Source organism: uncultured Oribacterium sp. (assembly GCF_902481605.1).
GTDB classification, from domain to species: domain Bacteria; phylum Bacillota; class Clostridia; order Lachnospirales; family Lachnospiraceae; genus Oribacterium; species Oribacterium sinus.
The window spans coordinates 1-55,989 of sequence record NZ_CABSXI010000001.1 but is presented as its reverse complement, the minus strand read 5'-3'; the positions used below and the strand labels follow the sequence as shown (position 1 = coordinate 55,989).

General features: G+C 40.5%; 60 protein-coding genes (1 of these 60 only partly in view). 12 read left to right on the top strand and 48 right to left on the bottom strand.

From position 1 onward, the window contains the following. From RDQ32_RS00300 to RDQ32_RS00205, 20 genes are all read right to left on the bottom strand, one after another. A protein-coding gene (locus tag RDQ32_RS00300) for a sugar ABC transporter permease (protein ID WP_308578612.1) crosses the window boundary here: on the bottom strand, positions 1-881 show its 5' portion. It extends 31 nt beyond the left edge of the window; only the first 881 of its 912 coding nucleotides appear in the window; its start codon is at positions 879-881; the stop codon falls past the left edge of the window. 31 nt (positions 882-912) lie between these two features. Continuing rightward, a complete protein-coding gene (locus RDQ32_RS00295; RefSeq protein ID WP_308578610.1) occupies positions 913-2,286 on the bottom strand; it encodes an extracellular solute-binding protein in 1,374 nt (457 codons plus the stop codon). A gap of 74 nt (positions 2,287-2,360) precedes the next feature. Next, positions 2,361-3,281 carry an ABC transporter permease gene (locus RDQ32_RS00290; RefSeq protein WP_308578608.1) on the bottom strand — a complete coding sequence of 307 codons (921 nt, stop codon included), beginning with the start codon at positions 3,279-3,281 and terminating at the stop codon, positions 2,361-2,363. A gap of 1 nt (position 3,282) precedes the next feature. After that, the gene (locus RDQ32_RS00285) at positions 3,283-4,353 is read right to left on the bottom strand and encodes an ABC transporter permease (RefSeq protein ID WP_007157136.1); all 1,071 of its coding nucleotides are present in this window, start codon (positions 4,351-4,353) and stop codon (positions 3,283-3,285) included. After that, complete coding sequence (locus tag RDQ32_RS00280) at positions 4,354-5,883, bottom strand: ABC transporter ATP-binding protein (protein ID WP_308578605.1); 1,530 nt, start codon at positions 5,881-5,883, stop codon at positions 4,354-4,356. It lies immediately after the preceding gene. 66 nt (positions 5,884-5,949) lie between these two features. Next, positions 5,950-6,996, bottom strand: coding sequence for a BMP family protein (locus RDQ32_RS00275; protein WP_308578602.1), 1,047 nt, complete (start codon positions 6,994-6,996; stop codon positions 5,950-5,952). 166 nt (positions 6,997-7,162) lie between these two features. Beyond that, positions 7,163-7,912, bottom strand: coding sequence for a response regulator (locus tag RDQ32_RS00270; RefSeq protein ID WP_308578600.1), 750 nt, complete (start codon positions 7,910-7,912; stop codon positions 7,163-7,165). Then, positions 7,890-9,581 carry a histidine kinase gene (locus RDQ32_RS00265; RefSeq protein WP_308578597.1) on the bottom strand — a complete coding sequence of 564 codons (1,692 nt, stop codon included), beginning with the start codon at positions 9,579-9,581 and terminating at the stop codon, positions 7,890-7,892. The genes RDQ32_RS00270 and RDQ32_RS00265 overlap by 23 nt, the downstream gene beginning before the upstream one ends. Before the next feature lie 3 nt (positions 9,582-9,584). Then, on the bottom strand, positions 9,585-10,553 hold the full coding sequence (locus RDQ32_RS00260) for a BMP family protein (protein WP_308578735.1): 969 nt from the start codon (positions 10,551-10,553) through the stop codon (positions 9,585-9,587). A gap of 95 nt (positions 10,554-10,648) precedes the next feature. Continuing rightward, on the bottom strand, positions 10,649-11,533 hold the full coding sequence (locus RDQ32_RS00255) for a carbohydrate ABC transporter permease (protein ID WP_330700258.1): 885 nt from the start codon (positions 11,531-11,533) through the stop codon (positions 10,649-10,651). Between the two features lie 149 nt (positions 11,534-11,682). Next, positions 11,683-12,594, bottom strand: a complete 912-nt coding sequence (locus tag RDQ32_RS00250; protein ID WP_308578594.1) for a sugar ABC transporter permease — start codon at positions 12,592-12,594, stop codon at positions 11,683-11,685. Between the two features lie 83 nt (positions 12,595-12,677). Next, entirely contained in the window at positions 12,678-14,021 is a 1,344-nt protein-coding gene (locus RDQ32_RS00245) for a sugar ABC transporter substrate-binding protein (RefSeq protein ID WP_308578592.1), read from the bottom strand. Between the two features lie 197 nt (positions 14,022-14,218). Beyond that, on the bottom strand, positions 14,219-14,686 hold the full coding sequence (locus RDQ32_RS00240) for a low molecular weight protein-tyrosine-phosphatase (protein WP_308578590.1): 468 nt from the start codon (positions 14,684-14,686) through the stop codon (positions 14,219-14,221). 132 nt (positions 14,687-14,818) lie between these two features. Further along, on the bottom strand, positions 14,819-15,715 hold the full coding sequence (locus RDQ32_RS00235; RefSeq protein ID WP_308578589.1) for a nucleotidyl transferase AbiEii/AbiGii toxin family protein: 897 nt from the start codon (positions 15,713-15,715) through the stop codon (positions 14,819-14,821). Next, positions 15,712-16,299, bottom strand: coding sequence for a hypothetical protein (locus RDQ32_RS00230; RefSeq protein ID WP_308578588.1), 588 nt, complete (start codon positions 16,297-16,299; stop codon positions 15,712-15,714). Before RDQ32_RS00230 ends, RDQ32_RS00235 begins: the two co-directional genes overlap by 4 nt. Positions 16,300-16,500: 201 nt before the next feature. Continuing rightward, entirely contained in the window at positions 16,501-17,358 is an 858-nt protein-coding gene (locus tag RDQ32_RS00225; RefSeq protein ID WP_308578586.1) for a YitT family protein, read from the bottom strand. Between the two features lie 354 nt (positions 17,359-17,712). After that, complete coding sequence (locus RDQ32_RS00220; protein ID WP_308578585.1) at positions 17,713-18,846, bottom strand: transglutaminase-like domain-containing protein; 1,134 nt, start codon at positions 18,844-18,846, stop codon at positions 17,713-17,715. A 211-nt stretch (positions 18,847-19,057) separates the two neighbouring features. Further along, entirely contained in the window at positions 19,058-19,576 is a 519-nt protein-coding gene (locus tag RDQ32_RS00215) for a hypothetical protein (protein WP_308578583.1), read from the bottom strand. A 22-nt stretch (positions 19,577-19,598) separates the two neighbouring features. Next, complete coding sequence (locus RDQ32_RS00210) at positions 19,599-20,810, bottom strand: phosphodiester glycosidase family protein (protein WP_308578582.1); 1,212 nt, start codon at positions 20,808-20,810, stop codon at positions 19,599-19,601. A 15-nt stretch (positions 20,811-20,825) separates the two neighbouring features. Further along, complete coding sequence (locus RDQ32_RS00205) at positions 20,826-22,112, bottom strand: bifunctional glycosyltransferase family 2/GtrA family protein (RefSeq protein ID WP_308578580.1); 1,287 nt, start codon at positions 22,110-22,112, stop codon at positions 20,826-20,828. 257 nt (positions 22,113-22,369) lie between these two features. On the opposite strand from RDQ32_RS00205, the gene RDQ32_RS00200 reads away from it, so the two are divergent. Beyond that, on the top strand, positions 22,370-23,107 hold the full coding sequence (locus RDQ32_RS00200; protein ID WP_308578578.1) for a DUF6577 family protein: 738 nt from the start codon (positions 22,370-22,372) through the stop codon (positions 23,105-23,107). A gap of 93 nt (positions 23,108-23,200) precedes the next feature. Here RDQ32_RS00200 and RDQ32_RS00195 read toward each other — a convergent pair whose 3' ends face one another. From RDQ32_RS00195 to RDQ32_RS00185, 3 genes are all read right to left on the bottom strand, one after another. Then, positions 23,201-23,761: an MFS transporter gene (locus RDQ32_RS00195; RefSeq protein ID WP_308578575.1), complete on the bottom strand. Its 561-nt coding sequence runs from the start codon at positions 23,759-23,761 to the stop codon at positions 23,201-23,203. Positions 23,762-23,866: 105 nt separating this feature from the next. Beyond that, positions 23,867-24,448, bottom strand: a complete 582-nt coding sequence (locus tag RDQ32_RS00190; RefSeq protein ID WP_308578572.1) for an MFS transporter — start codon at positions 24,446-24,448, stop codon at positions 23,867-23,869. A 162-nt stretch (positions 24,449-24,610) separates the two neighbouring features. Continuing rightward, entirely contained in the window at positions 24,611-25,324 is a 714-nt protein-coding gene (locus RDQ32_RS00185; protein ID WP_308578570.1) for a metallophosphoesterase, read from the bottom strand. A 304-nt stretch (positions 25,325-25,628) separates the two neighbouring features. Here RDQ32_RS00185 and RDQ32_RS00180 point away from each other — a divergent pair, with 304 nt between their 5' ends. Further along, positions 25,629-26,396 (top strand): nucleoside phosphorylase, encoded by a 768-nt coding sequence (locus RDQ32_RS00180; protein ID WP_308578568.1) that lies wholly within the window; start codon positions 25,629-25,631, stop codon positions 26,394-26,396. Between the two features lie 72 nt (positions 26,397-26,468). On the opposite strand, the gene RDQ32_RS00175 is transcribed toward RDQ32_RS00180, so the two are convergent. After that, on the bottom strand, positions 26,469-26,915 hold the full coding sequence (locus tag RDQ32_RS00175; protein ID WP_308578567.1) for a putative toxin-antitoxin system toxin component, PIN family: 447 nt from the start codon (positions 26,913-26,915) through the stop codon (positions 26,469-26,471). Between the two features lie 3 nt (positions 26,916-26,918). Continuing rightward, on the bottom strand, positions 26,919-27,212 hold the full coding sequence (locus RDQ32_RS00170) for a type II toxin-antitoxin system RelB/DinJ family antitoxin (RefSeq protein WP_308578566.1): 294 nt from the start codon (positions 27,210-27,212) through the stop codon (positions 26,919-26,921). A 426-nt stretch (positions 27,213-27,638) separates the two neighbouring features. Here RDQ32_RS00170 and RDQ32_RS00165 point away from each other — a divergent pair, with 426 nt between their 5' ends. Then, positions 27,639-28,634, top strand: a complete 996-nt coding sequence (locus RDQ32_RS00165) for a helix-turn-helix transcriptional regulator (RefSeq protein ID WP_308578565.1) — start codon at positions 27,639-27,641, stop codon at positions 28,632-28,634. 219 nt (positions 28,635-28,853) lie between these two features. Here RDQ32_RS00165 and RDQ32_RS00160 read toward each other — a convergent pair whose 3' ends face one another. The 5 genes from RDQ32_RS00160 to RDQ32_RS00140 form a co-directional block, all read right to left on the bottom strand. Then, a complete protein-coding gene (locus tag RDQ32_RS00160; protein WP_308578563.1) occupies positions 28,854-30,380 on the bottom strand; it encodes a carbohydrate-binding domain-containing protein in 1,527 nt (508 codons plus the stop codon). A gap of 253 nt (positions 30,381-30,633) precedes the next feature. Next, complete coding sequence (locus RDQ32_RS00155) at positions 30,634-31,056, bottom strand: PIN domain-containing protein (protein ID WP_007157165.1); 423 nt, start codon at positions 31,054-31,056, stop codon at positions 30,634-30,636. Continuing rightward, complete coding sequence (locus RDQ32_RS00150; RefSeq protein WP_007157166.1) at positions 31,053-31,268, bottom strand: type II toxin-antitoxin system Phd/YefM family antitoxin; 216 nt, start codon at positions 31,266-31,268, stop codon at positions 31,053-31,055. The genes RDQ32_RS00155 and RDQ32_RS00150 overlap by 4 nt, the downstream gene beginning before the upstream one ends. A gap of 72 nt (positions 31,269-31,340) precedes the next feature. Continuing rightward, positions 31,341-31,589 (bottom strand): hypothetical protein, encoded by a 249-nt coding sequence (locus tag RDQ32_RS00145; RefSeq protein WP_242650887.1) that lies wholly within the window; start codon positions 31,587-31,589, stop codon positions 31,341-31,343. A gap of 380 nt (positions 31,590-31,969) precedes the next feature. Then, positions 31,970-32,470: a hypothetical protein gene (locus RDQ32_RS00140; protein ID WP_308578560.1), complete on the bottom strand. Its 501-nt coding sequence runs from the start codon at positions 32,468-32,470 to the stop codon at positions 31,970-31,972. Between the two features lie 273 nt (positions 32,471-32,743). On the opposite strand from RDQ32_RS00140, the gene RDQ32_RS00135 reads away from it, so the two are divergent. Continuing rightward, complete coding sequence (locus RDQ32_RS00135; RefSeq protein ID WP_007157169.1) at positions 32,744-32,938, top strand: hypothetical protein; 195 nt, start codon at positions 32,744-32,746, stop codon at positions 32,936-32,938. 148 nt (positions 32,939-33,086) lie between these two features. On the opposite strand, the gene RDQ32_RS00130 is transcribed toward RDQ32_RS00135, so the two are convergent. From RDQ32_RS00130 to RDQ32_RS00110, 5 genes are all read right to left on the bottom strand, one after another. Next, a complete protein-coding gene (locus tag RDQ32_RS00130; protein WP_308578558.1) occupies positions 33,087-33,977 on the bottom strand; it encodes a DUF4367 domain-containing protein in 891 nt (296 codons plus the stop codon). Continuing rightward, positions 33,974-34,528, bottom strand: coding sequence for an RNA polymerase sigma factor (locus tag RDQ32_RS00125; protein ID WP_308578557.1), 555 nt, complete (start codon positions 34,526-34,528; stop codon positions 33,974-33,976). Before RDQ32_RS00125 ends, RDQ32_RS00130 begins: the two co-directional genes overlap by 4 nt. A 110-nt stretch (positions 34,529-34,638) precedes the next feature. Continuing rightward, positions 34,639-35,547: a magnesium transporter CorA family protein gene (locus RDQ32_RS00120; RefSeq protein WP_308578556.1), complete on the bottom strand. Its 909-nt coding sequence runs from the start codon at positions 35,545-35,547 to the stop codon at positions 34,639-34,641. A 198-nt stretch (positions 35,548-35,745) separates the two neighbouring features. Then, positions 35,746-36,468, bottom strand: a complete 723-nt coding sequence (locus RDQ32_RS00115) for a class I SAM-dependent methyltransferase (protein ID WP_308578554.1) — start codon at positions 36,466-36,468, stop codon at positions 35,746-35,748. Between the two features lie 33 nt (positions 36,469-36,501). Further along, positions 36,502-36,984 (bottom strand): pyridoxamine 5'-phosphate oxidase family protein, encoded by a 483-nt coding sequence (locus tag RDQ32_RS00110; protein ID WP_183682237.1) that lies wholly within the window; start codon positions 36,982-36,984, stop codon positions 36,502-36,504. A 150-nt stretch (positions 36,985-37,134) separates the two neighbouring features. Here RDQ32_RS00110 and RDQ32_RS00105 point away from each other — a divergent pair, with 150 nt between their 5' ends. After that, positions 37,135-37,839 carry an Ltp family lipoprotein gene (locus tag RDQ32_RS00105; protein ID WP_007157175.1) on the top strand — a complete coding sequence of 235 codons (705 nt, stop codon included), beginning with the start codon at positions 37,135-37,137 and terminating at the stop codon, positions 37,837-37,839. A 42-nt stretch (positions 37,840-37,881) separates the two neighbouring features. Here the strand turns inward: RDQ32_RS00105 and RDQ32_RS00100 are convergent, their stop codons facing one another. Continuing rightward, on the bottom strand, positions 37,882-38,151 hold the full coding sequence (locus tag RDQ32_RS00100; RefSeq protein ID WP_308578551.1) for a type II toxin-antitoxin system RelE/ParE family toxin: 270 nt from the start codon (positions 38,149-38,151) through the stop codon (positions 37,882-37,884). Continuing rightward, positions 38,148-38,369, bottom strand: coding sequence for a type II toxin-antitoxin system RelB family antitoxin (gene relB / locus RDQ32_RS00095; RefSeq protein ID WP_308578550.1), 222 nt, complete (start codon positions 38,367-38,369; stop codon positions 38,148-38,150). Before relB ends, RDQ32_RS00100 begins: the two co-directional genes overlap by 4 nt. A gap of 145 nt (positions 38,370-38,514) precedes the next feature. On the opposite strand from relB, the gene RDQ32_RS00090 reads away from it, so the two are divergent. Then, positions 38,515-39,114 carry a DNA-3-methyladenine glycosylase I gene (locus RDQ32_RS00090; RefSeq protein ID WP_308578549.1) on the top strand — a complete coding sequence of 200 codons (600 nt, stop codon included), beginning with the start codon at positions 38,515-38,517 and terminating at the stop codon, positions 39,112-39,114. Here the strand turns inward: RDQ32_RS00090 and RDQ32_RS00085 are convergent. Continuing rightward, entirely contained in the window at positions 39,111-39,893 is a 783-nt protein-coding gene (locus RDQ32_RS00085) for a hypothetical protein (RefSeq protein WP_308578548.1), read from the bottom strand. The genes RDQ32_RS00090 and RDQ32_RS00085 overlap by 4 nt on opposite strands. Before the next feature lie 116 nt (positions 39,894-40,009). Here RDQ32_RS00085 and RDQ32_RS00080 point away from each other — a divergent pair, with 116 nt between their 5' ends. Beyond that, positions 40,010-42,016, top strand: coding sequence for a leucine-rich repeat domain-containing protein (locus RDQ32_RS00080; protein WP_308578546.1), 2,007 nt, complete (start codon positions 40,010-40,012; stop codon positions 42,014-42,016). Between the two features lie 97 nt (positions 42,017-42,113). Here the strand turns inward: RDQ32_RS00080 and RDQ32_RS00075 are convergent, their stop codons facing one another. From RDQ32_RS00075 to RDQ32_RS00050, 6 genes are all read right to left on the bottom strand, one after another. Then, the gene (locus RDQ32_RS00075; RefSeq protein WP_308578544.1) at positions 42,114-42,494 is read right to left on the bottom strand and encodes a C-GCAxxG-C-C family protein; all 381 of its coding nucleotides are present in this window, start codon (positions 42,492-42,494) and stop codon (positions 42,114-42,116) included. 12 nt (positions 42,495-42,506) lie between these two features. After that, on the bottom strand, positions 42,507-42,746 hold the full coding sequence (locus RDQ32_RS00070) for a type II toxin-antitoxin system Phd/YefM family antitoxin (protein ID WP_308578542.1): 240 nt from the start codon (positions 42,744-42,746) through the stop codon (positions 42,507-42,509). Continuing rightward, positions 42,743-44,269 (bottom strand): ATP-binding protein, encoded by a 1,527-nt coding sequence (locus RDQ32_RS00065; protein ID WP_308578540.1) that lies wholly within the window; start codon positions 44,267-44,269, stop codon positions 42,743-42,745. The genes RDQ32_RS00070 and RDQ32_RS00065 overlap by 4 nt, the downstream gene beginning before the upstream one ends. 277 nt (positions 44,270-44,546) lie before the next feature. Continuing rightward, positions 44,547-45,377 (bottom strand): 4Fe-4S dicluster domain-containing protein, encoded by an 831-nt coding sequence (locus RDQ32_RS00060; protein ID WP_308578538.1) that lies wholly within the window; start codon positions 45,375-45,377, stop codon positions 44,547-44,549. 252 nt (positions 45,378-45,629) lie between these two features. Continuing rightward, the gene (locus RDQ32_RS00055) at positions 45,630-46,577 is read right to left on the bottom strand and encodes an AEC family transporter (RefSeq protein WP_308578536.1); all 948 of its coding nucleotides are present in this window, start codon (positions 46,575-46,577) and stop codon (positions 45,630-45,632) included. An 11-nt stretch (positions 46,578-46,588) separates the two neighbouring features. Continuing rightward, positions 46,589-48,214 (bottom strand): malolactic enzyme, encoded by a 1,626-nt coding sequence (locus tag RDQ32_RS00050; protein WP_308578535.1) that lies wholly within the window; start codon positions 48,212-48,214, stop codon positions 46,589-46,591. 379 nt (positions 48,215-48,593) lie between these two features. Here RDQ32_RS00050 and RDQ32_RS00045 point away from each other — a divergent pair, with 379 nt between their 5' ends. The 5 genes from RDQ32_RS00045 (at position 48,594) to RDQ32_RS00025 (ending at position 51,485) form a co-directional block, all read left to right on the top strand. After that, a complete protein-coding gene (locus RDQ32_RS00045; RefSeq protein WP_308578533.1) occupies positions 48,594-48,968 on the top strand; it encodes a GntR family transcriptional regulator in 375 nt (124 codons plus the stop codon). 4 nt (positions 48,969-48,972) lie between these two features. Continuing rightward, the gene (locus tag RDQ32_RS00040; RefSeq protein WP_308578531.1) at positions 48,973-49,851 is read left to right on the top strand and encodes an ABC transporter ATP-binding protein; all 879 of its coding nucleotides are present in this window, start codon (positions 48,973-48,975) and stop codon (positions 49,849-49,851) included. Beyond that, positions 49,835-50,488, top strand: a complete 654-nt coding sequence (locus tag RDQ32_RS00035; RefSeq protein WP_308578530.1) for an ABC-2 transporter permease — start codon at positions 49,835-49,837, stop codon at positions 50,486-50,488. Before RDQ32_RS00040 ends, RDQ32_RS00035 begins: the two co-directional genes overlap by 17 nt. A gap of 446 nt (positions 50,489-50,934) precedes the next feature. Next, positions 50,935-51,207 (top strand): type II toxin-antitoxin system RelB/DinJ family antitoxin, encoded by a 273-nt coding sequence (locus RDQ32_RS00030; protein ID WP_308578528.1) that lies wholly within the window; start codon positions 50,935-50,937, stop codon positions 51,205-51,207. Then, positions 51,204-51,485, top strand: a complete 282-nt coding sequence (locus RDQ32_RS00025) for a type II toxin-antitoxin system YafQ family toxin (protein ID WP_308578526.1) — start codon at positions 51,204-51,206, stop codon at positions 51,483-51,485. The genes RDQ32_RS00030 and RDQ32_RS00025 overlap by 4 nt, the downstream gene beginning before the upstream one ends. Positions 51,486-51,519: 34 nt before the next feature. Here the strand turns inward: RDQ32_RS00025 and RDQ32_RS00020 are convergent, their stop codons facing one another. From RDQ32_RS00020 to RDQ32_RS00005, 4 genes are all read right to left on the bottom strand, one after another. Then, on the bottom strand, positions 51,520-52,092 hold the full coding sequence (locus RDQ32_RS00020; protein WP_308578524.1) for an HD domain-containing protein: 573 nt from the start codon (positions 52,090-52,092) through the stop codon (positions 51,520-51,522). Next, complete coding sequence (dinB, locus tag RDQ32_RS00015; protein ID WP_308578522.1) at positions 52,079-53,332, bottom strand: DNA polymerase IV; 1,254 nt, start codon at positions 53,330-53,332, stop codon at positions 52,079-52,081. Before dinB ends, RDQ32_RS00020 begins: the two co-directional genes overlap by 14 nt. 76 nt (positions 53,333-53,408) lie before the next feature. Beyond that, a complete protein-coding gene (locus RDQ32_RS00010; protein ID WP_308578520.1) occupies positions 53,409-54,044 on the bottom strand; it encodes a methylated-DNA--[protein]-cysteine S-methyltransferase in 636 nt (211 codons plus the stop codon). A 102-nt stretch (positions 54,045-54,146) separates the two neighbouring features. Next, positions 54,147-55,442, bottom strand: a complete 1,296-nt coding sequence (locus tag RDQ32_RS00005; RefSeq protein WP_308578518.1) for an enhanced serine sensitivity protein SseB C-terminal domain-containing protein — start codon at positions 55,440-55,442, stop codon at positions 54,147-54,149. Positions 55,443-55,989 lie beyond the last annotated feature (547 nt).

The following is a 55,989-nucleotide window of genomic DNA, read 5'->3' as shown; positions in this document are numbered from 1 at the left end:
TGAATAAACACCAATAGACATAAAACAACAAACAAGAAATACGACATTGCAGAAGCATATCCCAACTTATTCTTTTCAAATGCCTGTTGATATATGTATTGTATTAAAGAACGGGTAGTATTAGCCGGTCCTCCACCTGTCATTAAATGAATTTGTCCAAAAACTTTAAAGCTGGCAATAATTTGGAGCATCATCACAAGGAAAATTGTTGGTTTTAACAGTGGTACAGTAATCTTCCAAAATATTTGGAGCGGTGCCGCACCATCTACTTTTGCAGCATCATACAAAACCTCCGGTATATCCTGTAAAGCAGCTAAGTATAGCAACATAGAAAAACCTATAGTCCACCATAAAGTCATAGCCACTAAGCTAAACCACACTTTATTAGAATCTTGTAACCATAAAATCTCCTTCTGACCATTCAAGAAATGGCAAGCTCTCAAAAGGCCATTTAGTAATCCACGGTAAGGCGCAAAAACAAAACTGGCCAAATAAGAGGCAACAGAAACTGATAGCACTCCGGGTAAGTAATATGCCGTCCTTAAAAAGCGTCGGAAGCAAACGGCTCTGTTTGCCAATAATGCAAGGATAAATGATAAAATAACCAAGAATGGTACAGAAAAAATCACAAATTTTACAGTGTGGATGCAGGATAAGTAGAAATTCTTATCCTGCATCATCTTTTTATAATTTTCTATACCAACAAAACTGGCCTTTCCCATCAAATTCCAATTGCATAAACTGACATATATCCCTTGAAAAACAGGGAAGATTGTAAAGATAGAATAGAGCACGAAGAAAGGCATAATAAATAATATTGCCACAGCTTGCTTTTTCCCTATTTTATGTTTGTTATATGGAGCAGATAGCAATCTATTCATAGTTTACCTACTATTCTTTGATGGTTTACGTTTAATCCAAATTATTTTCCACAGCCTCTTGAAGAGCAGCTCCGGCTTCATCTAAGGAACTGTTTCCTGTTAAATATGCGCCTACTGCATCCATCAAATCTTTTTTCATTCCGCCATAATAATGTTCACTCTTTGGTGCATATTTCGCATACTCTAACTCAGAAATCACATTATATCCTTTGAGTTTTTTATACTCTTCACTCTGGTTAGCTTCATTTGCAGAGGGAATTTGTCCGGATCCTGCCCAAACGATGCCTCCGTCTTTTGACGCATATACCATAAATTGAACTGCAGACAAAGTCTCTTCTTCTGTTCTTTTTTCTTTTTTGGGAAGAATCAAAGTATGGGAATCTGCCCAACAATATGGCTTATCGCCAAATAATTGTGGAAAAGTTGTGTTATTGAACTTAAGATTTTCCGTCTGCTCGTACGCTCCGGTTAACCAAGTGCCGCCAAAAAGTATAGCCGCTTTGCCGGATTGGAATAAAGCCTGGCTATCATCAATACCGAGAAGAATATAGCCCTCTTTATAAAGTACTTCTAATTCCTCCAGCGCTTTTTTACCAACTTCTACATCTATTGTATTCTTTCCTTCTGCATTGATGAAATCCTTTCCACCCATTTGGAAATAAATTGCATACCAAGTTCTAAAGGGATCATCGCCGGACTGTGTTAATCCCAATGGAGATATTTCAGCAGGTAATTTTTCTTTGCATCGCTTTAAAATATCCTTAAATCCCTCCATATCCTTCACATTAAGAAGTTCCTCTTCCGTAACTCCCGCTTCTTCCAGAAGGCTGGTGTTGTAATACATTACCTCAGCATGAGTATCCAAAGGAATGGCATAGATTTTTCCATCAATGCTTACGGAGTCAAGACTGGATTTCTGATAGTCCTTTGATAAATCAATGTTCAGTTTCTTCAAATAATCATCTAATGGCTCCGCAACACCACTCTGGGAAAGCTCATATAGTTTAGAAACATGAGAGATACCAATGTCAGGACCTTTTCCGGCAGCTACAGCTGTCTGTAACTTCGTATAATAATCATCCCAAACAAGCGTAATGATCTCCACCGGATTTTTAGGATTAGTTTGATTATATTGATCTTTTATTTGTTTAAACCAATCTCCATCTCCTCCGGTAAATAAGGACCAAAAACTTAAAGTACCCGCAGGAACAGTAACCTCTTCAGGGTTATCCACTGTTCCGGTTCCATTTGTTGTCTCTTCTGTTTTCCCTGCTTCTTCAGCTTTTGTCTCCATCTGAGCTTGTGAAGCAGAATCTTTGGTCTCTTGTGTAGCTCCTCCACAGGCGGACAATGCCATTCCTGCCACAAGTGAAAGACTTAGAAATAGACGTTCTTTTCTTTTCATACCATATCCTCCTTTGTTATGAAAATATTGTTGTACCAAGCAAATGCTTGGTATGGATGCCAAAACTCTATACACTAATTCTCTTTCACATAATTCTGTCCCAGCTTATTTGGCGCTCTGAGATCTTTCCTACAAACCGTTAGAACAATCACTAAAACATAAGGCAGTGCACTAAAGAGTTCACTGGGCATGGTGCTCACCCCCAAAGATTTTACATAAACTCCAATAGCCTCTGATACGCCAAATACAGTGCCGAAAATCAGTGCTCCTACCGGGTTCCAGTTTCCTAAAAAGCAAATTCCAAAAGCAATCCAACCGCGCCCACTAATGATTTCAGATGTATACATCCCCACATTACATAAAGAGTAGTACGCACCTGCAATTCCTCCCAAACAACCGGCGACGGCTACTGCCGCAAAACGAATCTTTAATATATCTATTCCTGCGGTATCAACGGCTTCCGGATTCTCTCCACAGGATCTAAGGGTAAGTCCCAATGCTGTATGATTCATCACAAATAAAATAATCGGAATCAATAGATATGCCAGATAGGTAATAATATTTTGGGAAAATAGAATTTTACCAATAAAAGGGATTTGACTTAGCACAGGGATCTGTATTGTGGAAAGCACCTCTACTTTCAAAGGGGTAGTCTGAATGCCAAAAATAACTCGATAGAAAAAAGTACAAAACCCTGTTACTAAAATGGAAATTGCTGTTCCCATTACAATTTGATGCTGGTTCATATATACAGTGGTTAAAGCATAGAGAAGCGCAACCATGAGGCCACACACCATAGCCAGCAAAAATCCAAGATATAGATTCCCACTAATGTATGCTCCTATGAATCCTCCCCATGCTCCTATGAGAAATATTCCCTCTACAGCGGTAACCATCATTCCTGTTCTCTCTGCAATCACCTCTCCAAGCGCACCAAGAATAAGAGGGGTACTCATAAAAAATGCTCTTGCCAAAAGGCTTGTTATATTGTTCATTCTAGGCCTCCTCTGTCACGATTCTCTTTTTCTTAAGCTTATTTAATTCAGCCTTTCTTCTAAAGTAGAAAGACATAAGCACGAAGAGCATTACAAAACCCTGTAGCAGATCAATTACACTGGCAGGAGCATCCGTTGAATGTCCCAATGCCGTTCCTCCAACTTGCAAAAAGCCAAATAGTAGAGAAGCCGGTACAACCGCAAGTGGGTGAGCATTGGCTAAAATAGCGATTCCGATTCCGTAAGATCCTATCTGCGTATCAAAACCGGTAAGAAGCATATGCTGCATTCCATTGATTTCCACCAGTCCTGCAAGTCCTGCAATAGCACCACTAATGGCGAAGGCAAGCATATATTGATGTTGAGGACTGATTCCGGACATTCTGGCAGCATCCTGATTTAAACCGGTTGCCCGAATTCTAAATCCTAAAGAAGTCTTATAAAGTACATACCAAACCAATACCGCAACCAGCAAAGAAATCACAATTCCCAAGGAAACAGAGGTGCCCGGAATGATTTTTGGCAGCCAGGTGCTTTTATCCAAATAGTCTGTTTTCAAATACTCATGTTTTGATTCCTGTAAACTGGTTCTGAGCAATAACTGCATAACATATTGGATAACATAGGTGGACATCATACTAATCAAAAATTCATTAGCATTGAATTTTGCCTTTAAAAATCCAATTATAAATCCAACAACAGCACCGCCCAAAATAGCAGCCATTCCTGCCAAAAGAATTACAATTGGTCCTGGAAGTTTCCCTCCCAGTGCTAAAGATACTGCCGATGCACAAATGCAGCCGGAATAGAACTGCCCCTGCGCTCCAATATTATACAGATTCGCTTTATAGGTGAACGTAAAAGCCAAACCGGTTAAAATAAGAGGAGCCGTTTTAATCAGAATATTTCCCATATTATATGTGCTGGAAAATGTTTCTGAAAACATTACCGTAAGAGCCTGAAAAGGATTCACTGATAATAAAGGTAAAAAACTAAAGCTGATTGTCAGACCTAAAAGGATTGCGAAAAGAATCCAAAGTAAAAAATCACAAAGAATCTCTTTCTTTTTCATTTACGCCTCCTTCAATTCATAGCCTGCCATTAACAATCCTATCTGTTCTGTGCTAAGCTCTCCATTTTGAAAAATCCCCATGATTTTCCCTTTGTATAAAATAGCAATCCTATCGGAAAGAGCAAAGATTTCCGATAGCTCTGTAGATACCAGTAAAATGCTCTTTCCCTTACTCTTTTCTCTCATAATGGTTTTGTGTACATAGTTAATCGCCCCAAGGTCTAAGCCTCTTGTAGGTTGATCAAATATAATCAACTTTTCTCCTCTATCCACTTCTCTGGCCACGACAACTTTTTGTTGATTCCCCCCAGACAAGCTACCAATCACAACTTCATGGTCAGGAGCCTTAACCTTATATTCCTGAATAATATTCTCCGTATAATTGTTCAATTCTTTCCATTTTATGATTCCATTTTTAACCCAGTTTTTAAGATAACTGGCTTTTAAAAGAATATTCTCAGAGAGTGTCATTCCGGAAATCATTCCATACCTGTAACGATCCGACGCTAAGTATCCTATTCCCTTTTCGATTCTTTCTTTTACCGCTAATTGGCTAATCTCTTCTCCGTCAAGAATCACCTTTCCTGCATGAAGTTTTCTTGCACCATAAATCGCTTCGCAAAGTTCCTGCTGTCCATTTCCGGAAACACCTGCAAAACCAAGAATTTCTCCTTCTTTAATCGAAAATGAAACATTATCCAGTAATGGAATATTATCTTTAGATTTTAAAGATACATGTTCTACCTCTAATCTATTTTTCCGATTATCTGTCCCCGTCATTGTTGGCGCTTTTATAATTTCCAAGTCATGTCCAATCATCAGATTGACTAACTCTGACTCTTTAACCGTCCGAATCTCCCCTTCTTCTATCGTTCCACTTATTTTTCCATTTCGCAGTACAATGATTCGATCCGATACTTCTAAAACCTCTTTCATCTTATGGGTAATAAATACAATCGAATTTCCCTTCGCTACATAGTCTCGGACAAATCCCATTAACACATCCGCTTCCTGGGGTGTAAGTACTGCTGTGGGTTCATCCATAATAATAATTTTTGCATTTAGGTAGAGTGCCTTTAAAATTTCAACTTTTTGCTGTACACCAACCGTCAAATTCTTCACCAATTCCCCTGCAGGAACATCAAAGTGATATTGGTCAGCAAGGGCTTGAATCTGTTTTTCTTTTTCTGTGAAATCAATCCTACCTTTGCAATGCCCCAATATTATATTCTCGGTAACCGTATGTGCCTCTACCAAGGAAAAGTGCTGTTGAATCATAGCAATTCCACAAGCCATCGCCTCTTTAGGAGAGCGAATTTCTACCTTTTTCTGATTAATGAAAATCTCTCCTTCTGTGGCATGGTAAAGTCCGTATAAGATTTTCATGATGGTACTTTTTCCGGCACCATTCTCCCCTAAGAGAGCAACTACTTCTCCCTCTTTAATCACCATAGATACATCATCATTTGCCAAAACCTTGGCAAAACGTTTGTTGATATGTTTTAATTCAACAATAATATTTTTTCCCATATAATGCATCTCCTAAGGATTTTTATGAAAAAGGCAGCGTTAGATTAACACTGCCTTTTTATAAATCTATTCAGAAAAATACTGCTTAAAGTCTATTTTTCCATTTGTAATTTCTTCTGTAGCTTTCTCAACTGCCTTCTTACATTCCTCAGAGCACTGGTCAGTAAAGATAGTTTCAAACACACCTTCTTTTACCCCCACCTCTTGAGCACCTTTTAATTCTCCACTTTTGATGCCCTTAATAATCCAAGGATATACATTGGCCCAATTCATGCTTACGGATGCCACTACACAATCACTTTCCTCATTCTTGTTCGCTGCAAATCCTACGAATTTTGCCTTTTTTTCAGCTGTTGCCTGAATTGCACCGGAAGTCGCCTCGTTGGAGTAGCAGAACACTGTATCAGCGCCATTATCAATCATTTGTGAAGCCATTGCCTTTCCGATTGATACATCGGTCCAGGTATTCAAGAATGAACGATTTGCCTTTGCATCAGCTAATCCCCTTTCTTTTACGGTTGCCACAGCTATCCCTTCATAAGTATCCAAAAGGTGTACCATGGCCAGATTAGACTCTCCTCCCATAGTTGCAAAGTTTCCATTCTCCGTAGTGTATCCGGCAATGACTCCCGCAATATAGGAACCTTCATATTCTTTTGGGAAAACCGGAACCATATTATCCGAATCACTCTTGGTTCCATTGATAATGGTGTAAACTGTCTTTTCATATTGAGGCGCTACTGCTGCACAAGCTTCATCAAACTGACTTCCGGCAGCCATTACCAGGTCATATCCCTTTTCACCGTATTCTGTGAAGGTCTGCTCAAATTCCTCTACAGGAACAGACTCAACCACCTCAATCTTGGTTCCCAGTTCTTTATCGCATTGTTTTGCTCCGGCATTATTGCTGGCATTCCAGCTCTGATCATCTATGCTTCCGGGAAGAATTAAAACAATCTTCATGCCGGAATATTCCGAATCTGTCTTCTCGGCATTCTGTTGTTCACCATTCTCGACCTTCGACTCAGATTTTGCAGCTCCACCGCCGCAAGCAACCATCATAGATGCCAATAATGCTAAGGTTGCAGAAAAAAACAAACGATTCTTTTTCATAAGGTAACCCTCCTTTTTTTCTGTACTTGTATTTATGAACAGTATATCTATTTTGTTTTTTATTGAATATATGATAAGTTACTGATTTTATTTGTTTTCTACATATATTTTATCACTTTTATTTATTTTACATATATTATGTATACATTTTTCGAAAAATATATCATTAATATAGTTTTTTTGCAGTATTTTTGTACTCTAATGGAGTAGCATTGTATGCTTTTTTAAATACTGTACTAAAATAAGTCGCGTCTTTAAACCCAACCATTTGAGAAACATCTGCCACTTTATATTGTGGCAACTCCAAAAACAAACAAGCTTTTTTTAATCGAAAAGCTAAAAGATAATCTGAAAAATTATCTTTCAAATGTAAGCGAAACAAGTCCGATAAATAGTTTGGAGAAATATGCAAAACATCTGCTATACTCTTGAGTCCTATTTTTTCTGCATAATGCACTTCAATATAATTCATCGCTTCTCTAACTAAATAATTTCCCACCTCGAAATTTTCTGAAAATACATTTTTTTCAACTGCTTCTCCATCATTCTTTCGTGTATTAAAACCAAGCTCTCTTAAAGCCATAAGAAGTTCTCTTGGATTAGTCGGCTTTGTGAGATATCTATATACACCATATTTAATAGCCCGCTGTGCATAAGAAAACTCGCTATAGCCACTAAGGATAATAATCTTTATGCGCTCATCTTTCTCTCTTATTTTTTCTATAAAATCCAAGCCATTGCACTCTGGCATTCTTATATCTGTAATGAGAACATCAGGGTTTTTCTCCGAAATAGCGAGTAATGCAGAAATAGCACTTTCATAAGCCCCTACTACTTCCATTCCTTCTTGACCGGAAAGTAAAGCCCTAAGTCCTTGTCTAATTTTCGGTTCATCATCTACAATCATAATCTTCATGAAAAATCTCCTCTACTATTAACGGAAGATGAATTTCCACTGTGGTCCCATTATTCTTTTGAGAATGAATTCTCAAACCATAGTTCTGTCCGTAAATTAACTTGATTCGTTTCTCCACATTATTAAGGCCAACACGCTTATCCAAACGTATATCTTGTATCTTTTCTGCTTCCATTCCTTGCCCATCGTCAATAACAGTAATTTTCAACTCTCCTTGATCTATTGCGGCAATAATACAAACTTTACCTCCTCGCGCCAAAGGTTCTAAACCATGTTTTATTGCATTTTCTACAAGAGGCTGCAGGAGAAGCTTAGGACAAGGATACGCATTGCATGCTTCCTCTATGGAAATAGCATATTCCAAACGTTCCTCCATTCTACACTTCTGAATTTCTAAATAATTTCTAATGTATCTTACTTCTTCTTGCAAAGGCACTAATGTATTTGCACCTGATATAGAGTACTTTAACAATTCTCCCAAACGAACAATCAAATCGCTAATATCGTCCTCTCCTCTGGCTAAAAGCATCCAATTGATAGTATCTAAAGTATTGTACAAAAAATGAGGATTGATTTGCGCTTGCAAAGCATTTAATTCTGCTGTCTTCTGCGCCATCTTTTCTTCCGTAACCACATGAATAAGCCTTTTAATTTCACCCAGCATAAAATTGTAGGATTGAATTAAGCTTCCAATTTCATCCTTTTGTTTCGTATGAACCTGAATGTCAAAGTTACCACTTTGTGCTTTCTCCATAGCCTTGGAAAGCTCTTTCAGTGGCTTAGTTATCGTCCATGCAAGAAGAAAGCTGATTAGAAATCCCATAAGCACGGATATAACAGTAATTGTGATTACTCTATTTTTTAACAGTTGTAATTGCGGAAAAATGTCTTTCGTAGCAACAATAGAAAATAGTCTCCATCCAGTAACGCCATTGTATTGACCACAAGCAAAATAGCTAACGTTGCTCCAGTTAAATTGAAAGGTATGTTCTCCGGTATCATATCGTTCTTTTACTATATTAAGATACTCTGCCGGCACACTGGTATTCGAACAAATCACCTTCCCATTTTTATCCGTAATAAGAGTAATTTGATGATGGAAAGTACTTAAATTATTAATCAGTAATTGCATAAATATTTCGGGGTTAAACTCCAGAACAATTGATCCCTTCTTTTCCCCTTCCACCCATATCGTTCTAAGTAAAAAGATGGATCCGTCCTCTAGGCTTATCCATATATTTTTATTTTGCTTTACTTTATCCTCACCCAATTGAACGAAAAGTTCTTCTAAAGAAATTTGACTCATCTTATATTGGTAAAAAATTTCATCTTGTTGATTCAAAGCATATAAATTTTTAACCGAAGGAAAAACATTAATTTCCTGTTCTAAAATAAAAAGCTCCGTTTCTCCAAATATCTTTACTCCTGTCTCATTAATCATTTTATTGGGGGCAAACACCAAATCACTAATAACGTCAATCAATCTATCTAATGTTTCTATATGCTGCGTTATATTCATATCAATAAGGTTCAGCATATTTCCCATTTCTTCTTTTTTATTTTGAATAATTACACTTTGTACCGTTCTGTAAGAAATCACTCCACAAAGCCCGGTAATAAGTACAATAACCGCAATAATTGTGAATGACATTTTTTTCCAAAGACTCATTTGTTACTCCTTGCCCAAGTTAATCCGTCCTGCTTTCAAGTCTTTTTGTACAGTATCAATTTCCTCTATTACTTGTCCTCGTATTTTCTTACTATATTGCACGTGAAAAAGATCCTGGCTCATTCCCAGTGGATATACCCTTTGCTTGCCAAGATGCCCCTTTTTATATTCGTCCATAATCCATGCGTAAACTTTATCAAAATCAAATATAACAGATGCCAAAACAATATTCTCATCTATAGAGCACTGATTCGTAGCAATTCCAATCATATTTGCTTTGCCCGGTTCTTCTTGAAGCGCCTTAAGGCTTCCTTGCCAAACCTTATTAGCATATACCAGAACAATGTCTGCATTTTCTTCTAACACTTGTTCTGTAATTTTATATCCTAAGTCAATATTATCCCAACTGTTGGTATATGCCCTTAGACAGTGCGCCTGACCAAGCCCTCTTTCCCGGGCAACGCGAACAGCATTTTTCTCATAAATGTCCAACATTTTCTTCATTGGCTCATTCGGAAATCCTGCAATATTTGCAAACACTCCTGTTTTCGTTAGTTTCCCGGCTATACAGGAAGCGATATAAGCTACTTCCTCTTCTTTAATTTGAACAGAGACTATATTCTTTTGATTTAAAAACGAACCATTGATAATACAAAACAAGGTATTTTTATATTTAGGCGCTGTAGCTTCTATAACGTCATTAAATTGTGCACCTGCCCCAATAATGAGACCATATCCCTGATCAGCATATTGTAAAATCTTACGTTCAAAATCTTTCTCTGCTATGTTCTCGATATATTCTATTCGCTGATCATTTTTTGCATTATAGAGTTTAATACCATCAATATTTGCCTTGTTCCAACTCATGTCCTCCTCAGAACCGGAGAGGAGAACAATGACTTTTTTTGAATAAGTCCTTTGTACAGAAAATCGATAGCAAATAAGATAAAGAAATAAAATAGTCAAAATCATTAATGCACAAAAATATTTAATCATCACTGTTCGACTATTAGTTCTCATAAAGAATATCCACCTTATTGCCCGCTCGTATTATGATTCACCTTCTTCTACCCCTTCACCGCTCCCATGGCCAGTCCTTCCACGAACTGCTTCTGGCAAAGGTATACCAGTACCAAAACCGGTAACAGGCTGATCAGAGAAGTCGCCGCCATAGGCCCCCAATCCAGTCCCTTATCGGTGATGAAGCCGGCGATAACTACGGGCAATGTCTTAGACTTATTGATACTTAAAATAACCGCAAAGAGGAATTCATTCCATGCTCCCACAAAAGCCAGGATTCCTGCCGCCACAATGCCGGACTTTGTTACCGGAAAAACCACATAGAAGAAACGACTCAGGAAATGGCATCCGTCAATTCTGGCGGACTCCTCCATTTCAATAGGTACCTGAGCAAAGAAGCCCATCATTAACCAGATTACTAATGGCAGGTTAAAGCTGGTATTCATAATAATCAGAGCAGGCAAGGTATCAATCAGCTGTAGCTTCCGCATCACAAGGTAAATAGGAATTGCTGTTGCAATGGCCGGATACATTTTCTGAATCATAAACCATAGACCGAAAATCTGTCTGGTAAAATTAGAGAACTTTCCTCGCACCAGACTATAAGCGGCCATAGAGCCAAAAAGCAGGGAAATGGCAGTGGAGCTAAGACTTACAATCATGGAATTCATAAACTGTCGTCCAAGACCATTCATAGACAACACTGTTTTGATATTTTCCATGGTGAAAACATGGGGAATCAAAAGAGGAGGATTCGCCAAATACTCCGCCCTAATTTTAAAAGCACTGGAAAAAAGCCAGTATAAGGGAAACAAAACCAGCAACATCAGCACAGCAGTAAACACTATACGAAAAGGTCTTCCCCAGACATTTCCCAATATTTCATGCACCATGGAATCATTTGCATCTATTCTATGTTTCTTAGCCATCATTTTCTTCCTTTAAACCCTTTGATAAATCACCAAGTAAAATTATATTGATACACTGCTTTCACAGATTATTTTCACATTCCTATTTCCAAAACCGTCTTTAATAGGAGCAATCGACTTCATGATACAAGTTATCTTGCTGTCCCTATGCACTACAAAACCCGCTCCTCCACCGCTTTTCTCCAGCGAAGGAAAAGGAAACTGACAATGGTCATGGAGAAAACGAAGGCCATGGCCAGAGCCGCCGTATAGCCGGCATCAAAGAACTTTAAGCCTTGCTTGTAAATATAGTTCGGCAACATTTCCGTAGCATTTCCCGGACCGCCATTGGTCATAGTATAGATGGTGTCAAACACCTTGAAAGCATCCACGAAACGTAGCATTAAAACAATAATCAGTAAGGGACTAATCATGGGAAGCACGATTTGGAAAAAGATATGGTGATTTTTCGCCCCATCTACCCTGGCCGCTTCCAGCGCATCCTGCGGAAGTGACTTAAGCCCTGCCATGGTAATGATGCAGACCCAGGGAATCAACTGCCAGACATTGACAAAAATCACTGCCGGCATAGCCGTTTTTGGATTACTCAGCCAGTTCATTTGGGGTACACCCACAAAATGTAAGAGGTAATTGATGATTCCCGTACTGCCGTCCAACATCATACGAAACAGTGTACCAATGGCTACAGGAGCCATAATCATAGGAATCAAGAGCAAAGAAGTAAAAATGCGGTAAATTCTTTTGGTGCCGCAAAGCATCATAGCCGCCAAAAGCCCTAAAACCAACTCTAAAGATACGGAAACCACCGCAAAAAGGACGGTGTTCCCCACACTTACCCCCAAGTTTTTGTCTTGAAGCATCCGAAGATAATTCCCAATGCCGATGAACTTGGGAACGGCATTGGGAAGATTGATTTTGTATTGAAATAAACTGAGATAGAGGGAATACAGTAGGGGTAACAAGGCCGTAAAGCCTAAGAATAAAATGGTAGGAAGCAGGAAAAGCCAAGACCACAGCCTTTCTCCTCTACCTCTATTTCCTTTTCTTATTTCTGTGCCATTCATACTGTATTCCTCTAACTTTCTAGCATATTCTTTTTAAAACTGTTTTTTTGAGATAAGCAAAAAATACTTCTCTACAAAATAGATTAATGATTATAGTTCTTGGTTCCCTCTTCAGGAGGAGCCTGCTGCAAGGCTTCTTCCACAGCAGCCTGCATTTCCTTCACGGTAGTTTCCAAGTCACTTTGTCCGGAAAGGTAAGCGGAAATCAAAGTGTTAAAGCTGGTGTCCACCTGTGTGGAAGCAGCCACTCTCCACCACATATTTGCAGTGTCCAAAGCCTCACGAACGGTATCCATATAAGTTCCCTTGATGCCATCCTCTTCCCAGAAAGCCTTTCTCGGAGAAAGAATGCCGTGATTGTCATAGAACTCCTTCTGCTTGTCTAAGCTGGTGTACATCTTAATCCACTCCCAAGCCAAATCCTTGTTCTTGGAGCCTTCCGGAATTGCGCAGTCCCATGCGGAAAGAAGGGTGATTCCTGTCTTCTCCTTTGGAATTACGGACAATGCCCATTTTCCTACTACCTTGGACTTTTCAGGATTGTCAGCATCCTGTACCAAACCTAATGTAGGCCAGGTCTCACAAACTGCTGCATCTCCATTTAAGAACGCCTGAATGGACTGATCGGTTCCCCAGTTTAACCAGTTGGGGTCCAAAGATTCCTGTAAAGCATTCAAATGCTCTAAAGCCTTTCTGGTTTCCTCGGAATCAATGGTTACCTTCCAGTTCTCGTCAGCCCAAGCACCGCCCATGGACCAAAGCACATAGTCAAACACACCGCCAAGCTGGCCGGTAATTCCGGAAATGGAGGCTCCATAGAAGCCTTCATCCTTCTTGGTTACCTTCTTAAGCTCTGCTCTGTACTCTTCCCAGGTATCAGGAAGTCCGTTTGGGAAAATGTCGGTACGATAAGCAAAAAGCTGTGGTGTGGATGCATTGGGGATTCCGATATACTTATCCTGCCACTTTCCGGAGTTTGCAATAACATTGTCAATGAAATCCTCAGCCTTTACGCCATCCTTCTCCATATAGGGCTGTAAATCGGTAAGGTAAGGAGCAAATTCTCCATCCCACTGGCTGGCTACATCGATCACATCATAGGTTCCTGCTCCACTGGTGAAGTCCAAAAGCATTTTCTGGTGAAGCTCGGTGTATGGCATATCAATGACCTCTACCTTGGCACCGGTTTTCTCTTCAAACTCATCCACCATGGACTTTGCAGCATCCGCATAAACGCCGGACATATAAAGGACTGTCAGGGTTTCTCCATTACCCTTTGCCTTGTCCCCGGAAGCCCCATCGGACTTTCCTTCCTCCGCCTTAGCAGAAGCATCTCCACCTGCATTTCCTTCGCTCTTTGCTCCGCAAGCCAGTAAAGATGCTCCTAAAGAAAGGGCCAATACTGCGGATAAAACTCTTTTTTTCATAGCTTTCCTCCCATCTTTCTTGTGAAATCTGAACAAATAACTATCTGCATTATACCCTACTTATGTAAGTTATCAATAAGCAAAAACACAAAATATTGCCATGTATTTTAGGCAAAACACACAAACAAACACATTCCGCACAGGTTTAAACAAAATATAAAAAAGTCGGTACTGTATTTCTACAGCACCGGCTTTTTTTACTTCTCTTTAATCTGTTCCCATAGTCCCCTACATCCCTCTAGGATATCTTCATAACAGGCTTGAAATTCTCCGCTATACCAAGGGTCGGCAATGGGATGAGGATGGTCGGTATAATCTCCAAGGAGGGAAACCTTGCTTTTGGGGTCTCCGCCTAAAATCCGCCTCATATTCTCCTGATTCCGCTCATCCATCCCTATGAAATAATCGTAACTTCCATAGTCTTCTTTTTGCAATTGGCAGGCTCTTTTTTTACTGCAATCCATTCCCAGGCCTTCCAGAATTTCCCGTACCGGAGGATAGACAGGATTCCCCTGTCCACGATAAATTTCCTCCGAAGAGGTGGCTTTAGAAGATACTTGAAAGTCTTCTGTTCTTCCATGCTCCTCCAAGATTCTTTTAAATAAAAATTCAGCCATAGGGCTACGGCAAATGTTGCCATGGCAGACAAAACAGATTTTTAACATAGTGTTTTCCCTCCTAAAGTGCCGTGGATTGCCCTGTTTTGCAAGGTTTTCTGCGCTTTCTCAAAAACTACATTATTTTGAAATATTAGAGAAATAAGGTAAATTAGTGCAAGATGTCACTTTTTGGCACAATTAGCTCCACATCTTTTTCTCGTGACTCCAAGTTCGCTCAAATAACTCATTCTTTTTTATAGCATCCACAATAGGAAACAGTAATATTTTTAATAATTGTACTGTTTCTTCAAAATCAAGTTTTATCAAGGCTTTTTTCTTTTTCACAAATGAATTCCATCTCATCAGCCTTGTTTCATCATCTGCGAATCCATCCTCAAAAGCAGCAATATCATCAAACGAAGTACCACGGTGATTAAAAGTCTCTTTTATCGCATTCATAAGTTCTGTTCCATCAAAATTATATCTGTTAGCCAAAACATATATATCATAAAAGTCCTTATATCTACTATTGGCAAGCCCGAGAGAAACAAATGCCTCAAATTTTTCTGCTACTACAGAATTAATGGAATAAGCATACACTTTAGGAATATCCATATCCAACAGTACAGGAAAATCCATTTTCATTCTTTCGGGATAGACTATATCTCCGAAGCCGATATCTATAGATATGGGCACTTTAGTTTTATCAAGATATCCTAGAATAGAAACCTTGACTCCATGATACTCCTTAAACTCAGTGATGTAGATTACATCTAATGTATTCAAGTCAAAGCGTAGTGCATCATCACACTTTATAGAAAAGATTTCTTTAAATACCTTTTTCATCTCTTCTACATCGTTTGAAATGCATTGTGCCAAAAGGTCAATATCAGTAGTAGCACGAGTATAGTCTCCATTGAATAATGCATATAAGAAAATTCCGCCCTTTAAAGTAAATCGCTCCGCATACTTTGATATTGACAATCTATAAATGGTTCTTTCCAGTCCATACATTACAATTTTGTCCTGCATAGTCTTCTTTTCTTCAATCGCCTGCTTCTTCAACCTGTCTTTTACTGATATTGCACTTATCATACCAGTACCTCCAGATACTTGTTTATAATATCCTTACACTTGAGCATTTCTGCATATCGAATCAGCTTATTCAAATTACGATCTTTTCTATGAAGATAATTGCTAAGAACTTCCTTTGTTTCCTCAACACCCATTTTTTCTCTATAAAACACGATATCCACAACCGTTTTCTCTATATCATAAATACGAAACTTATTTTTACCAACTTCTATGATTTCTGCACCTACAGAAAAACGTTCCTCTGTAAAATAGTATATTTTTAATTCCGGCCATTCCGGAAGAGTCGACACCCTTGCTTTTCTTGGAATTGCTATATCTATGGCATCCGGACGATAAGTAGACAGGTTATAATGAACAGCGGCGCTCAGAAGACAAATGACGCCATTTGGTACATACGCATAAGCATAATAGAAGTCAGACTCTTCTCCATCAAAATTCGTATTTTCATAATATTTCTTATTTAGTTTTATGAGGATTCCTTGTTTAACCAATTGGCTGATTTTGTAATATGACAAGCCTTTATCTTTTAGTTCTTGAATTGAAAAAATCAATTGGTCGTTGGAAACTTTTGAATATTTTTCCATCTCAACTACCTCTACATCTATTATCCATATACATATCTTTTTTTAAACAAAATGCGGCATATTTTGGATTGTGCCGCATTTTGTTTAAATTCATATTAGTCTTTTTATATTTCCGTGTCAATAAGTGTTGAAATGCCTAAGTGAAATGTCTAAGAAATTCTTATTTCCCCTGCCTGCAACTCATCAACTCTACTATTTTTCCTACCACTTCTTCGGCGTATAATGAATCTCCGCCACATTATAAACGGTAATAAACGCCTTCGGATCTTCCTTCTCCAAAAAGGCCATCAGCTTCTGATATTCCTGCCGATCCACCACCGCCACAATCTCCTTCTTCATCTCATGACTGTAGGCTCCCATAATGTCATAGATACTCATGCCGCTATGGATGCGATTCAAAATAAATTCTGTAAGAATAGCCGCCTTTTCCTCGGTGGTAATCACGCAAACTCTCTTTTTAATGGTCTGCCCAAAGATAAAATGGTCCAAAAGGATTCCGTTAAAATAGGTGCCTAACACCGATAAAATCACGCTTTTTGCATCAAAGGCAAAGATGGATAGGAGGGAAATACAAAGCCCCGCAAGTCCCATGGCTTGTCCCACATCCATGTGTAGATATTTCTGCATCATCTTTGCTACCACATCCAAGCCTCCTGAACAGGTATTTCGATTAAAGAGAATAGAAAGTCCGATGCTGACAAAGAAAATGTAAGCTACCACATCTAAAAAAACATCCCCTGTTATAGATTGATTATTGGGAAAAAGCTTTTCAAATAAAAGCAACACCGCCGGCAGCATGATGGTGCCATAGGCTGTTTTATAGGCAAATGCGTGACTCACAAAAAAATAGGACATGATCAGCAGGATAATATTTAAAGCCATCACTAAAGTCGCCACGGAAAAGGGCAGAAAATGATGAAGCACAATGGCCAGACCGGAAATCGAAGATACTGCCACATGACTGGGCACCTGAAAGAAGAAAACGGCAGCAGCCACAATCACTATGCCCACATTTACCATAATAATATCCTTCACCTTTGCAGAAAGCGCTGTATTCATTTTGTCGTCCCCCTTTGGAATTCTGCTACCAGTATAGCACTCTATTGTAGCGGAAAAAAGACCTGCGAATGTTCACGAAGGGGTATTGATTACTCTTTTTTTATTTCTTTATCAACTGAAAAAATCTTTACTCTATTGATATTCACTTTCTGAAAGAAAGGCATCTCTTCCAAGACTTTTCTAAAAAGAAAAAAGCATCTCCAAAACCTCTATACAGAAAGAAAATGGAAATGCTTTTTTACATGTTTTTGATACTATTTAGTAGCGTGTTTCAATAGAAGTGTTTCAATAGAAGTGTTTCAGTAGAAGCTTTTCAGTAGAAGCATTCTGATTTGTACGCTCTTCTTTACTACATTATGCCTTCTTTGCAAAGCTGTAGGTATAAACGAATTGATCCGGAGTGTAGTTATCAAGCTTTACTCCGCCAACCTCTGCGTATGGATAGCCGAAATCATTTAAAGCCTCTCCATCCTGTGCAGGGTTCAAGGTAAGGTCTCTTCCATCGGACAAAATCATACGCTCTGCATCGCAGTTACCAAAGTAGTATTCCTGCTTCTCCTTGGTTTCTGCCTGATCTTTTGTCCAATTATTCTTTAAAACAGCCTTTAACACATCGGCGGGATCTGCGGAAACCCAACCTGTTCCCTTTAAATAAAACTCTGCCCAGCAGTGCTGATTCTTCGTGATATCCTCCGCATTGATACGGATTCCGAAATGCTCTCTGGCAGGAATTCCGGATGCACGGCAAAGGGCTACAAACATGGAGTTAATATCGGTACATTTTCCGGTCATGGTGGTATCTAGAAGCGCACAAACGTCTCCCTCACCACAACCCTTCACGCTCTCATCTCGATTCATATTGGCAATAACCCAGTCATAGATAGTTCTTGCCTTTTCTAAATCTGTGGTCTTTCCTTCGGTTACTTCTGCGGCCTTGTTCTTCACCTGGTCATTTAAGGGAAGATTCTTGGAAGGCTCCAGATACTTCTTCACATCCTCCGGAAGCTCCGCCTTCTCATCCTCCTTTAATTCAGGGCTTACAATTTCTTCTCTCTTTACCTGTAAATCCAGCTTAACCACTCTATCGGCGGGCTCGGCATTTTCATCCCATTCAACATAAAGCATCTGATTGCCCCAGTCGTCTGTATTCATTTCCGCCTTAGCATTTCCGGCATCATACTTTACGTCCTCAACAGTCTGATACTCACTGCTTTGCGGCACAGGAATCCAAAGGCGAACCTTCTTTCCTTTTTCATACTTGGATAAGTCAACGGTATTGTTTACCGTTCCCTCTACCGTCTTCTTTTCGGAAACCTCTGCCTTTTCCGTCTCCTTCTCCGTGCTCTTCTCTGTAGCGGCAACAAATTCCGTACTTTGCTCGGTACCCTTTGCACTACTCTCCACATTGCTTGATGCCTTATTTCCGCAGGCAGCCATCAGCACTCCTACTGTTCCCAAGAGCAACACGAACTTTAAGCTTTTTCTCATTTTTCCCTCCTTAAGCCACTCTTTTAAGCTGTAACGAAGAAGAGTATACGCCAGAGAACCACAGGAGAGAAATTGGATTATTTTATAAATTATCAGTTTTATTGCATAGACTTATAAATACCAATCCATTATTATAGTCTTAAACCACACTTCCAACGCGAAAAAAGAGCTTGTCTTACACGACAAGCTCTTTTCCATTTTCCCTTACAGCTTATGCTTTCTTTACCAGTAAAGCACTGATTCCTCCGGATACTAAAGCCAAAATTCCCACTACTAAGTATATCCATTCAAAAGTGCCGCTGGTTCCGTATATGTCCAATACCCCTTTATAGATGGAGCCTACCGTAAGTACCGCCACACCGCTCTTCCAAAGGAAGAATGCCAAAGAGGTGAAGAATAACTTCTTTTCCCCTGCCTCATCTACATTTTCCAAAGAAAGATTCCAAAGGCGATTGCCTGTGCATAGGTTGATAAACTTTGGAAGGAAAATGAGAGTTAATGGGAGTAAAAAGGCATAGCTCATAAAAGCTGAGTACACGCCGTGGGAGAAAAGTCCGTAAATCTGCGCAAAAGCAAAGACAAAGATTGTTGTCAAGCCAATGGGGAGAAGAGACTTCCAGGACAGTTGCCCATCTTTTTTTTCATAAAGCTTCTCCATTTTCTCCATCCTTTCTTCTGCATTGTCCTTTCCGCTAAAGGAATGATAATAAACCACTTGATTCTTTTCCATGTTTTCTCCTTTATGATTAGTATTATGAATTCTTTCCGATATACAAAATATCGCTGACTGCTCTCTCGGAAATCTTGTTTCCATTGGTGGTGGGGTTATTGACTACCTCTCCCTGGAACACCATGGTGGAGGATCCACCGCCATCCAAGTTATAGACATTTGTCGCCCCTAAAGACTTCATAAAGTTTGCCAACTCGTAAAGGCTTAATCCCGCACTTTCAGAAGTTCTTCCGTCAGACACCACAAAGAGATAATGATTCTTTGCTACAGTGCCGATGGCTGTTCTTGGGTTGCTGACCATCGCCATACCTACCTCATCATTTTCCGAAACGGCTACCTGTCCGTTCTCTACCAAAACCGGTCCAAAGGAAAGAACCTGCCAAGCCTGCTTCTGAAGCAGAGAGTCTGTAGTGGTGTCGGATTCGGAAATAAAGGAAAGGCTTCCGTCCTTGGATATCACCATATCTTCTCCGTTACTTCCCTGGTTTCTGTATACCACACCGTTTCGAATGACATAGCCACTTTGTCTTGCTCCATAATAATCTCCGTTAATCGCTAAAACCGCATTGTTTTCCTCTGCCATATCGGAAGTGGTATCGGTAATGTTTCTTCCATAGGTATTGTTTGCAAATGCGGAAAGAATACTTGTTCCGTCTGTTACCTCCACATCTGCCACATAAATATTACTATCATAGACTCTATACTGAGTTACGGTAATTTTGCTCTTACTATCAGAGTACGTGCCGATTACCGTTCCGGAACTTGTGCTGCTTGTACTACCGGAGCTACCCTGTCCTCCCCGTCCCGGGCCGCCTTGACCATGTCCGCCGGAGCCGCCATTTCCGGGACCACCGAAGCCCTGTCCATTATCGAATCCACCATTTCCGCCAAAGCTCTGATCAGAGCTGTTTTCATCGTAATTGTCGTTATTCTCACCATCCTGATGATAGCCGTCTTGCTTAAATCCATTTTGCCCGGAATCATCTTGATTGAAGCCACTTCGTCCGGAGTTATTGGAACTTAAACCGTCCTGATCCTGATTAGCTGCATAGGCATTTTCCGCCTCTGTACTCTCCTCTTCATTTATAGACAGCCCGTTGGAATCTAAGTTCTGTCCCGACACCGTCTGCATGGGGTGGGGGATTACGAAGGTATCCAGGAGGGCATAGGAGGTAAATGAAGCCAATGCCACACCACATATAATTCCTGCTTTTTTTCCGTTAAACTTTCTCATATTTCTATCCTTTCCTTATGCCTGTACCTGCATAATCTGCTTGTTTTTCTCTTTTAAGGCTTCTTCAAAAACCACTAATTCCTCATCCATTTTTCCGGAAAATGCCATAGAGGCTTCTGTCTTTGTTAATCCACGGGACCTCATAAGCCCTTTCTCCTTCACCCCTGCTTTCTTGCTGTTTTTCTTTCCGAAAATCCATTTCTTTTGCACGAAGTAGGATAAGCAGAACAACAAGCCTTCCGTTAAAATCTTCGCCAAGTAAGGATTCATTCCCAAGCTTCCTACAATTCCCGATAGGATGAAGCTGTTAATTAAGAAGATAAATGCTGCCAGTCCTAGATAGGAAAGGTACTCTTCCTTCTTAAAGCTCTTTAATGCGGATAGATTCCACTTAGTTCCCTTCTGCACTCTAGCGTTTTCCATCCTCTTTTTGCTTTCTGCAATATCTTCCTTCTCTCCATTCGTGGAAAATACCATGGTCTTGTTTAAGAAGAAATTTATGTGTAGGGAAATGACTCTTGCCAGGAAATTCGATACAAACAGTCCTCCTGTAATCAGGAAGAAGAAACTGTAGAGCAAGAAATCCGCCAGGAAAGATACTAAGGAGCTGGCAGAGAATTTTAAAATCTGCTTGTAGATCCGATAGGAATCCTTCACCGTATCAAAATGGCTTTCCGCATTGTCATTGATATATACCGTTTCAATAGGCACTTCTTCCATAGGCACTCCTTCCTTTGCCAAATACAAAAGCACATTCATTTCATACTCATAACGTTCCCCCGGAATCGTTAACATTTCCGGAATCATCTTTCCGGAAAATGCTCTCATCCCTGTCTGGGTATCCTTTACTTCCACCCCTGTGCAAAGATGAAACACCTCTTTGGTAATGCTGTTTCCGATTCTGGAACGAAGGGGAGAATCCTTGGACTGGGTTCTGCTGCCAAGAATCAGAGTATCTTTTTTCTCCTCTGCTACAGAAAGTAGATTGAGGGCGTCTTTCAGCAAATGCTGTCCATCCGCATCTAAGGTGATAAGGGTAAAATCCCCTTGCAGTCCCGCATTTTCCTTCTGCAAATACTCCAAGCCCGCCTTTAAAGCAGCACCCTTTCCTCTATTTTCCGGGAAGGACAGCACTCTGGCCTCCGTTTCCCGTTCTATCTTATGGAAGAGAGACAAATACTCCTCTCCCGAGCCGTCATTTACAATCAGGCAATCCATGTCATTTTCTTCAATTCCTTTTACAAATTCCAATAACTGTATATTTGGTTTATAAGCCGGTATTAAGGCAATCCTCTTTTTCATGCTTATCCCTCCTTGTCTGCTTTCGTTTCCTGAAAGGAAGGTTGGAAGCACTTGCTTCAATTCCTTTCATGGCTGGAGTATAGGAAAAAAAACTGAAATGAAGCTGAAAAAGATGAAAAAAAGTGGTTTTAGCCATATCAGCAAAATATAAGAATTTTGCCGATATGGCATTGCAACTTCACTGTTAAGTGATATATTATATAGTGAACCATAACGGCAAAAAAACAAGAATTTGCCGCTATAGAAAAGAGGTCTGGATGAAGGATTATTTACTTAGGGAAACATTACCTGACTATACCGTTTCAAGACAGGATATCTTAAAGCTGGTACAAAAAAGCGATCCTCTTTTTCGTGAAGGACAGCTTAAAGGATTACTTTCATACATGATTGAAAATTCAAAACTCGAACATATCGGACGAAACCAATATAGAAAAGTCATAGATTCAGCGAATACGATAAAATATGAAAATCAATACTCCGATATTTCCTTGCAAATAATTTCTATTATGGATGAGGAATTTCCTTTGATTGAATACAGAATTTGGGAATTCAGCTGGCTGAATGAATTTCTCAATCATCAGATTGGCCGCAATTACATCTTCCTTGAGGTAGAAAAGGACGGATGCGAATTTGTATTCGAGCGAATAGTATCTGAATTTGCGGGAAAAGTACTTCTAAAACCTGATTTAAACCAGATTCTTCGCTATGGCATCGATAACAGCATAATCATCGATCGTCTAATTAGTGAATCTCCAAAAGGAAGGAATAATCAGCATCAACTGGCAATTGAAAAACTGATAGTTGATTTATTTGCTAACAAGCGGCTAAAGGACATGCTCTCTTTCGGAGATTATCCGGCGGCTTTGGAGGCTATTTTTTCATTATATAAAGTCGATCAAGTAAAAATGTTTCGGTACGCACGACGCAGAAACAAAGAAAGAGAACTACGGGAATTCCTTCAAAATAAAACGAACATTGAGCTGAAGGTTGGGTGATGTATGATAACAAGAGAATTCTTCAAGAAGAGCACTTGAAATTACAATTTGTAGCCTTATTGGAAATTGCTTTGGGCCGAATTTAAAACGTCCCTAATTTCCAGTCCCCTCACTGATATCCGGCTCATAGAGCCTGCGAACCTCTTTTTGCCTGACTAAAATCAGAACAAAACCGGCCAGTAAGGTGAACGTTCCGCCAATCGTAATGCATAACCGATAATCCAGAATCTCTCCGAGAAAGCCCATCACCAAAGAAAATGCACTGCAGCCGGCTGTAACCAGAACCCCCTGGAAAGCGTTGACCCGAGACCGAAGTCTCTCCGGAATATACCTCTGTACGGCTGCATCTCTTATGATGGCGCTGTTACTCCCGAGAAAGCCGCAAATTCCTCTGTTTAAAAGCATCAAAGGATAAGGAAGCCAGAGCAAACACATATCCATCGCGGAATATGTTTGATAGACAAAAAACGCGAAACCGAACTTCTTCTTATCCGGAATTTTAATTCGATATTGTAATGCACTGCCGATGGACCTTCCTATAAACTCCACCACGGAAAATGCGGCATACATTGCCGCCGTGAATCCCGGAAAAGTACGAAAAAAAGCGATGAGAAGGGGAGAATAGGCACAGGTAACACCATTGCTCACCGCCATATATTCATAAAGACCTAAAAGGCCGCGTTCTTTCTTTAAATACTGTACCGCCTCCCGTATGTCCGAGACCCATGCCTGAAGAGAATAGGGTTCGGAATGATGTCGTTACGTTTCATCCAAACGAATAAAGCTCTCCGTTATAGCGGCAAGAAGCGATAGTCCGCCCTGCGCAATCAGAATCCATGCCACACCGAACGTATCCAAAAGTACCGCGGCAAACGGGGTCATAATCACCGTTAAAACCGGATAAAGCATGGAAGATACCGCGTAACCCTTTTGCTCCGCGCCTTTCGGGATAAGCTCCGGATAAATACTGGTGAAGGCCAACTCGTCTACCGATCCGAGACAGGCCAGAAGCAAAGACAGCGCGAGATACCCAATGTAGGAAAAGTCAAAAAACAATAGCCATAGTCCCATGCCGAAAATCAAAAAGGAATTTGCAACATCTCCCATGACCAGAAAAGTCTTTCTCGGAAGTCGATCCATAATAGGCGCAATGACGATAGGGATAAACAGGAAGGGAAGAAGCTGTATTGCGAGAATCAGAGCGGATGCCAAAGTGCTCCCGGTTTCATCGAAAACCAGGAATGCCAGCGCAAAACCTCCTGCAATTCCCCCGATAGTACCCATCGTAGACGCAAGAATCACCAAGCTGAAATTTCGATTCCAAAGTTTTGTTGTTTCCATAGCAAGCACCTCAGTAAAAAGTATAATAATTCCGCGACAATCACGAAAAACAAATGCCAGCAGTTTTTCGCTTAGTACCCTACCCGTTGGGCGAGCTTAGCGAGAGCGTGCCTAGATTTCAGGCCTATATTACTTAGAAAAGCATTTATTCCAGCCCTTTTCTTAGACCTCTACCACCTCATACTCCCCCGTCTCCGAATCTATCACCGCCATGGCAGATTCCCCAATCTGCGTACCTTCCCTATCCGTAGAGAAAACATCTGTAAAGATCATTCCCCCCTGCTCCATGATTTTTTCCACCGGAGTATGACCCACAACCTGCTTATATTTTTCCCCTCGAAATGCCTTTCTCCGTACATCCAATGCTCTTAGCCAAAGGGGCGATTCATCATTCCATAGCTTATCCTGAGAAGCAGTATTTACCGAATGAAGGACTTCATCTATATCCGCATCCAAGAGTTTCTTGTTTAGACTTTTTACAAATTCCGTGCTAAGACCTGCATGGGAAAACAAAACTCGACCTATTCTATGCATAATGTTGATTTGAGAGGAATTTTTCAGGCTCTTTTCCAGCTCTTCCAGTTTTTCCATAACCGTCCGCTCCGCATAAGGAGAATAGCCGCTTTCCAGTCGTCCCCAAGGATAGCTTAGGTCATGGTTTCCATAGCACCAAAGGGTATCCGGATAGTCCTTGGCAAATGCAATAGCCCTGTCGTAGATTGCTCTGTATCGATCAATCTGAAATTCCATATCCCAATCATCAGGCATATCCATAAGACAGACTGCCCTATCTGCCTTACCGGACTTTAAGACATTTTCCGCCTTATCGAATATCCAAGTTTTTAAATGCACATCCGGTATGACCAGTACTTTCATATTATCCCACTCCTCTACTCTACAGCTTTTCTGCTCTACAGCTTTTTCTACTCCACAATTTCCCCTTCTATATAGCACAAAGCAATATACTCTCGAGACTGATAATAAAAGTCCGTGTTATAGTCAGATAAATATTTTTCTATCCAAGACACGTATGCTTCCATTACAATTTAAATATTTAAATTCCCTTAGCATTTTCCTTCTTGCGAATCTCTTATTTTCCCATGTATACTAGGACTTTATAAAAAATATTGCTATTATTTTACCATAAAATACTTTTAAAAAGAGAAAAATAGAGGCCAAAATGAGTATTCAAAAACACGAAATTCCCATCTTAGAATTTGATTCCGACCCCTGTGCCGTTTTAGATCCAAGTCACGAAGCACTGGATGTGCATTTTCCGGAGAGGGCTGTTTTTGCCTTTTTACAGGACACGGTTGAAAAATATGCCTTACAGCATGGCGGAAAGGTACTGACCCATTTTCTCTCCGCCACCATGCATTATCCCATTTTTTTATTGGAGGAAAATGGAATTCCCTTCCTCTTGGTACAGGCTCCTGTAGGTGCCGCCCCTGCCGCACAGATTCTGGATTGGCTCATTGCCCATGGCGTAAAAAAAGTCATCAGCAGCGGTTCCTGCGGTGTATTGGTTCATAAGGAGGAAGGCGTTTTTCTGGTTCCGAAAAAAGCACTGCGAGACGAAGGCACTTCCTACCATTATCTTCCTCCCTCCCGCTTCGTGGACATAGAGGAAGCCCCAAGAAAGGCTATCGAAAAGATTCTGCGCTCCCATCATTTGCCCTATGAAGAGGTAACTACCTGGTCCACCGACGGATTTTTCCGGGAAACCAAAGAAAAGGTGGAATATAGAAAGTCGGAAGCTTGTACTGTTGTGGAAATGGAGTCTTCCGCCCTGGCAGCCGTAGCAAAGATGCGGGATATTCAATGGGGTAGTCTGCTCTACACCGGAGATTCTTTGGCAAATGTAGAGGAACACGATATGCGTTCCTTCGGTATTGGTTCCCGGGAAATCGCCCTTCGTCTAAGCATTGAATCGGTTTTGGAAATGTAGAACTTCCATATTATTAAGTGACAGCCTCTCCAATTTTGCAGACAGTGTCTACAAAAGCCTTGGATAAGCGCATCATCCATCACTATTTGCTTCCTCCGGGAGTAACTTTCCACCGTTCTCTAGGATCGTCAGCATTTCCCTCGGCGTCACCACATAGGGCTTCAGCGGGAAATGTTTGATGTTTCCGGTCACCAGATTAGCGTCACTATCTTTTCTGGCTTCCATAGTGACCGCATAGAAGATTGCATCCTTCGGGTCGGGCAGGTTTTCCTCCAGCTTCTCCGGGACAAGGAACACACCACGCATCCGAATCCCATCCGTCACAGCTTGGATATCCTCTTCCTTAAAGGGGAATTTCTTCCGCCGTAGTACCTCTTCGTATTCAGTCATGATTTCATCGCTAAGGAGAGGAACAATGCTTCCCACAAGAGCCTGTTCCAGAATCGCTCCGGGCACGGAATCCCAGCGAAGAAGAGCGGAAACCAGTACGTTGGTATCTATCACAGCATATAGCTTCATACGTTATTTCCCATTCCTTACAGCATCAATCTCCGCATTGATTTCATCCAGTGTCATGTCGGCTACACCGGCATTCTCCGCATCACTACTCATGCGCTTCATGGCTGCAACAGCTGCAGTCGCCTTATAGTTCTCTTCCGGCAAAATCATGCTGAATGGAATACCGCGCACCTGCACAGAACGAGTCAGGAACATGCGGATTGCCGTGGGCAGGTCAAGGCCGAGCTGAGAATATACATCGGAAGCTTCCTTCCGAAGGTTGTCGTCTATACGAAGCTGAAGTAATCCATTTGCCATGCTTACACCTCCATTAAAATCTGCATTTATTTGTAATGCAATCGTACTATATTTCTCTTAATAATTCAAGTGAATTACAAACTCATGCAGGCAGGAGTTCAAAGACTGTACTCAATCTTTCTTCTTCCACTAAAGTCAAGTTCGGGATATAATAATCCCCGACAAGCGCATATCGATTCTCATTTTCCGAAACTGTTGTTTCAATTCACTCATCACACTTCTCCATTCTGAAACTTTTCTTCGAAATATTATTTTTCCTTGGAAAATCAAGGCTTTGCAACCGCCAGTTGTCAAATTGACAAGCCCTCTTTCTTCCCTGCAACCGCATTTTTTATTAGTATGGGAGACGTAAAGACGGAGTGAGCCAAGACATTTTCCGAGAAGGGAAATTCCGGTAAACACAGATAATTATAAAAGGAGCAGAATATGATACTTGCAGACAAGATTATAGAATTAAGAAAGAAAAACGGTTGGTCTCAGGAGGATCTGGCGGAGAAGCTGGAGGTCAGCAGGCAGTCCATTTCCAAATGGGAGGGCGCCCAGTCCGTTCCTGATATGAATAAGATTTTGAAGTTGTCCGAGGTCTTTTCCGTAAGCACTGATTACCTCTTAAAGGATGAGATAGAGCTGGACAGTCCGGGAGAAGATCCAAAGATTGATACGGAATCCTCCCTAAAGGAAGTTCCTGTTTCCATGGAGGAAGCCAATGCCTTTCTTGAACACAAGAATCAAGCAGCTTCCCAGATTGCTCTGGGCGTATTGCTTTGTATCCTTTCCCCCAGCCTATTGATTGTTTTAAGCACTCTTCAGGAAAGTTCTCTTCTTTCTCTATCAGAGGGAAAAGCAGTCGGGATTGGTGTGCTCTTCCTCTTCCTTTTGGCAGGAGCAGGAGTAGCCTTATTTATCAAAAACTCCATTGAAGGGGATCGATTCCATTATATAGAAAAAGAGCTTCTGAATACTGCTTATGGGGTAAATGGTATGGTGCAGGAGAAAAAATCCCGTTACCAGGGAACTTATACTTCTCAGATGATTTTAGGTATTTTTCTTTGCATCATTGCGGCAAGTCCCATCTTTATCAGTATGATTATTTATGGGGAAGATGATCTCCATACCGCTCTTGCCGTGCCTTTCCTTCTGCTTTTTGTGGCCGTTGGCGTGTTTCGGATTGTCAAAACGAATATTATTTGGGATGCCTTGAACATGCTTTTAGAGCAAGGGGATTATAGAAGGGAGAAAAAGATGGATGAGTACAAAAATGAAAACGTCGGGCAAATTTACTGGTGCTTGGTAATCGCTATCTATCTGGGCTACAGTTTTATTACCCGGCGCTGGGACATTAGCTGGATTGTTTGGCCGGTAGCCGGAGTGGGCTATGGGGCAGTACGCGGCATTGTCAATTCCTTTAGAACGAAGATTTAATGCCTTGTTTAAATAGCTCTTCTTTGAGAATATACTGATTCGAGGAAATCCGATTTTTCATCCCTTCTTCAGTCTATATTCTTTTCTAAAAAGCACCCCCGGAATACTTTTCTCCAAAGTATTGGATTAAAAGTATTCCGGGGGTATTTATTTCCCTAAACGATATTAGTTGTTTTCACTATTACTTCCCTGACTACTTGGTGGCTCCGGCATAGTCAGTTAATTTCCATTAGCATCTGTCGGCTTCTCAGGTGGCTGTCCCATAGAGCCGTTTCCGCTAGTTGTACCGCCATTTTCCCCGGGAGCTCCACTTGGAGGAGCACCGTTTCCACCGCCAAAGCCCATGCCGCTGCTTTGCTCCCCTATGGTATTCTCTCCTGCAGAAATCGTGATTTCTTCGCTATTGCTTCCTGCACTTACGGTATAGGTCTCTCCTGTCACAAGCTTCTCAGAGGAAAGAATCACTGCCGTAAAATCGTTGGTCGGTGTGTAGCTAAGCACTACATTCCCACTCTTGTCTGTTACCTTCACCTCTGTTCCGCCACTTACTGCAGTAGAGTAGAACACATTGATAAAGTTCTGGGTAGAACTGCTGTCGAAGGATTTAAACATTTCCTGCACACCGGTGCTGACAAAAGTTCCGCCGGTAATCGTTGCCTTTCCGTTATAGTCTAAAGCTACATCCGGCCCTGAAGCAGGTCCGGAAACATTTAAGGTGCCGCCTTCGATATATACCTGACCGTTGGAGTCAATACCATCTCCGCCTGCTGTCACATTTACCGTACCGCCTGTAATACGGAAATAGGTATCCGCCTGATTTTCCTCTCCGTAAGCTTCTTTTTCCTCATCTGTAGCGCTGTCATCAATCAAGCCACGGGCATTGATACCATCATTGCTCGCCACGATGTCAATGGTTCCGCCGTTAATATCAATGGTAACAGCCTCCAGACCTTCTCCAACCTTCTCCATCTTAATGGTTCCGCTGTTGATGACCAAGGCTCCGTCTGTAGTGATACCGTCATCCTCTACATTGATGGTGATTTCCGCATTTTCAATGGTAACGGAGTCGGTTCCCTTGATGGCCTTTCCTACAGATTCAATGTTAATCTTTCCGCCTAAGATTATGAGATTATCCTTTGCCTTAAGGGCTGTTGCATAGTTGGAGCTGATATTCAAAGTTCCGTTTCCGTTAATGGTCAAATCCTGCTTTACAAAGAGGGTTGCATCCGGCTCATCCTCTCCCTCCGCGTAATTATATGTTGTACCGTCTGTGATGGTGTTGGTAGTGCCATCCACTAAGGTCAGCACAATCTTACGTCCCGTAGCTGCGTTAATGACGGAGGAAGTTGTATTTGTGATGTTTACGCCGTTGAAAACGATGTGTACCAGGTCTTCGTCTCCCACCTCCGTAATGATCTGTCCGTTGAACTCTCCGCTAAAGACATAGGTTCCGGCCTTGGTAATGACAATATTGCCATCCGTATAGCTTGCGCCCTCACCGGTAATCTTGGCATTTCCGCTACTCAACTCAATCTTGGTATCGGAGTCAGAATAAGAAGTATTTAAGTCTTCCTCGGAATAACTTGCCGTTGTTTTTGTGGAAGTGTTCGTTGCCACCGCCTCTGTGCTCTGGGCAGTAGTTGCTGCCGCTGTTGTAGCAGTCTTTGCATTGGAACATCCTACGATGGCCATACTCATTGCCATTGCCGCCAGCCATATACTCATTTTATTTTTATTCTTTTTCATACTGTCCTCTTTTCTGTGATTGGGTTGCTCTTTACACGCCCTACTATCGCAGAAACTTATGTTTAACTTGTGTATGAAATGTGTAAAACGTATGAAATTGCATTTTATTGCATATTTATCCGTTTTTAGATTTTTATTGTGTCTACAATACAAAATGTCCTCATTATTTCACTTACTATTCTTTATGCATAAAAAAGAAGCCTCTTGGGCTCCTAAAATAGAACTAAAGTATTCTTTTTATTTCTAAGTTCATTTAAAGACTTTTCTCACAATATTTTATAAACTCTTTCGGTGTGTACACTTTAACGGAAGAGTTCTTATAGTCTTTTGTATTTCTGGTCACGATACCATCTGCCTTTATTCGAAGAGCCGTCTCCATCATTACCGCATCTTCAAAATCCTTTGCCTCGGAAATCAAGGCATTGAAAATATCCTCAGACAAAGTATCTGCCACTTTTAAAACTCCCAATAAACGATTCAACTTGTCCTTCGCTTCTTTGTCACTATGTGTGCAGCGTCTTGTTAAGTAGTAAATATCTGTTGTTGACTTTGCAGTTATATAAGCAGAGAATATCTCCATTGCTAAAAGGCGAAAAATTTGATAGGCATCCTCTGCAAAGGGCTCCCTCCCCTGCAAAAAATCTATCACAATACAAGTATCTAATAATATTTTCATATCTGATTCATTCTCTCCTCGCGAGCTTCTTCTAAATTTAAGTCAGAAGGTACACTGGAAAATAACTCGTCTACAAGTTTTAATTTGTCTTGATACGGTGAAACCAACTTAGCAATCGGTCTACCATTTTTTGTGATGCAAATATCTTCTTTCTCCGCCAGTAATAAGTACTTACTTAAGTTCAACTTTAACTCCGTTGCAGTAATAGACATAGTTGTCCCTCCTTTTTCCTTAGTATAAAAGAATCGTACGATTTCTGCAATGAAAATCGTACGATTCTATCCCTATCCAATATCTCTTCTAGCTTGCCTGCTAAGCCTTCCTCTTCGAAAGCACTCTTCGGTTTCCCTGGGTTCCACACAATGTTTTCCCTTTTCCGCCAGAATTTCTTTAATCCTAAGATAATCCTCCAGAAGTTCTACTTCCCCTATAAAAACTAAATACTCGTTTTTAAATACGGAATCCAGAATCTTTGACGTGCTGTTCTTCTTGTAAAGGCTAAAGTGGGGCGAAAAACGCACTCTACTTCCCATACCCTCATGGAGTTGAAAATCCACAAATCCTATTTCCGTATAAGGAATCCTCCGACTTTCCCCCTTATGGTAAAGAAGTACTATCTCCTCTTCATACAGAATTGCTTCCACAATATAAGTAAGAAAGAAACATTTGTAGATATCCCATACGCAAAAGGCGGAATACATAGTGAGCAGTCCATACAGAAGCCACACACTCTTATCTAAGCCCAATTGCCTATATATCAGAAAAAATATCCCCAGTAAGAAAAGAAGACCAAAGAAAGAAAAAATCGGATTGGGCGAATAGTACCTAATTTGCCAGTGGCAGGATCCATTTTCATCTAAATAAGTATTAGACTTTATTTTCCACATGAAGCCACCACTTTCTCCAGCTACTTTTATTGCTCTTCATACACAATGACATAGGCCTTAACCTGGTCACTGCCCTTAACAATGGAAAGAGGAACCTCTGCAATAGCCTTTCCGGTCTGCCCCTTGTAATACTCGTTTCTATCTTCTGCGGAATAAAAATACATAGCTGCAGAATAAACATGCCCTGCTTCCAAATCGATATCAATACTAAGCTTTTCACTGACCAAATTCTTATTGCCTGTAACGCCTGCCTCTGTAGAGCGGAAAATACCTTCCAATCTATGCTGACCCGGCTCCAAGGCTACGATAGTCTGCATATATTCTCCCTGCGTATGGGAAAATGCGGAAAGGCTGTTTCCGTCAATAGCAACATGATCGCAGTACAAATGTAAGAGTGCCTTATACGCATTATCCGCATTAAATTGCTGTTCCCCTGCCTTACGCTTTTTTTGAAAGCTCATCATGACAACAAATAAAACTGCCCACACAACTACCACACCGGCTACAATCATAATAGTCTGATTCATCTTGTTTTCCTCCTGAAAGCTGCTACAAATATTGATAAACAGTAACGTTTACTTCTTCTCCATAATCTCACTTACGGGATAGGAAAAATTCTCTATCCTATACATGCAAAACTATTATAAATTCATCATCTAAGAAGTCAATTAGCTTCCGTAAAAGATTAAGATTTCTCTTGACAGACATTAGTATTCTGCTTACAATTCTTAAGGATTAAAATTAATATTTTCTTTTTTAAGGGAATAAACAAATCACTTTAATTTTTAGGGGGAAGTAAAATGAACCAGCAAACCATGACTATTATCGTTACTCTTGTCTGCTTGGTAATGTGCGTAGGGCAGATTCTTATGATTAAACAAGCTCATGAAAACGGAACAAGCGTACGCATTCGTCCATTGCAAATTATAGCTTGTGCCGTTGTAGCAGTTATGGGCATTTATTCTTTAATTACCGGACATTACTTCTGGGGCTAATGATAGTGCCAAAGTATCAAAAGCAATATAGCCTCAAGGATGATATTGCTTTAAGAAACGTTTAGCTTCTACAATATTTCATAAAAAATCGGACGGTGAAAATTCGCCGTCCGATTTTTTACGCTCCTCCATTGCCTTGACGAGTCTCTTACTCCACCGCCTTTACAATTTCTAAAATCTCCTCTTCCGTCATTGGCTTCTCCTGTGCATTTACCGCATAGCTGAAGCCATTTTCTTCCCATAATGCCAGGGAATATCTTCCGGCTTCACCCTTTAAAGTGACTTTCCTTCCTTCGGAATCCACTTCTTTGCTTTCTGTATACTCCGTATAATCTCCGCTAATGTCTCCTTCAGCTCTTGCTTTTCGGATGGAATATCCTACCGCAGAAGGCTCTTCCTTAGAATAGGCCACTTCAATCATATCCTCTCCGATTACACTGATGGTTTTTTCTGTATAAGGATCTTTTCCCTCAGGAATACGCATGGTAAAACCGGTAAGTTCTGTAGCCTGCTGCATGGACGCAACTTCTTCTACGCTCCGTCCCTTAGCCGTGATCCCGGCAGAGTTCTCTTTCAGTTCTCCGCCCTCTGCGGCAAATTCTTCCGCTTTATCCTGTGTTCCACCGGAGTCCTCCCCTTGTGCTCCCTCCAGCATTACAGAGCTTGGTTTGGCTGCTCTGGGAGCTAAAAACATGAATACTCCGATATAGCAAACAAAGCAGGCCGCAGCTATGGAAGCAGTAAATCCTAAAACCCGAGGAAGGGTAATAAATTTTCTCTTCTTAGCTTCCTGCATTTTAATGACCTTTTTTTCTTTTTCTATACTTTCTCTATTTCCGCCTTCTTCATTATTGCATTCTTTGTATTGGTATTCTTTTTCTTGATTTTCTTTGCTTTCTTTTTCTTTTCTTTCTTTTACTGCGTTTTCCCTATCAACGTTCTCTCCGCCCTTCTTTTGGTAAAATGCCTCCGCTTCCAGAATATATTGGTCACTTACCTCTGTCATTCCCCGAAGCAGTCGCTTGCTGTCCTCTTTCATAAACGATATCCCTCCTGCTCTAAGAAAAGCTTAAGCTGCTCCCTTGTACGGCTTAAACTCATTTTCACCTTACTAAGACCAAAACCGGATTCCTTCGCAATCTCGGATACGGAATCCATAAACCAATATCTTCTCATGAAAATATTTCTGCTCTCCGGTTTCAAGCTAGCCAAAAATGAGTCTATAAGCTCCGAAAGCTCATTACTTTCTCCCGGAATTGGCCCCTTATCCGAAAGGACTTCCGACAGTTCTTCCAGTACCACCGGAACTTCTCCTCCCCCACGCTTTTCCGCATGTAAACTATCATATCGGTCCAAAGAAAGATTCCGAACAATCTTCGATAAAAAAGCCGGCAAATTCTCCGGCTGTTTCGGCGGAATGGCGTTCCAGGTCTTTAAATAAGTATCATTCTCACACTCCTCCGCATCCGCCATAATTTTTAAAATACCATAGGAAATAGAAAGGAGTAAGCGGCTGTATTTATTTTTGGTTTCTGAAATCGCAGTCTCCGCCCTTTGAAAATACAGGGTAATAATCTTTTGGTCTTCCATCCTTCTGAATCCTTATCTATGATTTTACGTTCCTAAAGCTATATTCCCAATGCTTCATTTCCCAATCCCGGCTTCAAATACGTTTTATTCCTTACTTTCTATCCATTCATTTATCTGCGTTTAATAATCCAGCGCATTACCCAGGTTAGGGCTATCCAAATGAGTGCACTCACAGCACAAATTAATACCCAGGCTTTTCGCTCATTCATCAGAGGGAGAGGAACATTCATTCCGAAGAAGCCTGTAATTACCGCCAGGACACTCAGCAAAATTTCAAAAATAGTCAGGGTGCTCAAGTTGTTATTTAAGTCATTGTTCAAAATGTTGTTGTAGGAGTCCAAAAGCTGACGAGCCACGGTAGAAAGAAGCTCCGTCATGGACACCAGCTGTCTGGCCTCCACCATGGCATCATCAAACTGTGCAGACTCCTCTTCATCAAAGCTACGATAAATGGCATGAGCCTGGATATGCTCCAGCAAAAGACGATTTTGCGTAGCGGCGGATCGTAAATAAATCATGCCCACCTCCAAGTCGGAAAGAGCATAGAGATTCTTCTTCGTGGTTTTCTGCCGAAGCAAATGGTTAATCTCATCCTTCTGCTTATCCAAACGCTCAATAATCGGATAGTAGGCATTGGAAATCATTTCCAAGCTTGCAAAGAGTAAGGTATAAATCGAAAGATTCTCTTTTCCATCCACATAATCGCACATCTTCTGAATGATATATACATTGTCCTCATTACTGATGGTCACCAGTCGATTTTTTTGCACAATAAAAGTCAGAGGAACCGTCTCATAATATTCCTTATCCTTTTCCAGATCCAAAACACTGTAAATGAAGGTAACGGTTCCGTCCTCCCGATCATAATCCATGTGGGCATGCTCATTTTCATCCAAAGCATACTCCAGCGTTTTCGGATCAATATCATATTCCTCGTATACTTTGGAATGCTTTGTAATTTCATCCGAGTTAATATTAATCCATGTATTATCGTTGCTTAGCTTTTTCGTAACAAGCATATTTTCCCCTATTTCCACTCTAAAAATCAGGAATTCTATTTGTCCTTCTTCACGCTTTACGGCTTGCTTAATTTTTCCCGACTTTTCCTATCCGCTGTCCGGGATAGGACAAAAACATTTTTATACCTCCCCATTATACGCCAAAATTCACATCTTCTGTAGACAAAATTTCCGCCTTGCCTTAGCTCCCTTCACCTATCAAGACGGAGAACAGAAAGGAACGGTCACAATCATGAATTTTTTTTTTACACAGGAAAAGCAAGCCACCGTCTCCACCCTTTCTACGGAAACCTCTGTGTAGCTTTCCATAAGTCGCTTTCTTAAACCCTCCTCCGTCTCAAATGGTGGTGTAAACAGACCTTTTGGAACATAAATATGCTTGGCAAACCAGTCGGCTCTTTTTACGCCCCCTTCCACATAAAAACAACCGCAGAAAATCCCTCCCGGTTTTAATACGCGGAACACCTCCTGATAAGCCGCTTCCTTGTCCGGAAAAACATGAAAACCATTCATGGATAAAACGATATCAAAGCTTTCCGCCTGAAAAGGAAGAGCTCCCACATCTCCCTGTTGAAAATGAATATTCTCTATCCCCAGTAATGTCGCCCTCTCCTTTGCCGGCTCCATCATTTCCGGCGCATAATCCATACAGACAATCTCTGCTTTAGGAAGCCCTTTATATAAGGGAAGAGTCATGATTCCCGTACCCACAGGAATTTCCAAAAGCCTTCCGGAAAAGTCCTTAGGAATGGAGGATAAGACCTTATTCCGATAATAAAGATTTTTCTCCTTGTCCATGTTCCATACCAAACGGCATAGAAGCTTGCCAGCAATATTTCCATAGGTCATCATTCCGTCATAAAAGCCGGTATGATTGCCAACGGATTGATAGGCATTTTGAATTTCTTCCTTTCGACTCATCTTCTCCTCCTTACATGGAAAATTATAATAAACTTAAGATTCCTTCACCAGCTTTCCTGTCATTCTGTCAATCGTCATGCAAAGCATATTGACTCTTGCCCCGGCTTTTTCTATTTCTTTCTCTATAGACTCCTTCGTCGGATAGAATTTTTCCGCCAGCTTTCTGCATTGTTCTATAACCTTCTCCTGATTCTCTACAGCTTCCACTCGTCCAAGGCATAGCACGGAACGAATATACCAAGGCCATTCTCCTTCTTTTTTGAATCCGGAGTCCATGATGGTGAAGCAAACCTTATTGTTTTTAGCAAGCAGATCCAATTTCAATCCTTCTTTCGCACCGTGAAAATAGAGCTTTCCGTCTTCCTCATCATAAAACTGGTTTAAAGGAATAGCATAGGGATAGTCATTTTCCCCATGAAAAGCCATGACTCCTCTGGGAGCTTCCCGTAAAACTTGAATACACTCTTCTTTAGAAATTTCCTGCTTAAACCGCCTCATTGTTTTAAATTCTTCCATTGTTTCTCCATTTCTCTCAAAACTCTTTTTTACATCCACACTTGTTCTTGCCTAATAAGAAAGCAAAGATTACTATAAGAACATTATACCGTAGTTATTATAGTTTGTTATTATGAAAATGAAGTCTCTCCCACGAAAGGATTTATAAAAATGAGTCATGCTTCCAGATACCTCGCCCGACTTGCTCCGATTTTCCTTCTCTTCATTATGATGTCCTGTACAAAGCAGAATCAAGAAGGGAATACTGTAGATAGTTCTTCGAAGGTCTCTTCAGAAAGCATAGAGAGCAGTTCTGTGGATTCCAAAGAAATTAACCCGGAAAAGAGTTCTGCGGATTCCAAAGAAATGAGTAAGAATAGTATCTCGACAGGTAAGGAATCATCAAGCGAAGAAACTACCAAGCCCCCATTGGAAAGCTTAAGCGAAAATCAAGTACAGGCTATCCAAACTGCAAAAGACTATCTTGATACTATGCACTTATCCCAAACAGAATTATCGCAAATGCTTTCTGTAGAGAATATCGATTCTGAAGATGCAAAGTTCGCCCTAGAGTATCTGAGTATAGATTGGAATCAAGAGGCACGGAAGAAAGCCAAAGAGTATTGCAAGCATAAAATCGGGTTTTCCAAAGAGAAATTAAAAGCACAGTTGCTTTTCGACCACTTCACGGAAGAGGAAGCGGATTTTGCCGTGAGCCATATTAACGTGAACTGGATAGAGCACGCTGAGATTGTTGCAAAAGAATACATGGAAGACGGAGTGAGCTCCAAAGAAGATTTAATAGATGCCCTGATGAATGAAGGATTTACGAAGAAAGAAGCGGAGAAGGCAACAGTGAAAGTAGGTCTAAAATAGGCCGTAATCTACCACTTCACAGTCTAGAGACTTACTGTTCCCCTAAGTGCTGTAGATATCTCTTCTGTGCCCAACAGTCAATGCAAGGATAATCAGCTCTTGATCTTGTATAAGACAGAGTAAACGATAATCTCCGATTCTATACCGCCATTGTCCACTTTTGTTAGCGGTAAGTCCCTTTCCATGAGCTCTCGGATTTTCACAATTTTGCAAATTTTTTACAATCCACGATTTGATGATCTGTTGCGTGTATTTATCCAGTTTTTTGAACTCTTTATCGAATCGAGCAGTTGTTTCTACATGGTAGCTCATAGATTCAATTCCTTCCAGAGTTCCTCAATCGGTCTGGACTTACATCCATTATTCTTATATTCCTGATAGGCTTCATTGGCAAGACTGATATCATACTCCTCTTCAATACGTTCAAATAATGCCCTTTTGAAAGCCTCTCCTAAAGACATTGCATGAAGCTTTGCATAGCTTTCTGCAAGCGCTTTTTCTTCCTCGTTCATTCGAATTGAAAATGCCATGATTTTACCTCTATTTCAAAAATTATTTGCTGTACTATTCAAGCAAAGAATACACAAACCTTATATGTAGTACATTATACTACTCTACTTATTTATTATCAACTCTAAATAGATTCTGTTATAATCTTTTCAAAAAGGAGGCGTTATGGCTTGTCAATGGAAAAACAGCAGTATGGAAATGATTTCCTACCACGATAAAGAATGGGGCGTTCCCACCCATGAGGATCAAAAGCTCTTTGAGTATTTGCTTTTGGAATCCATGCAGGCCGGACTTAGCTGGGCCTTGATTCTTCGAAAAAGAGAAACCCTTCGAAGCTGTTTTGCAAACTTTTCCCCGGAAAAGGTCGCAGCATTCACGGAAGAAGATATTGAAAGAATCATGCATACGGAAAATATGATTAAGTCGGAGAGAAAAATCAAAGCCATGATTCAAAACGCCAAGGCATTTTTAGCCCTGCAAAAGGAAGAGGGTAGCTTTGATAGCTATCTTTGGAAGTTTTCCGGCGGAAAGAGTCTTTGTTATCAAGGACATGAAAAGGGGGAAATGCCGGCGAAAAATGCTCTTTCCGAGGCAATCAGTAAAGATTTAAAAAAACGGGGCTTTCAGTATACCGGCCCCGTCATTGTCTATTCATTTTTACAAGCCTGCGGTGTCATTAACGACCACGAGGAAGACTGCCCCTGTTATCAGGCACTCCGTAAGGCTTATCCTTATCAAGAGGTGGAGGAGACATTTTCTTACTAAAGCAATATAGCTTGCTCCAGCAAGGTATCCTCCTCATATCCATAGGCAAAAATTCTGTCATAGATCCTCTCTTGCCATTCAGCGGAGAAACTGCCATCTTCATTAATGAAAAAATCGGCACTTAAGAAACGAATAATCATAAACTCGGAAGTTTTTTGTGCAAATCCGTCTCCCCTACTAAAGTCAATACCGACTCCTGTATTTCTGGTCATGGCCGCCTCCAGGATAGGAAGGGTCAATTCATTTGCAGGAATGCTCATATCCGGAAAATCAAAGAAGCCGCCCTTTTCCTTGGTATAAATACCTAAGTTGGAAATGGTGCCGTTGGTCACCATTTTCACTCTTCGAATAGCGCTTAAAGGGATGCTATGCTTTGCTCCTGTGATAAATCCTTTTGAAAGACGGATCTCCTTTTCCTTTAAATTAAAGCCGATGTGAAGATCCAGGCTATCGATGCTATTGGGAAATTCAGCCCCCAGCTTATTTCTTGCAAATGCAAGTAAGAGCGTCTTGGTTTCCGCGATATTATGCCCTCTACCATTTGCCTTGGTATCTGTCTCTAAATCCGGAAGACTGATATTTTTCCCCTGAAGATCCCTAAAAATCAGAGAATAGAGCATATTGGAGTTACAATATCGCATGGGAAGAATGGCTCCCACCTCGGAAAAAGAAAGAGTAAAGGGCTTCTTCCCCTCTACGGAAATTCCATCTTTCGTAATGCTTAACTTCCGTCCTCCATCATCAAACACCGCTGTACGATCTCCCAAAACACTTCTCATTGTTTTTCCTCCTAATCTTATCTTGCATATCCCTTATACATTTTGTAAACTTAATTTGTTTATAAAATAATATTCATTTTACAAAATATAAGTTAATAATAGCAAGAGGAAAATCCATGAAAATTACCAAAATCCAATGTCCTAACTGCAATGGTCAATTATCCGTTCCTGAGGGAATGAAGGAAGGATTTGTGCAGTGTAAATTCTGTAATACCAAGGTCTATTTGGAGCCTCATAAGCCGGATATTACCCAAAATATCACCATAAAAAATGTGAATTATAATAAGGAAAGAACTGCCACAAACAACGTACGAGGCAAATACCTTTTGCAAAGCTGTGCAGTGGGCACTGTAGTAGTGGTAATGTCAATCCTTCTGTTTGTTTTACTAAGAACAGTCTTTTCTCCTAGCGGTATAGAGCTTCCCACCGACCAATATCGCAGTACTGTGCAGGATCCGGTAGTGATTTCCTTTGTAGAAAAAGCATTTTCCAAAAATCTTTCTCAAGTTACAGGGGAAGACTATAGTTCCTTAAAGTTCCTGTCCATTTCAAAAGATATAGCGGAAGAAAATTGGTGTTTTTCCTATGCCGAAAAGCTGGATGAAGAGGGAAATCCCATGGAAGAAAAGACTCTTTATTTTTCTGCTACGGAAAGTATTCCTCGGCAGGAGATTCAGCCCTTCACCGGTTTGGAGAATCTGGCACTGGGAAAAGACCTGGACTTCGATAGTGACAGTCAAGACAATCAAGATTTAAAGAATCTAAAAGAGTTAAAATACTTTTCTGCTATAGGAAGCAACTCGGAAAGCTTCAGAGAGCTTTTGCTAAGCTTGGCAAATCCGGAACAAATGCTCGGTCTTAGCGGTATTTACCTGCGCGACGACATTGTTCCCTACAGCATTTCCTCTGACAAAACAAAAGATATCACGGATATTTTCACACCATTTTCTTCCCTGAAAAGCCTTTCCATCAGGGTGGATTCTGACTATGAAGGGGGGCTGCTTTTTTTAAGACACTTTCCTAACTTAGAGAATTTATCCCTTTATACCTCTGCGGATTTAGCTCCTTTAGCCACTTTAAGCAATTGTAAAACTCTGAGTCTGTCGGGTCCCTCTGATACCCCCTTGGAAAATATCTCCGTCCTCTCCGGCATGCCCCAGATAGAGAATCTCAGATTATCCCATGTAATGTCCGTAAAGGATTTAAACTTTACCCAAAATATGCCTAATTTAAAGTCTCTGGAGCTCGAGAGCGTACCGATACTCTCTTTGGACGGTTTAGCCAATCACCCCTCATTAAACACACTTTCCATTGATGACTGCTATGAATTAACGGACGGAAAGGCTATTGCCGGTCTCAGCGCTTTACAAAGCCTGCACCTTGGCGGTCGCGGGCATGGCTGTTACATACCGGATTTGCAAAATTTAACCGCCTTGGAAGACGTGTTTTGCGGATCGAGTGATCTCAAGCATTTTGCTCATATGCCTTCGATTAAGAGCCTCTACTGTGTTTTGAATGGATGGAATATTAGCGCCGAGTCCCTTCGCGGTATGAACTCATTAAACACTCTAGTAGTTTCCGGTTCCTTGGATTATATTTCTAACGACTGGGAAAATGTTTTAGCAGGCTTACCAAACCTTGAAAAAATGAGCATTCTGGGAGAATCTTTAGACCTCCTAAAAGACTATCATGGACTTTTTTCCGGCATTAAAGTAAAAGAACTGATTTTTGACGAAAATCTTATTGGTCCACCTGAAACGCCTGATATTTCCCTATCCCTTAGTAAAATGGAAGATAACAACGCTACGGAGACCTTGATTCTCACGCAAGCAGAGCTTAAAAACCTGGATGATAATTCCGACAATTTTACGGTCAATGCCAAAGTCTTTCTTTCCCATTTTAAAGCGATAAAGAAGCTTGGGCTTCGTGGAAATAAGCTGGAGAATCTGGATTGTTTAGAGGGACTCACCGCTCTGGAGGAGCTGGATATTTCCGATAACTATATTACCGATATCAGTGCACTACGGAATTTACCCAATCTGAAAAAAGTAAAGCTATCCGGAAACTCCATTGTAAATCCGGAGCTTTTACCGGATAGTGTGGAAATTGTAGAGGAATTCTAAAAATATTTTGCTACTCCTCATCCGAATCATAATTCGTAGTTTCCGCTATATCCTCTTTCATCGCCAAAATACTTCGGCTCATACAGAAAAATACAGATTAATACAGTAAAGCAATTGCCTCTTTGATGCAATCTTCGCAGCTGCAAAGAGGCTTTTCTTTGCCTATGCCTCTTAAATCCTTGCAAATGCTGGCTCCGCAGCGCTCAACAAAATCCTGAAAAAGATGGGCGGCCTCCACCTGTACCATAGGATTTCCTTTATTTTTCATAGCTAAAACAAGGTTCGCTCCAATGAGGGCTCCGCAGGTCCCCTCTAAGGTTCCTAAGCCCTCAATAAGCCCTGCAGAGAGAGGAAGCAGAAGCTCCTCGGGCAGATTAAATTCCTCTTGATATGCAAGTAGCACCAGCTGTCCGCAATTCTTTCCAGACACTAAGCCTTCCATAGCTAGTGACTGTTTTTCTTCTAATGATTGTTTCATGATTTCTCCTATTCATTGAAAAGAAGGTTGATCGGAATTTTCTTCTTCCTTTGACGCCAAAATACTTTGGCTCAGCCCCGGAATACTATTCAAGTACAACGTTTCCTGAATGGCTTTCCAATCCTCCTCTCCAATCAACACCGCATTTTTACCTCTATTATTGATAATCGTAATTGGCTGAGAAAATTCATTTACTTCTGAAACAATCTGATTAAGCTTTGCTCTTGCCTTGGTAATATTAATCGAAGTCATTGCTTATCCCCTTGTATTCTTATCTCATCCTCTACCTCTATAAGCTCATGCGCTTTTCCCTTGCCCTCACACAATTCCTTTATGGATTTTTTCAGCGAACGCATATTGCTTTCTGAATAGAAGGGGTCAATACTTCGTCGTCCTATCTCATAAATTTGCTCTAAAGTGATTCGCTCCGTATTCTTCTCAACAGGAAAGTCTTCAAATCCGGAAAGACTGACCAGCCAATAGCTTTTATTCTTCGCCGGAAATGCCTTTGCTTTTTCCAATAATTCTTGGTAAATGGCCGCATCTGTTTTTTGATTTCTCCACTTTACCTCAGCAAATAAATAGCTGTCCTTGCCATCAAAAGCAAGTAAATCAATTTCAGATTCCTTTTTTCTGATTTTGTCTGTTCCCCACCAGTTCCCATAATCTTCCGGTAGGAAGTCCAACTTTCCTTTTTTCAGCCTTTGTTCAAAATACTCTATGACAATCTGTTCAAATACAGCCCCCATATATTCATTGAGTTTTGGCTTGATCTGCTTCTCGTATACAAGCTCTCCCAAATCCATATTGAGTAAGTTTAAATTCTTCTGCACAAAACAGTACCAAAAGCGAAACATCGTATCCTTGATCCGATAAATAGGGCGCTTACTTTTACGGTCTAAAACCGGTGTTTTCTTCTCAATGATTCCAAGCTCCAATAAAGAATTCAGATAATGACTTAGTCCCCCGCTTTGCATATTCAATTTCGTTGCCATTTCATTTAACTTGCTTGCCCCTGCCGAAATTACAAAAAGAATATCATTGTAAAGCTTGGGTTGTCTCAACTCCTGCTTTAAGAGATTATCAGGCTCTTCAAACAGCCTTCCGTTAGGCTTCAGAAAATTACGAATAATGTTGGTTTTTAAATCTACATTTTCATCAAAGAAGCTTAAGTATTCCGCAATTCCCCCGGTGATTCCATAGACAATTGCCTTATCTCTATAACTATAGGAAGGGACAAACTCTGCCGCTTCCAAATAGCCAAAGGGCTGAACCTTTAACTGGCTGGTTCGACGTCCGTAAAGCGGACTTTTGTAGCCCAGTACCTGATTTTCCATAAAACTCATGGATGAGCCGCACAAAATCAGGAAAAGCCTGCTCTTTTCCCTATACTCATCAATCAGTTTTTGTAGCAGGGAGGAAATATGCTCCGCACTTTGGGCTAAATAGGGATACTCATCGATGACAAAAACGATTCTATGCTCTTCTCCGTAGGCAAATAAATAGCGAAGGGCCGCCTCAAAATCCTGAAAATCGGGAAGCCCCTTTAGATTCCCGCAAGCTTCATAGATCGCTTGTGACAAAAGACTCAGGTTAATAAGCGCATTGGATTCCAATGCCACAAAATAATAGCCTCTTTTTCTTTTTAAAAATTCTTTAATCAGGTAAGTTTTCCCTACTCGTCTTCTCCCGTAAATAACCGATAAAGCGAAAGTGCCTTTCTCGTATTCTACTTCTAATTCTCTTAGTTCGAATGCTCTTCCTATAAAGCGCATAAATTCACCTCCTGGCAAAGAAATATCGCATATATACTTGATACGCATAACGAATCAGATATCATAGATTTCATCTTTCCATGAACCAAAAACCGTGCACTATGACCTTAAAACCGCACACTTTGGACTAAAACCGTACATCACACGTAGACGATACTCGTTAGGAATATTATAAAACGCAATATCGTAATATGCAATAACATACTTTTGCATATTACGATATTGCGTTTTCCTCTGCTGAATGAAGATAACTAGAATCCAATACAGATAAGGCCCCTTACAGTGCCCTCTTCGGGCAGACCTTTACACATTCCATGCATAGGATGCAATCCGTCCCATTTTTTCTCTTCCTGGAATTATCCGTCATTTCCACATCCATGGGACAGACCTTCTTGCATTTTCCGCAGGAAATGCATTTCGTCTCATCACAACGAATCCGTACCAGTGAAAAATAACTCATTGGCTTAAGGAATACGGTAACCGGGCAGATATATTTGCAGAAAGCCCGATTATCCTTGAAAAGAAAGGCCAGAGCAATCCCCACAAGATAATAGGCGAGATTGCCTATTAGGAAGGCCCAGAACATAATCCTTTCCAGATTCCCCACCTTCAGAAGAAACAAGGCGGAAACAAAGAGAAAAGATAGGGCAAAAGTCAGATAGCGAATCCAGCCGATACTTTTCCGGGGAAGCACTCTGGTTTTATATGGTAGAAAATCCAAAACCATGGCAGTCCAACAGGCATAACCGCAGAAGCCCCTTCCAAAAATCAGTGGCCCGAAGATTTTTGCCACGGCGTAATGAATCGTGGCCGCTTCGAAAACACCGGTAAACAAATAGTACCAAAAGCCCTCAATTTGCATATTTTCCCGGTTGATAAGCCCTAAATAAACAAGCATATAGAGTCCCACCAGAAGCTGTACAATACGGCGGGCATAGGGATATTTTCTTCCGAGCAGAAAAATCCCCAAAGATAGTGAGATTCCGATATAGCTAAAGTTGAAAAGATAAAAAAGATTCTGCTTCGTAAGCCAAAGACTCACCGCCACCGCTTCAAAAATTCCGCCAATCAAAAGTACCAAAGCATATTTTTTCAAGAAATCTCGCAAAGAAAGCTCCTCTCCTATGTGTATATAGTTATGTTTATATAGTTATGTGTATACCTATGTATATTTTTATGTTCATCCTTTTAACAGGATATCTCATACAAAAAAATTCTATGTTTATGCTTCAATATTTTCAAGTTCTTGTTCAGGAACACAAACACAAAAAAAGAGCGGAAACCGCTCTTTTTTTACTGCCTCCTATATAGGCTTTTTCATGCTAAAAATCCTCAGCTTCTCAATATATGATTGAAACGCTTAGCCCAACAAAGTCATAAGAATCGGCACAACGAGAATAAAAAGCACGGTACTGATGGTCACCACATTGGTGGAAAACTCTACATCTCCGTCTCCTTGGCTGGCCAAAATGGGCAGAACCGCAAGAGCCGGTGTAGCCGACTGAATCACAAAGGTATTGAATTCCTTTGTTGGCAGTCCTCTTCCTGTAAAGAAAAGTAAAGCATACATGATGGCGGGGGCAAGAATAAAACGCCCCACCACCGCAACTACAGTGTCTTTATCTAAGTGAATGCTCTTAAGCCCCGCCTTTGCAAGAATAATTCCAATGTAAATCAAAGACAAGGGTGTTACAATATTCCCGATATAGGTCAAAGTATTTTCAGCAAATGCGGGCACTGAAATTCCTAAAAGTAAAAATACCAAAGCAATCAGAAAGCCCACAAGAGGAGCCGGTAAAAGCTTCTTCCAGTCAAACTTTGTCCCCTCTTTCTTTTTTCCTCCCACACTGTCCGAGGTCATGATATAAACGCCCAAGGTCCAGGTGGAAATCGTATTGGTAATATAATAAATCAGGAAATAGGGTAGAGCCTCTTCCCCAAAAAGAGCAATGTTTAAGGGAAGCCCAATGAAAATAGTGTTGGCATTTACAAAGGTATTAATCATGGTTCCCCGTCTTCCGGCACGAACTCCACATAGCTTTACCGCCAAAAAGCCGAAAATATAAGTTAAAGCAAAGGCTCCAAAGGTGTAAAGCAAGCCTCCCGAAAGGCTGATAAGCTTATCTACGGTAAGATACTTTAATACCGAGACAAAAATGGAAACCGGTAAAGCTACATTCATAATAAGCCGGGACAGATTCGGTCCGAAGCTCTCCGAAAACCAGCCTTTTATCTGCAAAATGTAGCCGAGAGCGATAATCACGATAATCGGAATAATGCTTTGTATCGAGGTGAGAAATACCGTCATTATCTCCTCCTTTATTTATATTCCGGATACCACTTTAAGTCCCTTACCGCCTTTTCCATATCCTGCTCTTTTGCACGGGCAAGTCCCTGCTCCTTTGCCTTCTTTGCCACCGCTTCCGCTACCTTAATGGAAACCTCGCCCACATACTTAAAGGGAGGAAGCACCGGTGCACCGGGCTTTGTGATATCGGTAATACCGGACAAGGAATCTGCTGCTGCCGCAATCATTTCATCGGTTAAGAGACTTGCTTCCGAAGCCAGCATCCCAAGGCCCAGTCCGGGATAAATCAGGGCGTTATTTGCCTGCCCAATGATATACTCCACACCCTTATAAGAAACAGGGTCTGCCGGAATACCGGTTGCTACGAAGGCCTTTCCGTCTGACCAGGTAATCAGGTCTTCCGCCGTTGCCTCTGCCAGTTCTGTCGGATTGGACAAGGGGAAAATGCAGGGGCGCGCAGTGTTCTGACACATCGCTTCCACAACTTCCTTGGTAAAGGTATTTGGCTGTGTAGAGGTACCTACAAGAATCGTCGCCTTTACCGTTCTTACTACCTCTGCCAAGTCCGTTAATTTGTCTGCATTCGGGAAATCGGAACGTTTCTTCGCAAAGGGTTTCTGCTGGGGCGTTAAATCCTCCATATCATCAAAGAGTAGTCCCTGCTTATCCACCATAAAGAAACGCCGGTAAGCCTCTTCCTCAGATAAGCCCTCTCTCACCATTTCTCTATGTACGCGGGAGGCAATACCGGCTCCTGCCGTACCCCCACCAAAACAAAGATAAACCTGATCCCTAAGCTTCTGTCCGCTGATGGCCATTGCCCCAAATACTCCGCCTAAGGTTACGATTCCTGTTCCTTGAATATCATCATTAAAAGTTGGGATCTTGGTACGATATTTTTCCAGAATATTCGCAGCGTTTCCACGGCCGAAGTCCTCCCAGTGAAGATAGAGTTTGGGGAAAAGACGCTCAGCGGTCTCTACAAATTGGTCAATAAAGTCATAGTAACGATCTCCTCTGACACGCTCGTGACGATTTCCCAAGTAGTTGGGATTGTTTCGAAGCTCTTCCCTGTTGGTACCCGCATCGATAACCAAGGGGAGAACACAGGCCGGATCAATTCCTGCGGCACCGCTGTATACCATCAGCTTTCCTACGGAAATATCCACACCATTGGTGCCCCAGTCCCCTATTCCGAGAATAGCTTCTGCATCGGTTACCACAATGAGACGGATTTCCCTGTCTCCTGCGGCATTTTTCAAGGTCTTTTCAATATTTTCCGGATGGTTAATGTCCAGATAAGCCGCATACTGAGGATCCACAAAAAGATCACTATAGCCCTCAATGGTTAACGAAACCGTGGGATCATAAACAATAGGATTAAATTCTGCCAAGTGCTTGGAAAAAAGATAGTAGAAAAGAGTACGATTGGTGTTGAAAATCTGCATGAGGAAGAGACGCTTTTCCAGGTCATTCTCCTTCTTTTCCATCTGAGCATAGGTCTGTGCCGCCTGCTCTTCAATAGTCTGCACGTGGGGAGGCAAAAGTCCGATCAGTCCTAATTTCTCACGTTCCTCCATGGTAAATGCCGTCCCCTTGTTTAAAAAGGGATTGTTCAAAATTTCATGTGCTTTCATAAGATTCCTCCTACTCATTAAGGAAAAGAGCAAACTGCCCTGTGAAGATGGTCCAGCCATCCGATGTACGCACAATCTAACATCGGTATAAATAATATTCAACAACATCATAAAAAGTTTAACAGAATCTACACACTTAACAGAATGAACACAATTACAAAGCAACAAGACTAAACACTTGTTTCTATGCGGTGAAGTTTCATTACTGTCAAATAATCATTGGCAACTCTATCATACAGCTCCTGACCTTAGTATTTTTTTGCCAACTAAAATTTTACTCTAAGAAAAAATGAATGATAGAAGTTTATTGACAAAACAATCACAATTCTATAATATTGTGCATATACAATAAGTACAGTTTTGAGGAGAGGGGAAAATTTTGAACATTATCATAAGTAACAATCGCGATAAACCAATATATGAACAAATAGTTTCTCAGATAAAAAATATGATTATGAGCGAAGAATTGCTTGCCGGAGATAGTCTTCCTTCAATGCGATCATTAGCCAAATCAATTCATGTAAGTGTTATTACAGTTCAAAGAGCATATGAAGAATTGCAGAGAGATGGATTTATAGAAACTGAAATAGGTAGAGGCACTTATGTATTGGCAAGAAACAAAGAATTCTATAAAGAACAACAGCAGAAACGGATAGAAGAATATATGCAATTGGCTATTGAAGCTGCAAAAGAAAATGCTATGCCTCTTGAGAAAATGATTGATATATTAAAAATTTTATACTTGGAGGAATAAGTTGATGAATAGTACTTTAATACTAAAAAATGTGAATAAAAAATATGAAAAGTCAAATTTTGCCATCAAAGATATTTCTTTTTCGATACCTGAGGGAAGCATAGTAGGATTTATCGGTGAGAACGGAGCCGGAAAATCAACGACTATGAATTGTATTCTAAATGTGATTAGAAGAGATAGTGGTACTATTGAGATATTTGGAAGAGAAATGACTGATGAAGATATAGACATCAGAGAGAATATTGGAGTTGTATATGATAGCAATAATTTTCCGGAATATTTGACGGCAAAGCAATTGGCTGACATTTTAGGGAGAATTTATAGTAAATGGGATGATTTTTGTTTTGAACAATTTCTTAGGCGTTTTGGATTGCCTGAATCTCAAAAAATAAAAAGCTACTCTCGTGGAATGAGTATGAAGCTTGCGATTGCTGTGGCACTTTCACATGATTCAAAATTGCTTATTTTGGATGAGGCAACAAGTGGTCTTGATCCTATTATGAGAGATGAAATTCTTGATGTGCTTCTTGAATTTGTAAAACAAGAGAACCACTCCATTTTGCTATCTTCACATATTACAAGCGATTTGGAAAAAATAGCTGATTATATTGTTTTTATTCATAATGGTGAAATTATTTTGAATAAAACAAAAGATGAATTGATATATGAATATGGAGTTATCCGTTGTTCAGAAAACGATTTTTATAATATTTTACCGGAAGATATATTATCAAGTATGAAAAAAGATTATCAGATTGATGTGTTGATAAAAAACAAGAAATTGATGGAGAAAAAATATAAAAATTTAATAATAGACAGCGTATCATTAGATGAAATAATGTTGCTGTTAGCGAAAGGAGAACGAAATGCCAGGATTGATTAGAAATCATTATTATAAAATAGTATCCAACCTAAAGATATTACTTATATTTATATTTTTGACCGGAGTTTCAATACTGATTTTTAGTGGTGGGGAGGAAATGCCTTTATTTGCTTTTCTATGTCTTTCTGTTATAGGTTTTCCTTTTATCAGTTCAATTGGCTTAAGGAGAAACAATAATGGCAAGTGGAATCAGTATATTTTATCCTTACCGGTAAAGAGATGCGAAATAGTAAAGAGCGTATTTGCGACGCAAGGAATTACAATTTTAATTGGCAGTATGCTTTCTGTTATACTATTTCTAACATCATTTGTGATTTATGGATTTGCATTTTACCGATATATAGATGTAGCCTTGTTATTTTCATCTGCAATAGGAATCAGTTTAATAATGAATGCGATTTTCTTGCCTATTTCTTACTTCGACTCAAATGATAGAACTGAAGCTATGAGTATTATTAGTTTAATCATCTCTGTAGCTCTTATGGTAGGTCTAATAGCTGTAATAAATATTTTGATTGAAAAACCGACAGATATGCAACTTATGATATTTGCAATAGGGAATTTAGTATTATCTATTGCTGCGTTTTTAATATCTTATTTTTTGGCTGTTAGGATTTATTCAAAAAGGGACTGTTAGAACAATAGATTATAAATTGAATATTTATCTCTGAAAGAGAGCATTATAGGATGACAGGTTATTGACCATTTACGGAAAACAAGGAAGAATAGGGAAGATTTGCAAAACAGTTACGAGGGCTTGTGCTTATGAATATTGAGTATTATAAGAAAACCTTACAAAAGATAGCTGAATCAAAAGCTGTTTTAGAAGGACTGAAGGATCTAAAAGAGGGAAATACCGAAGACGGAGCCGAGACCATGCGCAAATTAAAGGAGAAATTCTTACTGAAGTAAACGAAATTAATCTATATACTTCGTATTCTTTATGGTCGAAGAAACTTAGATGAACTGGTTACTTCATTTTATAATGACAATGTATTGATAACAAACGAATTTTGATGTATCCTATCATAAAGTCAATAAGCGAAAAAGCAATTTAGAAATATCTGATTGGAGGTACTTTGCATGGCAACAACAAATTTAAACATCAGAACCGATAAGGATATTAAAGAGCAGGCGGATCAAATATTTTCCGAGCTGGGACTGAATATGACTACCGCCATCAATATGTTCCTTAGAACAACTATCCGCGAAAACGGGATTCCTTTTTCTTTAAAACTGGATACTCCAAATGAAGAGACGGCTACTTCTATCGAGGAAGGACGCCGTATTGCCTTAGATAGTAGCGTAAAATCCTATAAAACCATGGATGATCTCAAAGCGGCTTTGGAAGTATGAAATACGAAGTCAAGTTCACTAACCAGTTTAAGAAAGATTTTAAACTCGCTAAAAAACAGAATAAAGATTTAAATAAACTCTTCGATGTAGTAAATATTCTAGCAGAAGGCGGCATATTAGGGGCAAAATATCGAGACCATGACCTATCCGGTAAGTATAAGGGTACAAGAGAATGTCATATTGAACCGGATTGGTTGTTAGTATACGAAATTCAAAATGACGTTCTTGTCCTCATACTCTACCGTCTTGGAACTCACTCGGAATTATTTAAGAAATGAGCTGGAAAATTAAACTATTTTACAGTTTCAATGTTTAATTCATTTCCTCTCCCCATTCCTTGAGAAAATCCTGCATTAGCTTATCTCTTTTCTCCACCATTTTCCTTGCTGCAGAGGTATTTAATTCCTTGGAAATGAGTAAAAGCTTGTCATAAAAATGCTCTATAGAATTCTCCAAGCTTCTACCGTGGCTTCCACCAAACTGAAAGCAGCGGGCAATACCGACAGCACCTATAGCTTCCAGTCGGTCTGCATCCTGTACAATTTTTCCCTCTATACTTTTCGGCACTTTCCCTCTGTTTTTACTGAAAGAAACGGAATTGATATTCCTACAAATTGCCTCAATTCTCTCTTCAGAAAGTCCCTCCTGCTCCAAAAATCTTCTGGTATTGGCATTATTTTCCGTATGGAAAAGCTTATGATCATCGCAGTCATGCAGAAGGGCAGAAAGAGCAATCATTTCCTCTTCTCCCTGTCCTTCCGCTTTAGCAATCGACATCGCATTTTTATATACTCGCAGGCTGTGGGAAAGATCATGCCCATCCCCATTTCCCTGAAATAACGCTGTAATATAGTCTATTGCTCTTTCTATTCTAGTTTTTTCCATAAATGCGCATCTCCTCAATCAAATCATACACCCTGTCTCCGGAAAGAATCATTGCCTTTCGATCCTGAAACAAGTTTCCATAACGATCTTCCATCTTCTTCCAGCGTTCTTCCATTTCTCTTTCTTCCCGTTCTTTTTCTTCCGTGAAAATGTCGGCAAAGCTAAGCTGTCTTCCTTCATTTTCCTCCAAATGATAAAAGCCTTCCCCGATTAATCGCACCCTTCGCTTGGGAATCTGCTGTAAGAGAGCAGAGGCATTTTTATATAAGGAAAATGCGCTTTGGGTACTTTCCGAAATGAGAGCGGAACGGGTAATGGTTTTCATATCTGCGAAAGTGATTTTCAAAGAAACGCCTCTTGCATAGAGCCCGTATCGCTTCGCCCGATTTTCCACACGAAAGGATAAAAGAAACAGCACATCATCCAAAAAGGAATAGTCTGTCACGTCCCCCTGAAAAGTCATTTCTTTACTGATACTTTGGGTGTCTTCCGGACGATAGGGCACTACCCTCCGATGGTCGATGCCGTAGGAGAGCTCCAAAAGCATCTTCCCCTGATTTCCTAGAAGACGAAGCACTTCCTTTTCTTTTTCCTGTAAATCTTTCACGGTATAAATCCCAAAGGAATAGAGCTTTTCCGCTGTTTTCTCTCCTACCGTAAAAAGTGCCCGTACGTCTCTGTCTCGCAAAAGCTCTACATAGTCTTCTCTTCTTTGAATCATAAAGAAGCCATTGGGCTTTTTCTCTTCGCTGGCGGTCTTTGCCGCCGTTTTTCCGTAGGCAATCCCTACAGAGCAGGTCAGCTTCAGCTCTTCCTTTACCCGTCTTTGAATATCTCGTCCGATTTTTTCCGCTTCAGAAAAATCCTTGGCCACCTCCGTTAAATCAAGATAGCCCTCATCCAAGGCAATGTATTCCACTTGCTTGGTATAGCTTTCCAGAATGTCATGGAGTTCCTCTGACACCGCCTTATACTTCTCAAAATCCGGATACAGAAAAACAGCCTTCGGGCAAAGCCGAAAGGCTTCCTTACTGTTCATGGCGGAACGAACGCCATATTTTCTCGCTTCATAGTTGCAGGTTGCCACTACGCCCCGCTCCGTTGGCTTTGCCCCGATAATCAATGGCTTATCTTTCAGAGCCGGATTGTCCCGCATTTCCACGGAGGCGTAAAAGGCGTCCATGTCCACATGAAGGATAATTTGATTTTCCTGATACTCAGTTTGTGCTGATTCCTGCATTTCCGATATATCTTTCCTTCTACTGAAAAAGGATACTTTACTCCATCTACTTCTCTGTTTTCGTTTCTATCTTTATTTACACTTTATCTTTTCCTATGCCAAACTTCTTCAAATCCACTTTTCCGTCATTTACTTCCACTCCATCTTCCTCCAGGCGTTTTCTCTGCTCATCCTCTCCGCCGAAGGCAAATGCAGGAGCAAGCTCCCCCTTGGAATTCACCACACGAAAACAAGGAATATTCTCCGGATCCGGATTCTTATGCAGGGCATTTCCCACAGCACGGGACATCTTTTTATTCCCGGCCATCTCGGCAACTTCCGCATAGGTAGCCACCCTGCCTTTAGGAATCTTCTTCACTGCCTCGTAAATTCGTTTTGTGGGGGAATCGGAAATAAGAGCATAGCTTTCTGATATCATTCTTTTCAGCTCTTCCTCCGGAATACTGCCGTCTAAAATGATACTATTCCAATGCTCTTTATTCTGGTGATAGGCAGGCTGTACCGCAGGATAAACTCTTCTCCAAAAGTCTCTCCATTCCGGATGCACCTTTACATTAAGATTCACTAAACCATTTCTTTCGTAGATAAGCAGAAAAGCTTTTTTATTTTCCTGAAAACGAATCAGCTCCCAATCCGCCGTAGGGAATGGATGATCCGCATAGCTATCCGGAAAGGATAGACCGAATGCAATGGCTTCTTCTTTGGTTTTCATACTTTACAATTCACTCCTATTCTTCCCATCGTTCTTTCGGCTGTTAAGTCTTCCCAAAACTATTAAAGTATTTCTAAGACTTTTGATTATTTTAGCAAATACCTAATCCCTTAGATAAAGCGGAGCCTCAGTTCTTACACCCTTTGCAAAATCTCCTCTTTGCAGCGTCACAAAATCCATATAGGGTATTCTATGCAAAAGATCCCGACAGCTTTCATAAATTTCCTTAAAGCGTTCATGGCAATGCTCCTCCGGCATGTCCACAATAATCAGATAGGAGCTTGTCCCTGTCTCGTCCCTTTTTAAAAGCATATCCAGCATGGCAATATCCGGATGTGCCTTGGCAAAGGATATAAGTCTCCTATGCAAGGCTTCCACTTCTTCATTCTCCTTTGGATATCCCAGTAAAACCTCCGCATCTTTCTTCACTTCCACAGACTGTACTTTCGCTTCCCCAAATTCACTTTGGTATCCCGGGGAACTCATCAGGTTATGGATAAGCTCCGGGCTTACATAGAAGAGCTGCGGGCCATAAGGGTTAATAACAAAGCCTTCTCCCTTAGTAAGCATGGACACAATTTGAGGGAAACCGGCAATCATGGTTTCTCTTTTCCATCCTGCCCCCATCTGCTGATTCATAACCCCCATTTGCTGATCCATAGCGCCTAACGCAAACCAATCCGTAAATACCGGAAGGGCTGATTCTCCCCGGTCCATGGTAACATGAGGGATGGTAATCTTCATCCCTGCCTTTAGTGTCACAGTTCCATCCTTCTCTCCCTTTGGCAGGCCTCCCTCTGTCTCTATCACCACCAGGTAATGACTCCGCACCAACTCTCTAAAAAAGAGATTCAGAAACTCTCCCTCTCCTTGTCTTTCAAAAAATACGCAACTTAATCCCAAAAGATAGGGATTCTCCACCGCCTGGTTTACATTTGCTTCAATCTGATAGGGAATATCTGTGATTACAGCATATTTCCAGTCGGGAGAAAGAGCCTCTTTTCGAGAGAAGAAGAGCTTTACCCTTCTCTGCCCTTGGGTTTCCGGTGTTTCCTCTTGTTCCTCTTTTTTTACCTGCTCCGCAAATGTCGTACTTTCTTCTATCTTCATAATCGTTAGATGAGAGATATTTCCATCACGATGTAGAGCATAAACCTTCTCCCCTTCTTTGGCCTTTCCAAAGAGTTGGCCCTCTACAGAAAAACAATCTCCCTCTACAGCTGCATAGCTTTCTGCCATCAGCGTAAAACGGGTTTGCTCAGCTCTGTCATAGTTTTCTTGCTGCTCTACATTGTCATTGCTATGCTTCTCAGAATCGACTCCATTTCCGCTATTCCTTTGATTTTCAGATTTAGACTCGTCTTTCCCGGTAAAAAACTTCTTTAACCCTTCTAACATTCTATCCTCCCGAAACTATGTAATTTCAAACTAAATCATCTGCGAAATTCTCTTCGCCCGATTCCTTTTGTGCTATACTGTAGGCAAATTATTATATCCCTTGAAAAAAATCTTGAACCAACAGCATTCTCTCTAATCTCAAAAAACATAAAAAATAATCCTACAAAGTTCTAAAAAATAGTCCTACTCAAGTATTTTATCTTATTATTCCTCTGTATTCCATACACTTATTTATCTTCTATAGTTCATCTATAAGCTATAGATGACATCTTCCTAATATTTTGTATCGATGAATGCATCATTAAAATACTCTTTCTAATTTTAATTCATTTTATCTTAGTAAAAGTAATCATCTGATATTTTTCACAAGAAAATCACACCCTTCTTTCTTCAAGAGGTCTATACTATGCAGCGAAGAATAGCATAATTTCACGAAAAGATGTATAGTACTTGAACAATGCAGATTCCCCGAAGGGATGGAAGGTCGAAAGGAGTCGTTATGGAAATCCAAAAAACAGCCAGTGCCGGCACCACGGAGAAATGTGAT

What these genes read in the sequence shown, in the direction of transcription:
- RDQ32_RS00295 (WP_308578610.1), bottom strand. Translation starts at nt 2,286, where the DNA reads ATGAAAAGAAAAGAACGTCTATTTCTAAGTCTTTCACTTGTGGCAGGA.
- RDQ32_RS00290 (WP_308578608.1), bottom strand. Translation starts at nt 3,281, where the DNA reads ATGAACAATATAACAAGCCTTTTGGCAAGAGCATTTTTTATGAGTACC.
- RDQ32_RS00285 (WP_007157136.1), bottom strand. Translation starts at nt 4,353, where the DNA reads ATGAAAAAGAAAGAGATTCTTTGTGATTTTTTACTTTGGATTCTTTTC.
- RDQ32_RS00280 (WP_308578605.1), bottom strand. Translation starts at nt 5,883, where the DNA reads ATGGGAAAAAATATTATTGTTGAATTAAAACATATCAACAAACGTTTT.
- RDQ32_RS00275 (WP_308578602.1), bottom strand. Translation starts at nt 6,996, where the DNA reads ATGAAAAAGAATCGTTTGTTTTTTTCTGCAACCTTAGCATTATTGGCA.
- RDQ32_RS00270 (WP_308578600.1), bottom strand. Translation starts at nt 7,912, where the DNA reads ATGAAGATTATGATTGTAGATGATGAACCGAAAATTAGACAAGGACTT.
- RDQ32_RS00265 (WP_308578597.1), bottom strand. Translation starts at nt 9,581, where the DNA reads ATGAGTCTTTGGAAAAAAATGTCATTCACAATTATTGCGGTTATTGTA.
- RDQ32_RS00260 (WP_308578735.1), bottom strand. Translation starts at nt 10,553, where the DNA reads ATGATTTTGACTATTTTATTTCTTTATCTTATTTGCTATCGATTTTCT.
- RDQ32_RS00255 (WP_330700258.1), bottom strand. Translation starts at nt 11,533, where the DNA reads ATGATGGCTAAGAAACATAGAATAGATGCAAATGATTCCATGGTGCAT.
- RDQ32_RS00250 (WP_308578594.1), bottom strand. Translation starts at nt 12,594, where the DNA reads ATGAATGGCACAGAAATAAGAAAAGGAAATAGAGGTAGAGGAGAAAGG.
- RDQ32_RS00245 (WP_308578592.1), bottom strand. Translation starts at nt 14,021, where the DNA reads ATGAAAAAAAGAGTTTTATCCGCAGTATTGGCCCTTTCTTTAGGAGCA.
- RDQ32_RS00240 (WP_308578590.1), bottom strand. Translation starts at nt 14,686, where the DNA reads ATGTTAAAAATCTGTTTTGTCTGCCATGGCAACATTTGCCGTAGCCCT.
- RDQ32_RS00235 (WP_308578589.1), bottom strand. Translation starts at nt 15,715, where the DNA reads ATGATAAGTGCAATATCAGTAAAAGACAGGTTGAAGAAGCAGGCGATT.
- RDQ32_RS00230 (WP_308578588.1), bottom strand. Translation starts at nt 16,299, where the DNA reads ATGGAAAAATATTCAAAAGTTTCCAACGACCAATTGATTTTTTCAATT.
- RDQ32_RS00225 (WP_308578586.1), bottom strand. Translation starts at nt 17,358, where the DNA reads ATGAATACAGCGCTTTCTGCAAAGGTGAAGGATATTATTATGGTAAAT.
- RDQ32_RS00220 (WP_308578585.1), bottom strand. Translation starts at nt 18,846, where the DNA reads ATGAGAAAAAGCTTAAAGTTCGTGTTGCTCTTGGGAACAGTAGGAGTG.
- RDQ32_RS00215 (WP_308578583.1), bottom strand. Translation starts at nt 19,576, where the DNA reads ATGGAAAAGAATCAAGTGGTTTATTATCATTCCTTTAGCGGAAAGGAC.
- RDQ32_RS00210 (WP_308578582.1), bottom strand. Translation starts at nt 20,810, where the DNA reads ATGAGAAAGTTTAACGGAAAAAAAGCAGGAATTATATGTGGTGTGGCA.
- RDQ32_RS00205 (WP_308578580.1), bottom strand. Translation starts at nt 22,112, where the DNA reads ATGAAAAAGAGGATTGCCTTAATACCGGCTTATAAACCAAATATACAG.
- RDQ32_RS00200 (WP_308578578.1), top strand. Translation starts at nt 22,370, where the DNA reads ATGAAGGATTATTTACTTAGGGAAACATTACCTGACTATACCGTTTCA.
- RDQ32_RS00195 (WP_308578575.1), bottom strand. Translation starts at nt 23,761, where the DNA reads ATGGCGGTGAGCAATGGTGTTACCTGTGCCTATTCTCCCCTTCTCATC.
- RDQ32_RS00190 (WP_308578572.1), bottom strand. Translation starts at nt 24,448, where the DNA reads ATGGAAACAACAAAACTTTGGAATCGAAATTTCAGCTTGGTGATTCTT.
- RDQ32_RS00185 (WP_308578570.1), bottom strand. Translation starts at nt 25,324, where the DNA reads ATGAAAGTACTGGTCATACCGGATGTGCATTTAAAAACTTGGATATTC.
- RDQ32_RS00180 (WP_308578568.1), top strand. Translation starts at nt 25,629, where the DNA reads ATGAGTATTCAAAAACACGAAATTCCCATCTTAGAATTTGATTCCGAC.
- RDQ32_RS00175 (WP_308578567.1), bottom strand. Translation starts at nt 26,915, where the DNA reads ATGAAGCTATATGCTGTGATAGATACCAACGTACTGGTTTCCGCTCTT.
- RDQ32_RS00170 (WP_308578566.1), bottom strand. Translation starts at nt 27,212, where the DNA reads ATGGCAAATGGATTACTTCAGCTTCGTATAGACGACAACCTTCGGAAG.
- RDQ32_RS00165 (WP_308578565.1), top strand. Translation starts at nt 27,639, where the DNA reads ATGATACTTGCAGACAAGATTATAGAATTAAGAAAGAAAAACGGTTGG.
- RDQ32_RS00160 (WP_308578563.1), bottom strand. Translation starts at nt 30,380, where the DNA reads ATGAAAAAGAATAAAAATAAAATGAGTATATGGCTGGCGGCAATGGCA.
- RDQ32_RS00155 (WP_007157165.1), bottom strand. Translation starts at nt 31,056, where the DNA reads ATGAAAATATTATTAGATACTTGTATTGTGATAGATTTTTTGCAGGGG.
- RDQ32_RS00150 (WP_007157166.1), bottom strand. Translation starts at nt 31,268, where the DNA reads ATGTCTATTACTGCAACGGAGTTAAAGTTGAACTTAAGTAAGTACTTA.
- RDQ32_RS00145 (WP_242650887.1), bottom strand. Translation starts at nt 31,589, where the DNA reads ATGGGAAGTAGAGTGCGTTTTTCGCCCCACTTTAGCCTTTACAAGAAG.
- RDQ32_RS00140 (WP_308578560.1), bottom strand. Translation starts at nt 32,470, where the DNA reads ATGAATCAGACTATTATGATTGTAGCCGGTGTGGTAGTTGTGTGGGCA.
- RDQ32_RS00135 (WP_007157169.1), top strand. Translation starts at nt 32,744, where the DNA reads ATGAACCAGCAAACCATGACTATTATCGTTACTCTTGTCTGCTTGGTA.
- RDQ32_RS00130 (WP_308578558.1), bottom strand. Translation starts at nt 33,977, where the DNA reads ATGAAAGAGGACAGCAAGCGACTGCTTCGGGGAATGACAGAGGTAAGT.
- RDQ32_RS00125 (WP_308578557.1), bottom strand. Translation starts at nt 34,528, where the DNA reads ATGGAAGACCAAAAGATTATTACCCTGTATTTTCAAAGGGCGGAGACT.
- RDQ32_RS00120 (WP_308578556.1), bottom strand. Translation starts at nt 35,547, where the DNA reads ATGCTTGTTACGAAAAAGCTAAGCAACGATAATACATGGATTAATATT.
- RDQ32_RS00115 (WP_308578554.1), bottom strand. Translation starts at nt 36,468, where the DNA reads ATGAGTCGAAAGGAAGAAATTCAAAATGCCTATCAATCCGTTGGCAAT.
- RDQ32_RS00110 (WP_183682237.1), bottom strand. Translation starts at nt 36,984, where the DNA reads ATGGAAGAATTTAAAACAATGAGGCGGTTTAAGCAGGAAATTTCTAAA.
- RDQ32_RS00105 (WP_007157175.1), top strand. Translation starts at nt 37,135, where the DNA reads ATGAGTCATGCTTCCAGATACCTCGCCCGACTTGCTCCGATTTTCCTT.
- RDQ32_RS00100 (WP_308578551.1), bottom strand. Translation starts at nt 38,151, where the DNA reads ATGAGCTACCATGTAGAAACAACTGCTCGATTCGATAAAGAGTTCAAA.
- relB (WP_308578550.1), bottom strand. Translation starts at nt 38,369, where the DNA reads ATGGCATTTTCAATTCGAATGAACGAGGAAGAAAAAGCGCTTGCAGAA.
- RDQ32_RS00090 (WP_308578549.1), top strand. Translation starts at nt 38,515, where the DNA reads ATGGCTTGTCAATGGAAAAACAGCAGTATGGAAATGATTTCCTACCAC.
- RDQ32_RS00085 (WP_308578548.1), bottom strand. Translation starts at nt 39,893, where the DNA reads ATGAGAAGTGTTTTGGGAGATCGTACAGCGGTGTTTGATGATGGAGGA.
- RDQ32_RS00080 (WP_308578546.1), top strand. Translation starts at nt 40,010, where the DNA reads ATGAAAATTACCAAAATCCAATGTCCTAACTGCAATGGTCAATTATCC.
- RDQ32_RS00075 (WP_308578544.1), bottom strand. Translation starts at nt 42,494, where the DNA reads ATGAAACAATCATTAGAAGAAAAACAGTCACTAGCTATGGAAGGCTTA.
- RDQ32_RS00070 (WP_308578542.1), bottom strand. Translation starts at nt 42,746, where the DNA reads ATGACTTCGATTAATATTACCAAGGCAAGAGCAAAGCTTAATCAGATT.
- RDQ32_RS00065 (WP_308578540.1), bottom strand. Translation starts at nt 44,269, where the DNA reads ATGCGCTTTATAGGAAGAGCATTCGAACTAAGAGAATTAGAAGTAGAA.
- RDQ32_RS00055 (WP_308578536.1), bottom strand. Translation starts at nt 46,577, where the DNA reads ATGACGGTATTTCTCACCTCGATACAAAGCATTATTCCGATTATCGTG.
- RDQ32_RS00050 (WP_308578535.1), bottom strand. Translation starts at nt 48,214, where the DNA reads ATGAAAGCACATGAAATTTTGAACAATCCCTTTTTAAACAAGGGGACG.
- RDQ32_RS00040 (WP_308578531.1), top strand. Translation starts at nt 48,973, where the DNA reads ATGAATAGTACTTTAATACTAAAAAATGTGAATAAAAAATATGAAAAG.
- RDQ32_RS00035 (WP_308578530.1), top strand. Translation starts at nt 49,835, where the DNA reads ATGCCAGGATTGATTAGAAATCATTATTATAAAATAGTATCCAACCTA.
- RDQ32_RS00030 (WP_308578528.1), top strand. Translation starts at nt 50,935, where the DNA reads ATGGCAACAACAAATTTAAACATCAGAACCGATAAGGATATTAAAGAG.
- RDQ32_RS00025 (WP_308578526.1), top strand. Translation starts at nt 51,204, where the DNA reads ATGAAATACGAAGTCAAGTTCACTAACCAGTTTAAGAAAGATTTTAAA.
- RDQ32_RS00020 (WP_308578524.1), bottom strand. Translation starts at nt 52,092, where the DNA reads ATGGAAAAAACTAGAATAGAAAGAGCAATAGACTATATTACAGCGTTA.
- dinB (WP_308578522.1), bottom strand. Translation starts at nt 53,332, where the DNA reads ATGCAGGAATCAGCACAAACTGAGTATCAGGAAAATCAAATTATCCTT.
- RDQ32_RS00010 (WP_308578520.1), bottom strand. Translation starts at nt 54,044, where the DNA reads ATGAAAACCAAAGAAGAAGCCATTGCATTCGGTCTATCCTTTCCGGAT.
- RDQ32_RS00005 (WP_308578518.1), bottom strand. Translation starts at nt 55,442, where the DNA reads ATGTTAGAAGGGTTAAAGAAGTTTTTTACCGGGAAAGACGAGTCTAAA.